Annotated in this window: 54 protein-coding genes (2 of these 54 only partly in view); 28 read left to right on the top strand and 26 right to left on the bottom strand. The window is 66.8% G+C overall.

What is annotated here, in order from left to right:
- The 15 genes from rlxS to ACZ1H8_RS12325 form a co-directional block, all read right to left on the bottom strand.
- Window positions 1-660, bottom strand: the 5' end (the start) of a protein-coding gene (gene rlxS, locus ACZ1H8_RS12395; RefSeq protein WP_465177494.1) for a relaxase/mobilization nuclease RlxS. The gene continues 1,359 nt to the left of window position 1, outside the view; only the first 660 of its 2,019 coding nucleotides appear in the window; its start codon is at window positions 658-660; its stop codon lies off the left edge, out of view.
- A gap of 200 nt (window positions 661-860) precedes the next feature.
- Window positions 861-1,328, bottom strand: coding sequence for a hypothetical protein (locus tag ACZ1H8_RS12390; protein WP_465177493.1), 468 nt, complete (start codon window positions 1,326-1,328; stop codon window positions 861-863).
- 326 nt (window positions 1,329-1,654) lie between these two features.
- A complete protein-coding gene (locus tag ACZ1H8_RS12385; RefSeq protein ID WP_465177492.1) occupies window positions 1,655-2,263 on the bottom strand; it encodes a lytic transglycosylase domain-containing protein in 609 nt (202 codons plus the stop codon).
- Window positions 2,251-2,829: a S26 family signal peptidase gene (locus tag ACZ1H8_RS12380; RefSeq protein WP_465177491.1), complete on the bottom strand. Its 579-nt coding sequence runs from the start codon at window positions 2,827-2,829 to the stop codon at window positions 2,251-2,253. Before ACZ1H8_RS12380 ends, ACZ1H8_RS12385 begins: the two co-directional genes overlap by 13 nt.
- The gene (locus ACZ1H8_RS12375; protein WP_465177490.1) at window positions 2,826-3,053 is read right to left on the bottom strand and encodes a helix-turn-helix domain-containing protein; all 228 of its coding nucleotides are present in this window, start codon (window positions 3,051-3,053) and stop codon (window positions 2,826-2,828) included. The genes ACZ1H8_RS12380 and ACZ1H8_RS12375 overlap by 4 nt, the downstream gene beginning before the upstream one ends.
- A 141-nt stretch (window positions 3,054-3,194) precedes the next feature.
- Window positions 3,195-3,494 carry a DUF736 domain-containing protein gene (locus ACZ1H8_RS12370; protein ID WP_465177489.1) on the bottom strand — a complete coding sequence of 100 codons (300 nt, stop codon included), beginning with the start codon at window positions 3,492-3,494 and terminating at the stop codon, window positions 3,195-3,197.
- Window positions 3,495-4,157: 663 nt separating this feature from the next.
- Window positions 4,158-5,942 (bottom strand): ParB/RepB/Spo0J family partition protein, encoded by a 1,785-nt coding sequence (locus ACZ1H8_RS12365; RefSeq protein ID WP_465177488.1) that lies wholly within the window; start codon window positions 5,940-5,942, stop codon window positions 4,158-4,160.
- 101 nt (window positions 5,943-6,043) lie between these two features.
- Window positions 6,044-6,439: a DUF2958 domain-containing protein gene (locus tag ACZ1H8_RS12360; RefSeq protein WP_465177487.1), complete on the bottom strand. Its 396-nt coding sequence runs from the start codon at window positions 6,437-6,439 to the stop codon at window positions 6,044-6,046.
- Window positions 6,436-6,561, bottom strand: coding sequence for a hypothetical protein (locus ACZ1H8_RS12355; protein WP_465177486.1), 126 nt, complete (start codon window positions 6,559-6,561; stop codon window positions 6,436-6,438). Before ACZ1H8_RS12355 ends, ACZ1H8_RS12360 begins: the two co-directional genes overlap by 4 nt.
- A 578-nt stretch (window positions 6,562-7,139) precedes the next feature.
- A complete protein-coding gene (locus ACZ1H8_RS12350) occupies window positions 7,140-7,478 on the bottom strand; it encodes a hypothetical protein (RefSeq protein ID WP_465177485.1) in 339 nt (112 codons plus the stop codon).
- Between the two features lie 279 nt (window positions 7,479-7,757).
- On the bottom strand, window positions 7,758-7,943 hold the full coding sequence (locus tag ACZ1H8_RS12345) for a DUF6961 family protein (RefSeq protein ID WP_465177484.1): 186 nt from the start codon (window positions 7,941-7,943) through the stop codon (window positions 7,758-7,760).
- A gap of 9 nt (window positions 7,944-7,952) precedes the next feature.
- Window positions 7,953-8,141, bottom strand: a complete 189-nt coding sequence (locus ACZ1H8_RS12340; protein ID WP_465177483.1) for a hypothetical protein — start codon at window positions 8,139-8,141, stop codon at window positions 7,953-7,955.
- Between the two features lie 182 nt (window positions 8,142-8,323).
- Window positions 8,324-10,510 (bottom strand): hypothetical protein, encoded by a 2,187-nt coding sequence (locus tag ACZ1H8_RS12335; RefSeq protein WP_465177482.1) that lies wholly within the window; start codon window positions 10,508-10,510, stop codon window positions 8,324-8,326.
- A 19-nt stretch (window positions 10,511-10,529) separates the two neighbouring features.
- Window positions 10,530-11,387, bottom strand: coding sequence for a hypothetical protein (locus ACZ1H8_RS12330; protein WP_465177481.1), 858 nt, complete (start codon window positions 11,385-11,387; stop codon window positions 10,530-10,532).
- A 1-nt stretch (window position 11,388) separates the two neighbouring features.
- Window positions 11,389-14,799 (bottom strand): PLL family lectin, encoded by a 3,411-nt coding sequence (locus ACZ1H8_RS12325; RefSeq protein ID WP_465177480.1) that lies wholly within the window; start codon window positions 14,797-14,799, stop codon window positions 11,389-11,391.
- A 239-nt stretch (window positions 14,800-15,038) separates the two neighbouring features.
- Here ACZ1H8_RS12325 and ACZ1H8_RS12320 point away from each other — a divergent pair, with 239 nt between their 5' ends.
- Entirely contained in the window at window positions 15,039-15,344 is a 306-nt protein-coding gene (locus tag ACZ1H8_RS12320) for a hypothetical protein (RefSeq protein WP_465177479.1), read from the top strand.
- A 130-nt stretch (window positions 15,345-15,474) separates the two neighbouring features.
- On the opposite strand, the gene ACZ1H8_RS12315 is transcribed toward ACZ1H8_RS12320, so the two are convergent.
- From ACZ1H8_RS12315 to ACZ1H8_RS12305, 3 genes are all read right to left on the bottom strand, one after another.
- Entirely contained in the window at window positions 15,475-16,380 is a 906-nt protein-coding gene (locus tag ACZ1H8_RS12315) for an endonuclease/exonuclease/phosphatase family protein (protein WP_465177478.1), read from the bottom strand.
- A gap of 107 nt (window positions 16,381-16,487) precedes the next feature.
- Window positions 16,488-17,018, bottom strand: coding sequence for a DNA -binding domain-containing protein (locus ACZ1H8_RS12310; protein ID WP_465177477.1), 531 nt, complete (start codon window positions 17,016-17,018; stop codon window positions 16,488-16,490).
- Window positions 16,915-17,298, bottom strand: coding sequence for a transcriptional regulator domain-containing protein (locus ACZ1H8_RS12305; protein WP_465177476.1), 384 nt, complete (start codon window positions 17,296-17,298; stop codon window positions 16,915-16,917). Before ACZ1H8_RS12305 ends, ACZ1H8_RS12310 begins: the two co-directional genes overlap by 104 nt.
- A 205-nt stretch (window positions 17,299-17,503) precedes the next feature.
- Between ACZ1H8_RS12305 and ACZ1H8_RS12300 the strand changes: the two genes are divergently transcribed.
- The 10 genes from ACZ1H8_RS12300 to ACZ1H8_RS12255 all read left to right on the top strand — a co-directional run bounded on the left by ACZ1H8_RS12300 (window position 17,504) and on the right by ACZ1H8_RS12255 (window position 25,546).
- Entirely contained in the window at window positions 17,504-18,244 is a 741-nt protein-coding gene (locus ACZ1H8_RS12300) for a helix-turn-helix transcriptional regulator (protein ID WP_465177475.1), read from the top strand.
- Window positions 18,245-18,322: 78 nt separating this feature from the next.
- Window positions 18,323-18,928, top strand: a complete 606-nt coding sequence (locus ACZ1H8_RS12295) for an acyl-homoserine-lactone synthase (RefSeq protein WP_465177474.1) — start codon at window positions 18,323-18,325, stop codon at window positions 18,926-18,928.
- Complete coding sequence (locus ACZ1H8_RS12290) at window positions 18,925-19,785, top strand: phytanoyl-CoA dioxygenase family protein (RefSeq protein ID WP_465177473.1); 861 nt, start codon at window positions 18,925-18,927, stop codon at window positions 19,783-19,785. The genes ACZ1H8_RS12295 and ACZ1H8_RS12290 overlap by 4 nt, the downstream gene beginning before the upstream one ends.
- Before the next feature lie 3 nt (window positions 19,786-19,788).
- Window positions 19,789-20,397 carry a GntR family transcriptional regulator gene (locus ACZ1H8_RS12285; RefSeq protein ID WP_465177472.1) on the top strand — a complete coding sequence of 203 codons (609 nt, stop codon included), beginning with the start codon at window positions 19,789-19,791 and terminating at the stop codon, window positions 20,395-20,397.
- Between the two features lie 318 nt (window positions 20,398-20,715).
- Window positions 20,716-21,252, top strand: coding sequence for an RNA polymerase sigma factor (locus ACZ1H8_RS12280; protein WP_465177471.1), 537 nt, complete (start codon window positions 20,716-20,718; stop codon window positions 21,250-21,252).
- Window positions 21,249-22,286 (top strand): FecR family protein, encoded by a 1,038-nt coding sequence (locus ACZ1H8_RS12275; protein ID WP_465177470.1) that lies wholly within the window; start codon window positions 21,249-21,251, stop codon window positions 22,284-22,286. Before ACZ1H8_RS12280 ends, ACZ1H8_RS12275 begins: the two co-directional genes overlap by 4 nt.
- A 506-nt stretch (window positions 22,287-22,792) precedes the next feature.
- Window positions 22,793-22,918: a hypothetical protein gene (locus ACZ1H8_RS12270; RefSeq protein WP_465177469.1), complete on the top strand. Its 126-nt coding sequence runs from the start codon at window positions 22,793-22,795 to the stop codon at window positions 22,916-22,918.
- Window positions 22,919-22,967: 49 nt separating this feature from the next.
- Window positions 22,968-23,627, top strand: coding sequence for a lasso peptide biosynthesis B2 protein (locus ACZ1H8_RS12265; RefSeq protein ID WP_465177468.1), 660 nt, complete (start codon window positions 22,968-22,970; stop codon window positions 23,625-23,627).
- Window positions 23,624-25,402, top strand: a complete 1,779-nt coding sequence (locus tag ACZ1H8_RS12260) for an asparagine synthase-related protein (RefSeq protein WP_465177467.1) — start codon at window positions 23,624-23,626, stop codon at window positions 25,400-25,402. Before ACZ1H8_RS12265 ends, ACZ1H8_RS12260 begins: the two co-directional genes overlap by 4 nt.
- 18 nt (window positions 25,403-25,420) lie before the next feature.
- Window positions 25,421-25,546 carry a hypothetical protein gene (locus ACZ1H8_RS12255; RefSeq protein WP_465177466.1) on the top strand — a complete coding sequence of 42 codons (126 nt, stop codon included), beginning with the start codon at window positions 25,421-25,423 and terminating at the stop codon, window positions 25,544-25,546.
- Window positions 25,547-25,587: 41 nt separating this feature from the next.
- On the opposite strand, the gene ACZ1H8_RS12250 is transcribed toward ACZ1H8_RS12255, so the two are convergent.
- Both ACZ1H8_RS12250 and ACZ1H8_RS12245 read right to left on the bottom strand, forming a co-directional pair.
- Window positions 25,588-27,711: an Atxe2 family lasso peptide isopeptidase gene (locus ACZ1H8_RS12250; protein WP_465177465.1), complete on the bottom strand. Its 2,124-nt coding sequence runs from the start codon at window positions 27,709-27,711 to the stop codon at window positions 25,588-25,590.
- A gap of 11 nt (window positions 27,712-27,722) precedes the next feature.
- Window positions 27,723-30,311, bottom strand: a complete 2,589-nt coding sequence (locus ACZ1H8_RS12245; protein WP_465177464.1) for a TonB-dependent receptor domain-containing protein — start codon at window positions 30,309-30,311, stop codon at window positions 27,723-27,725.
- Between the two features lie 348 nt (window positions 30,312-30,659).
- Between ACZ1H8_RS12245 and ACZ1H8_RS12240 the strand changes: the two genes are divergently transcribed.
- Window positions 30,660-31,463: an SOS response-associated peptidase family protein gene (locus tag ACZ1H8_RS12240; protein WP_465177463.1), complete on the top strand. Its 804-nt coding sequence runs from the start codon at window positions 30,660-30,662 to the stop codon at window positions 31,461-31,463.
- 59 nt (window positions 31,464-31,522) lie between these two features.
- Window positions 31,523-32,167, top strand: a complete 645-nt coding sequence (locus ACZ1H8_RS12235) for an SOS response-associated peptidase (RefSeq protein ID WP_465177462.1) — start codon at window positions 31,523-31,525, stop codon at window positions 32,165-32,167.
- Here ACZ1H8_RS12235 and ACZ1H8_RS12230 read toward each other — a convergent pair.
- Window positions 32,162-32,476: a hypothetical protein gene (locus ACZ1H8_RS12230; protein WP_465177461.1), complete on the bottom strand. Its 315-nt coding sequence runs from the start codon at window positions 32,474-32,476 to the stop codon at window positions 32,162-32,164. The genes ACZ1H8_RS12235 and ACZ1H8_RS12230 overlap by 6 nt on opposite strands.
- 2 nt (window positions 32,477-32,478) lie before the next feature.
- Complete coding sequence (locus tag ACZ1H8_RS12225; RefSeq protein WP_465177460.1) at window positions 32,479-32,964, bottom strand: hypothetical protein; 486 nt, start codon at window positions 32,962-32,964, stop codon at window positions 32,479-32,481.
- A gap of 419 nt (window positions 32,965-33,383) precedes the next feature.
- On the opposite strand from ACZ1H8_RS12225, the gene ACZ1H8_RS12220 reads away from it, so the two are divergent.
- The 13 genes from ACZ1H8_RS12220 to ACZ1H8_RS12160 all read left to right on the top strand — a co-directional run bounded on the left by ACZ1H8_RS12220 (window position 33,384) and on the right by ACZ1H8_RS12160 (window position 45,786).
- On the top strand, window positions 33,384-35,429 hold the full coding sequence (locus tag ACZ1H8_RS12220) for a conjugal transfer protein TraG (protein ID WP_465177459.1): 2,046 nt from the start codon (window positions 33,384-33,386) through the stop codon (window positions 35,427-35,429).
- Window positions 35,426-35,824 carry a CopG family transcriptional regulator gene (locus ACZ1H8_RS12215; protein WP_465177458.1) on the top strand — a complete coding sequence of 133 codons (399 nt, stop codon included), beginning with the start codon at window positions 35,426-35,428 and terminating at the stop codon, window positions 35,822-35,824. The genes ACZ1H8_RS12220 and ACZ1H8_RS12215 overlap by 4 nt, the downstream gene beginning before the upstream one ends.
- The gene (gene trbB, locus ACZ1H8_RS12210; protein WP_465177457.1) at window positions 35,821-36,813 is read left to right on the top strand and encodes a P-type conjugative transfer ATPase TrbB; all 993 of its coding nucleotides are present in this window, start codon (window positions 35,821-35,823) and stop codon (window positions 36,811-36,813) included. Before ACZ1H8_RS12215 ends, trbB begins: the two co-directional genes overlap by 4 nt.
- A 2-nt stretch (window positions 36,814-36,815) precedes the next feature.
- On the top strand, window positions 36,816-37,148 hold the full coding sequence (locus ACZ1H8_RS12205) for a TrbC/VirB2 family type IV secretion system protein (protein ID WP_465177456.1): 333 nt from the start codon (window positions 36,816-36,818) through the stop codon (window positions 37,146-37,148).
- Complete coding sequence (locus ACZ1H8_RS12200; RefSeq protein WP_465177455.1) at window positions 37,145-37,414, top strand: VirB3 family type IV secretion system protein; 270 nt, start codon at window positions 37,145-37,147, stop codon at window positions 37,412-37,414. Before ACZ1H8_RS12205 ends, ACZ1H8_RS12200 begins: the two co-directional genes overlap by 4 nt.
- Window positions 37,408-39,852, top strand: a complete 2,445-nt coding sequence (trbE, locus tag ACZ1H8_RS12195; RefSeq protein ID WP_465177454.1) for a conjugal transfer protein TrbE — start codon at window positions 37,408-37,410, stop codon at window positions 39,850-39,852. Before ACZ1H8_RS12200 ends, trbE begins: the two co-directional genes overlap by 7 nt.
- Window positions 39,852-40,595 (top strand): P-type conjugative transfer protein TrbJ, encoded by a 744-nt coding sequence (gene trbJ, locus ACZ1H8_RS12190; protein ID WP_465177453.1) that lies wholly within the window; start codon window positions 39,852-39,854, stop codon window positions 40,593-40,595. The genes trbE and trbJ overlap by 1 nt, the downstream gene beginning before the upstream one ends.
- 128 nt (window positions 40,596-40,723) lie before the next feature.
- Window positions 40,724-42,016: a P-type conjugative transfer protein TrbL gene (trbL, locus tag ACZ1H8_RS12185; RefSeq protein WP_465177452.1), complete on the top strand. Its 1,293-nt coding sequence runs from the start codon at window positions 40,724-40,726 to the stop codon at window positions 42,014-42,016.
- 3 nt (window positions 42,017-42,019) lie between these two features.
- On the top strand, window positions 42,020-42,829 hold the full coding sequence (trbF, locus tag ACZ1H8_RS12180) for a conjugal transfer protein TrbF (protein WP_465177451.1): 810 nt from the start codon (window positions 42,020-42,022) through the stop codon (window positions 42,827-42,829).
- Entirely contained in the window at window positions 42,826-43,638 is an 813-nt protein-coding gene (trbG, locus tag ACZ1H8_RS12175) for a P-type conjugative transfer protein TrbG (RefSeq protein WP_465177450.1), read from the top strand. The genes trbF and trbG overlap by 4 nt, the downstream gene beginning before the upstream one ends.
- The gene (locus ACZ1H8_RS12170) at window positions 43,635-44,816 is read left to right on the top strand and encodes a TraB/TrbI/VirB10 family type IV secretion system protein (RefSeq protein ID WP_465177449.1); all 1,182 of its coding nucleotides are present in this window, start codon (window positions 43,635-43,637) and stop codon (window positions 44,814-44,816) included. Before trbG ends, ACZ1H8_RS12170 begins: the two co-directional genes overlap by 4 nt.
- Complete coding sequence (locus ACZ1H8_RS12165) at window positions 44,816-45,046, top strand: DUF2274 domain-containing protein (protein WP_465177448.1); 231 nt, start codon at window positions 44,816-44,818, stop codon at window positions 45,044-45,046. The genes ACZ1H8_RS12170 and ACZ1H8_RS12165 overlap by 1 nt, the downstream gene beginning before the upstream one ends.
- A gap of 227 nt (window positions 45,047-45,273) precedes the next feature.
- On the top strand, window positions 45,274-45,786 hold the full coding sequence (locus ACZ1H8_RS12160; RefSeq protein ID WP_465177447.1) for a Ros/MucR family transcriptional regulator: 513 nt from the start codon (window positions 45,274-45,276) through the stop codon (window positions 45,784-45,786).
- 117 nt (window positions 45,787-45,903) lie between these two features.
- On the opposite strand, the gene ACZ1H8_RS12155 is transcribed toward ACZ1H8_RS12160, so the two are convergent.
- Both ACZ1H8_RS12155 and ACZ1H8_RS12150 read right to left on the bottom strand, forming a co-directional pair.
- Window positions 45,904-46,884: a hypothetical protein gene (locus ACZ1H8_RS12155; protein WP_465177446.1), complete on the bottom strand. Its 981-nt coding sequence runs from the start codon at window positions 46,882-46,884 to the stop codon at window positions 45,904-45,906.
- 7 nt (window positions 46,885-46,891) lie between these two features.
- A complete protein-coding gene (locus tag ACZ1H8_RS12150) occupies window positions 46,892-47,533 on the bottom strand; it encodes a hypothetical protein (RefSeq protein ID WP_465177445.1) in 642 nt (213 codons plus the stop codon).
- 148 nt (window positions 47,534-47,681) lie between these two features.
- Here ACZ1H8_RS12150 and ACZ1H8_RS12145 point away from each other — a divergent pair, with 148 nt between their 5' ends.
- Window positions 47,682-48,374: a Crp/Fnr family transcriptional regulator gene (locus ACZ1H8_RS12145; protein WP_465177444.1), complete on the top strand. Its 693-nt coding sequence runs from the start codon at window positions 47,682-47,684 to the stop codon at window positions 48,372-48,374.
- A 95-nt stretch (window positions 48,375-48,469) separates the two neighbouring features.
- Entirely contained in the window at window positions 48,470-51,328 is a 2,859-nt protein-coding gene (locus tag ACZ1H8_RS12140) for an ATP-binding protein (RefSeq protein WP_465177443.1), read from the top strand.
- Here ACZ1H8_RS12140 and ACZ1H8_RS12135 read toward each other — a convergent pair.
- Complete coding sequence (locus tag ACZ1H8_RS12135; protein WP_465177442.1) at window positions 51,291-55,304, bottom strand: hypothetical protein; 4,014 nt, start codon at window positions 55,302-55,304, stop codon at window positions 51,291-51,293. The two genes, ACZ1H8_RS12140 and ACZ1H8_RS12135, sit on opposite strands and share 38 nt — an antisense overlap.
- Window positions 55,305-55,901: 597 nt before the next feature.
- A protein-coding gene (locus ACZ1H8_RS12130; protein ID WP_465177441.1) for a nucleotidyltransferase domain-containing protein crosses the window boundary here: on the bottom strand, window positions 55,902-56,480 show its 3' portion. It continues 345 nt past the right edge of the window; only the last 579 of its 924 coding nucleotides appear in the window; its start codon lies off the right edge, out of view; the stop codon is at window positions 55,902-55,904.

Raw genomic sequence — 56,480 nt, 5'->3', positions numbered from 1 at the left:
GATGATCAGATTGTCGCCGCGATCGTCCACCCCGCGCAGGACGATATGGGTGTGCGGTCGCTCGGTGTTGAAGTGGTCAACCGCGACCCAATCGAGCTTGGTGCCTAGGTCCTGTTCGACCTGTGTCATGAGGCGGCGGACATAGGGCTTGAGGTCGCGATATTCGGCCCCGTCCTCGGCCGAGACGATGAAGCGGAACTGGTGCCGGTCGCCAGCCGTCCGCTTGAGGAAATCGTCGCCATCGGCGCGGTCGGTGTCGGGACCGTAAAGCTCTCCTGGCAATCCCTCGCGTGTGACCCCGTCGCGCTGGATGTAGCGCATGTGCGCGCGGGCGACCTGGCCCGCCTTGCCCTGCATGCGGATCAGGCTGGCTTTCACCACCGCCCGCCGCGCGCGCATGCCCGTAAAGCGATCGCGGCTGGAAAGCAGCCGCCCGACGCTCGCGCCGCGACCGATCCGGCTGCCGTCGAAACGCAGCGCCTTCCCGCCGGTTTTGGTGCCGGCAAGCCGCGCAGCGGCGAGGATGCGGCCGCCATATTTCGCGGTGCGCTTGCCGTCTTTGCTCCGGCTTCGGCCCAGCTTCGGCTTGAAGTCGTCATCAGGCATCGAAGTGCTCCGGAGTCTCGCGATTTCGAGGGTAAAATGGCGGATTTCCAACATTTTCTTCGCGACAGTCTCGCAGCTGCGGGCTGCTGTCTCCCGAAAAAACGATGTGCAGACAATCACTTAGGAAGTGTCGCGAGACACCGCCTTTATCTTGTTTCTCCTTCTCCCTTCCTACCCCCCATTCCAAGCGCAAAAAGAAAGCCAGGACACGCCGCCAGTCCGGCAGCGCATCCCGGCTCCTGTCGAGGCGATCCTCACGCATCCGAGAACGCCATTCGCGCCCGCCCAGCGCCTGCAAAACAGCGCTTGCCGAGCATCCCGCGCGCCTCGCCCTCGCCATCGACGAGCATCACGGCGACGAACCAACGGCCACCGATCCGCCCGAGGATTCGCACCCGGTCGAGCTCGACCTGCGTCTCGTCTTCGCCGAAATAGCTGCCGAGCCAGCGCTCCTCGACCCGCGCATCCCAGTGGAAATCGCACTTCTCGGCATCGAGGAAGCGCTGCGCCAACGCGCTCGCGGCAACCCGCCCGAACTCGATCTCGAGCCCGCCGACGAGCGCCGCCATGACCCGGTCGGTCGCGTCCGAGATGGAAATGAATTGTGCCATGATCAGTCTCCGCTTGCGGTCCCCGCCATCGAGGACACCCAGGCTGGAGACGGGCGGCGCGGCGGCGGTCAGGGCCGCCTGCGCATGGCGCAGGCGCCGCGAAGCGGACATGGGGGGAGCCGATTTGCGCAGCAAATCGGGGGGTACCCATGGGCCTTGAGGGCCGCCGCGCCGCCCGTCATGCTCGGACTTCACGACGAGCCCCCTCCCCCGTCTGCCTCTCCACCCTCGGTACCCACCGCTCGCTGCCCCCTCCCCCCTGTCCACCGTCTGCGCCCACCACGCGCTGCCTCCCCCGTCGGGCTGCCGCACCATCGATGCGCACCACTTGCTGGCGCCAACGGCTGCCCAAAACCCCACCCCGCGCGTTCCCGTAGCCCTACCGTACCCGCTCCGGCGCGCGGCTTGCGCGACCGTCCTGCCATCCGCCCGGTCCATCACCGGTCCTCTCGATCAAAGACGAAGAGCGATGCCCGGCCGCTCGCATCGGGCGCTTGGACCCTCGCCGCACGCCCCTCGCGGCGCATCAGGAACAGCGGATCCCGTGCCGCCGGCTCGGGCCCTGAGACCGGTCCAGGCCGGTCCCCGCTGACCCGGCGCAGATAGGCAATCGTCTCGGCCGGAAGCCGCGCCTTGCCCGCCAGCCAGGCGGCGTAGCGCGCCGGCCCGGCATTATAGGCAGCGAACAGCCCCGGATAACCGAAGCGGTCGTGCATGCGGCGCAGATAGCAGGCGCCGGCAACGATATTGTCCGCCGGCAGGTCGGGATCGTCGCCGAGCGACAGTTCGCGGCGCAGCTCCGCCCAGGTCGCGGGCATCAGCTGCATCAGCCCGATCGCGCCCTTGGTGCTGCGGATCGGGCGACCGCGGAGCTCAGTCTGCCCGCCGCTTTCGGCGCGCATCACCCGCTCGATCCAGGCGCGGGGAACAGCGCAGCGCGCAGCCGCCACCTCGATCTCGGGCGACCAGCGCGACACCCCAGCGCCGCCAGGATCGCCGGCCGGCGCCAGGAACCCGGCGAGCAGGACGAGGCTCAGCGGGCCCATATCAGCCTCGCGCGGCCGACGACATCCGACGCCCGGCTGATGCCGAAATAGCGCCCGTCGAATGAGCCCGGCGGCGGCATCAGCAGCAGCATATCGCCCGCGCCGAGCGTCACGCAGCCTTCCCACCAGGGCAATGCCCGGCCGCTGGAATCGCGCCGCAACCGGGTCGCTACCACGACGCCATTCACCCTGACCTGCGTGCCCGAGGCGCAGACCAGGTCGCCATGGGCGGCGGCGACGCGCTTCACCAGCGGGACGTTGGCGGGCAGGTACCGGCGTCGCGCGGCGAGCGATCGCCACGGCTCGGGCAGTCGCGCCACGACCATGTCCCCGCGCCCCACCGCCCCGCCCGGCCACACCCAGTAGAGCCCGGTGGGCGCGCTGCGACTTGCATTCCAGACCAGGCGCGGCGACGGGCGGGCAAGGGTCGGCGCGACGAGCAACAGCAGCGCCCCGCCGCCCAGCAGGCCGAGCCGAAGGCGACGCAGCCCGGCCGCGCGGCGCGCATCGCGCGCCTCGCCCCAGGCCAGCAGCGGCGTGGCGCCCGGCGCCAGACGCCCACTCACGAGCGGATTCCCCGGGCGCTGCGGTCGCGGCTCCAGGCGTCGAGATCGTCGATATGATATTGGACGAACCGGCTGTGCCGGCGGAAGACCGGTCCCTCGCCGCTCACCCGCAGACGCTTCATCAGCCGCGCCGAGAAGCCGAGATAGGCGGCGGCCTGCTCGGTGTTGAGGAAGGGCGAGCCGCGCCTGGCGCGCGTCGCCCGGTCGATCTGGTCGTCGGTCATGGGGGGCATCCTCGATGTGTCGAACGACACCGTGGATGGCGCGCCGGGCATCCGCCCGGGAGTGTCGAAACACGGCCCCTCCGAGTTCGACACCCCCCGCCGGGAAGCGTCCCGCGCCGGGAGGCACGGGACGCCTTGGGCTCAGCGCGACCAGATGAGGTTGTGGGTGCCCTGCTCGCCCTCGACCAGCGTCGCGTAGATCGGCGCGGGCAGCGAGGGGTCGTCGAGCTTGACCGAGACATAGGTCCGGTCCTCGCGCGAGGTCTTGGTCCAGCCGGCGCCGAACTCGACATTCGCCGAGGTCATCACGCGGTAGTCCGGGGCCTTGTCATTGTCCTTGCCGACCGGCCGGATGGTCGTCTTGGCGTTGAGCGTCAGGGTCCGGATGGTGCCGGTGAAGACGCCGTTGTCGTCGCGGGTGAAGCTGCCGATGGTCGCCATGATCATTCTCCTCAGTGGGTCGAAGCCGCGCCAGTGCGGCCTCGATGGCGTCGCGCGGGCAGCACGCGACCGGCCTGCACCCGGCCCGCAGAGCAGGGCCGCAGCGCCAGCGAAGGACGGCCAAAGCCGGCTTTCCTGCCTCGCGAGGAAGGCGACGGGGCAGCGCCCCAAGCCGGGGAGGAAAGTCGGCGACGCCGTTGCGGGCCAAGGGCGCGGGCTGCCAGACGGCCATCGTGGAAGAGGCCGCATGCGGCTTTGGACAGTCGTGGGGAGCAGGTGGTGGCACCCTCTCGCCCAGCCATCCGCGTGCGCCACCCGCCTTCCCCGGCGCGCCCGGCGCATGCGCGCGCCCGCCTTTGCCGAAGGCCGGGAGGGGCGCTTGCATGAAGGTACTGGACCAGGCGCGGGCCTCGGCCGAACGACTGTCGCCCGAGCCGGCGTGCGACGACTGCATCGCCGAATGTCATGGGCCCGGCGTCCGGCAACACGCCAACCACAAGCCCCGCGAGCTCGCCGGACGAGGTGGATTCGAGCGGGCACCGCCCCCCTGCCCGCCATGTGGCGCGACGAATAGGGGGCCCCGCCACGCGGGCCGCTGACCGGCGATTCGATGCGCGCTCCGCGCGCGAACAAGCGGGGCGGCCCCTGCCGCCCCGCATCACTTCAGGCCGCCAGCGCCTCGCCCTCACCCGGCTCCAGCGGACGCGCAGCGCGCGCGGCCGCCACCCTGGCATGCGCCTCGACGCTGCCGATCCCACCGCGTCCGGTATAGGCCGAGGGCGGGAACGCCATCCATCGCGGCACCCAGTTCTCGACCCTCGCCCGACCGTCGGCGCCCGCAAGGGCATCGGTCGCGATCTTCCTCAGCGTCGCAATCTTCTCGCCGGAATTGGCCTCGGCCACCGCCTCGCCAGCGGTCTCGGCGACGATCCGGCCGAGCACTTCCCGGTCGCGCAGGAGCTCGAAGAACGCGGCATCGGGTTGCCACCACTGCGCCATGTCGATGCCGATCTCGGCCCCGACCGCGTCGACCGCCGGGCTTCCCGCGGCGAGCGTCTCGCCCATGAGCAGGGCGATCGCGTCGAGCACCACGCCGTCCGGCCAGCTCAGCAGCTCGAGGAAAAGCGTCACCACCCCGTCCGGGCCGGGTGCGCCGCACAGGGTCGGCGAGTCGCGGTCGAGCGCGAGCACGGAGAGGATCCCGCGGCGATGCTCGTCGAACAGCGTCTCGCCGGGGCACGTCTCGACCGACTCGGCGATGCGGTCGCTGCGTGCCTCCTGTCGCTCGGGCGTGACGCGCCAGAGATGCGACCCGGCAATGGCATGGGCGACCATCAGCCGCAGCGCGACCCGCTGGTGCGACAGCAGGGCGGCACGCACCGCGGCGTGGCGATGGAGGTCGATATAGGCCTGCATCGGCCCGGTCACCTCGGGGCGCCGGGCGGGCGGCGCACCGGCCCCGGCCGCCTCGCCGCGCGCGATCCGGCTCGCTTCCCTGCGGGTCAGATAGCCCTCGTGAAACACGACCTCGCCGCTCGACCGCACGTCGATATAGACGCGCCCGCCCTTGCGCCGCGGCATCTTCTCATGCTCCCAGCCATGGAAGTGGCGCGCCGGCGGCACCACCTCCACCCCGGCCCAGCCGGCATCGAGATAGGCGATGCGCCGCGCCTCGATCGCTTCATCCTGCGCGCGCCAGAAGGCGGCGGCATCGGCGATGTAGCGCTGCTCGTCGAACAGGTCGGCGACCAGCGCCAGCCCGCTCGCCTCGACGTCGAACAGGGCATGGTCGGCGCGGATCGCCTCGCCGCCGAGCAACCAGCCGCGCAGCTGCCAGCCGGTCGGGCAATGGGCGTCGGGCGAGTCCCACAGCGCCAGCCAGTCCTTCTGCCGCGTCGTGCTGGCAAGCGTCAGGTGACGGGCGCTCGCCGCGTCGATCTTGCCCCGGCGGTACAGGTCGCGGATGCGCGGCAGCAGGTTGCCGAGCGCCAGCGTCCGCCGGACCGCGAGCACCGGAAGCGCGAAGGTATCGGCGATCTCCTCCGGTGATCGTCCCTCGCGGACGAGCCGGACGAAGCTTTCCCAGCGGGTCACCTCGTCGGGATCGAGCCGGGCCATGTTCTCGATCAGCGACGCCTCGACGGCATCGGCATCGTCGCCCTCGTCGAGGATCGCGCAGGGCAAGAGCGTCGGCTCGCCTGAAGGATCGGACGCGCCCTGGTCATCGGCGCAGCGTTCCTCGGTGACGAGACAGGCAGCGCGGAAGCGCCGCGCGCCCGCGACGATGCCGAACCGGTCGCCCTCGCCCGGTCGCACGATCAGCGGCTGGAGGATGCCGCGCCGTCGCACGCTCGGCAGGATGTCGGCAACGTCGGGCGGTCGCTTGGCGATGCGCATATTGGCCTTGTCGACATAGAGACGGTCGATGGCGATGAAGTCGAGTTTCATGTCGGTCTTCCTTTCGAAGCGGACCGGCACCGCGCCTTTATCGTGGGACGGGCCTGTCGCAGGGATGCGGCGGGAGGGCGCGCCGCGCGCCTTCCGCGCCATCACCCGGACGGCGGAAACCAGTCTGTCGGGTCGCCCGCCGGACGCTCGTGGCGCAGCAGCGCCTCGTCATGGAGGATCGAGCCGGCCGAGCGCGCGCGACGCGCCCATTCGGCAAGGCCGATGTCGGTCGAGAAGTGGCGGTCGCGCTCAATGCGCAACCCGAACGGCAGCCGCAGCGCCGCGATCTCGGCGAGCGAGAACCAGCCGAGCTCGGGACAGCCGAAGCCGAGGTCGGCCAGCCCGAACAGCGCATCGCCGTCCTCGGCAAGCTCGCTCGCGAGCCACGTCGCGGCCGACAGCGGGTTGAACAATTTGACCAGCGGGCGCCTGGCCTCGCCGCTGTCGCGATACTGGGCGACCAGCGCCGCACGGAGCCCGGGGGTGAGCAGGCTCACGATCCCGAGCCCAGCCAGGCAGCGAAACCCGACGCGGCCGCCTCGGCCTCGCCACCGGCTGCCATCGTCGGCGCGAGCCCGCCCAGCCCGTCGGCCACTTGCTTCGTGCGCCATGCGCGCATGATCCAGTCCTTCCCAAATCCCTCGCCCGGCCCCGGAAAGCGGGGTGGGCGGCGAGGAAGCCCTGGAAGGCCCGCGGCGGCGGGCGGGACGCACCGCAAGGCCGCAACGCAGGTGGAGGACCCGGGCCGCGCCCGGGTTGCGGCCCGCCCGAGCGGGCCTAGAAGGGCGCGGCGCCCATCCCGCTTCTCCGGGACCGGCCAGACGAGCGCCGGCGCGAACGCGCCGTCCGCTGCTCAAGCGCCAGCGATCGTCACCGACAGGCCGGGACGCGGCGCGGCCCGGCGGCGCGAAGTGCCGTAGAGCGCGGTTGCAGCGATCCGATGCAGGAACAATATGCACTCTTGTCGACACCGCGGCGGGGCGGCGTGCGCGCGCAAGCCGTGCGCCAGCCGCCGCCCCGCCCCCCGGTCAAAGGCAAGCGCGCATGCGCGGGCGAACCGGCGCGCGCACCCTGTGGCTGCCCGCAGCCTCAGCGTGCGCCCATCGGATCCCGCGCACCACCATGGCATCGCGCTGCAAGGCCTGACAGCGTATGCCCATGTGCACGACAGCGGCTACACACTACCGCCAAGACGGCTCAGTAGCCCCTGCGAACTTCTTCCAGATAGTCATCGACCGCCTTCTGGCGGCCGGCAAGGATCACCGCCCGCGCATAGTCCAGATCCTGGTCGGCGGCAGAACCGAGGCATCGCAGATACTCCCGTGCCCGGGAGACATACATGTTCCGGGCATAGTCATCGTCCGAGAACGGCCGCGTCGGCTTGATGCACGGTCGCGACGGATCATATTCGAGCCGCCCGAGGAAGGTCCTGAACTCGCCGCGTGCGCTGCCGCTCAGATATTGCGCGGCGGACGAACCCGCCCATCCCAGCGACATGCCAATTGCGGTCACCAGAACCACCAGCTTCCTGTTCATTTACGCCCCCTCCAACAAGGATCAGGATCCAGGTGGGGATCTGATCGCCAGACGGTGCCAGGCGGTGCAAATCTCCACACAGGCTTCCCACCCGAACCACGATCCAGGTCTCCGGCGCAGCCCGCCGGAGAACCCGGCGCGTCGCCCAAGACCCGGGACGTCAAATTCCCCTTCCCAAGATCGTCCGAGCGCTGCCCCCGCCTGATCCAGTGACACAATGTCGATACGCACGCGCCCGTGCCAGCGACAGCGGGAGCGACCATGCGGCGCCGACTGTCGTCACCCAGGTCTTCCGTGCCACAAGATATCAAGTCGTACCGCGATCTGACGCCAGCGCTCGACTCCGGCGGCATCGTTCGCAAGCGCAAGCGCGCCGATCCGCTCGGCGACGAAGAGTGCGGATTTATCGCCGTGCACCCGCTCGACCGCCAGCGCCTCCGCGAACCGCTCTTCGTCCGGCGTCATGGCCGAAGATCAACCGTCACAGGCACAACCCTTTCCCTTGTGGCAGGTCTTGTCCTTCGAGATGCAACTGTCACCGCACGCCTTGCCCGCGCTGCAGCGCTTGCAGCATTGGCTGCCGGCAGCGGCGAAGATGCCAAGGCACGGATTGAACGTCGTCGGCCCGAGCGCCAGCAGCGCGGCAAGTGCCAGCAATTTCATGATGCATCCCCCCGCGGGCAAGCTGCAAGGGCGTCCTTTGAAAGTCGAGACAGGTCCGGTCCATTTCGGTTGCAAGGCAGCGCTTCGGAAGCGACGACCGCCAGTCTCGCTGAGCGAACGACCAATGCCTTGAGCAGTCCTTTGCAACAGGCCTCGCGACGGCGGCGGGCTTGGGTCACTCGTCAGCTGGTCGTGAGCAACACTGGCGCAAATCCGTAGAACGAGTCGCCCGTGCACGCGATGACGAGCGCGATTGCGGGCTCCGTCACCGTCGAGGGCGCAGTGTAGAGGCCGGTATCGTTGATGCTACCCAGCTCAGGCTGCACGCTCCAGGTGACAGGGTCGCTGGAAGTCGCGGAGAACTGCTGCGTCCCGCCGGGAGCAAGCTGGGCATTCATCGGCGTGACGCCGACGCCGATGATCACATCTGCCAGGCACAGCAGGCAGGTCGCGCTGGTATTCGCGGCAGTCGCAGTGACCTGGACGGTCTCGAGCGTGGAGGGAAGCTCCGCCGGCGGCGTGTAGAGTCCCGATGCGCTGATCGTACCGAGAGACCCGTCATCCGGCGTGATGCTCCAGGTCGCCAACGCTCCGCCCAGTACCGCAGCCTGGAGCTGGATCGATTCGGTGGAGGGAAACACGATACCGAACGCCGGACTGACCGCGATCGCCGAGGGCACGACGGTCACCACTGCCGTCGCGACATCGTCGCTTGCGTTCGTGGCCGTAACCACCACCGGGATACCCGAGGAGACCGTCGCAGGCGCCGTATAGACTCCGGTCGACGAAATCGTCCCCAGCCTTGGGAAGACCGACCAGGTTACGCTTTCGTTGTCCGATACGGTAAATTGCTGCTCTTGCCCCGGCCCAAGGTCGGCCTGGATCGGCGACAGGCTGAACTGGGTCATCTTCGGGGAGATCTGGCCGAATACCGCGAGGTCCCCGGGAAGGTGCGCGCTCGAATAGCTGAGCGCGTTCATCGCGGGGAACAGGAGGTGGCTTACCGCGAAGGCGTCAACTTCTGTCAGTGGCACCGCCATTGCGGTCGCCACGACCGGCTTCATATTATCGGATAAGGTGGAGGCCGCCTTGTCGCGAAAGGCGCCGTTGCCGAGAAACTTGTCTACCCAGCTGCTCTGCTTGAAGCTGAAGTCGATGCTGGGCGAGCCGATTTGCGTCAGCGAAATCTCCTGCTGTGCCGAGACGGCCAGCGCGGCCTTCATCGATGCGTTCAGAGTCAGCTGGACATAGCTCGTATGGCAAAAGGAATTGCGCATCGTGCTTTGGCCCGCGAATTCTTGCGTGAATTGCGCGCCGTTCCAGGCGATCGCCAGCTGGTCGTTTTCCGGTTCGATCGAACAACCGTTGTAAGGAATGGCTACATTCTGAGGTCCTTTCGGACAATTACCTGACCAAACCGAATAGGCTACCACCCCCGTCGACCAGCTACCCGATATGGGCGACGTGGAGAGCGTGCCCCCACTCGCAACAATATAGCTTGCCGCCTGACTGGCGGGGAATTGATTGACCGAGAAGGACGGGCTTCCGTTCATGGTGGCTGAGTAGTGGGGAGCCAGGATGTTCGAAAACAGCGTCTTGCTCGCCAGGACGAGCGCACAGGTGTTGCCGTCGGGAATGAGATAGGGGAATTTGGCGCCCGGATAATTCCCGCCCGCCTCGTTATACTTGGTAGCCACGAGGAGAAGCACGGCGCCATCGGGGCCCTGCGTGCCGGGATAGACCTGGGTCCGGATGCTGAAGGACGTCGGGACCAGCCCCTCGCCCGAGGTGATCAGCAGCTGGCCCAGCTGATAGCTCAGCCCGCCTGTCGACGCCTTGGCGAACAAGGAGGCGAAATACTGCCCCAGATAGCTCGCGGCGCTGGTCCCGGGCAGCAGGTTCGTCGTGACGCTGGTCGCGTTCTTCAAGTTCACGGTCACGTTATTTTGCGACGAGACACTTCCGGTGACCTGCTCCAGCGGGACCACCGCCCGGAGCTGATAGTCGTCGCCCGGCACGATGGTCTGGATGCCGGTGACATAGGAGATTTTGCCGGACCGGTTCACCTGCAACAGGGTGCCGGCAACGAAGTTGAGGGTGAGGATCGACTCCTGGTCCGTCGTGCTGGGCGAGAAGGAGATGAGCGGCGGCCCGAGCGTCAGTCCTGCCACCTGCACCGCTGCGCCGCTCGTGAGCGCGATGGTTTCGGTTATCGGCGGAAAGTCCTGGTTGGCACGCACGTTGGCGACATATTGCGCAGCGAACAGGTCGTTCACTGCCGCGGCATTGTAGGCAACGAGGACGTCCCAACCCAGGGTATAGGTCTTGTTCGTCATCGTGGCGAGCACGCTTGCCTTGGGATTGGACATGTCGAGGCCCTTTCACCTGTCAGATATTGATCACGAATTCCTCGGCACGCAGGCGGGCGACCTTGCGGAAGACGCGCTGTCGAACCGTCGTCGAGACATCGGGGTCGTGGAAATCGAGCAGGCGCGGCGGCCGCGGGCCGAGAAGATGCTCGGCGGCAATGAGCGTGGTCCCGCCGCGGTGAATGTCGGCGAAGGTGCGGGCGGACTGCAGGATCACCGGGACCTTGCGAATGCCCCGGGCGAGCAGCGCGAAGGCGCGGTGATAGCCGTCCTTGAGGACATATCGCCCCTGATACTCGACGACATGCATGAAGGGCGATCCGAACAGGACAGCGCAGCCGATGATCCGGTTGCCGGACCCGGGCGGGAACTCGATCGTCTGCACGGGGCCGAGCCGCAGGTTGGGATTGGGCGAGGTGATCGTCACGCCGCGCCCATCCTTGTCATAGGTGCCGTCCAGATCCTCCTCGACCCGCCCGCTCGGCATGCAGATATCGAACAGCTGCTGCAGATCGCCCGGCGCGACCGTTTCGAGGCGCGGATCGCGCCGGTCGAGCATGATCACCTTCTGGAAGGCGAGGACTTCGCCCAGGTCGACCATGGCCACGCGGTAGCGCTGGCGATCCTCCGGGGGCTCGGCCGCAAGCAGCGACGCAAGCATCGCCTCGCCCGGCGCGACAAGCTCGGGCGGCAGGGGATGGACCACCGCTCCGGGCGCATGGTCGGGCCGCTCCAGGACCGCGCGGCGCTTTGCCTCGTGGACCGCGCGTTGTGCCCGAACGTCTTCCCCCGGATCGGGCAGCCGGAAGCCCAGCAACGCAGACAAGGCATCCGCGGGCTCGAACCAGGCGAGCAGGGCGCGCAGCTCGCGCTCCACCTCAGCTGGCCGCGATCGCGACGGCGAGGCCCTCGCCGGCGAAGAAATCGATCACCAGCTTGATCGCCAGCGTGAGCCCCTCGCTGCTTTCCTGCAGGCTGTCGAGCCGCAGGAACTGGCAGAGCACGGGAAGCGGCCCGACGATGTCGCCCGCGATGCTCCCGCCACTGGCGCCACGCGACGCGGCCACGATGCCGGACACCAGGTTGATCGCACCGAAGGTGGTCAACAGGACCTTGCCAGCAGGGTCGATATAGCGCGGGACCTTGGACGTGGCGGACCATTTGATCTTGCCCGCCGACAGTGTCGCGATGCCGATGAGGACGGGGCAGATGCCGATGATCCAGTTGGCGAAGGATGCCTTCTCCTCGCTCGTATCGAATGGCGGGGCCTCGAACGGGATCCCGCCCGGCCAGGTGAAGACGGTGAGCAGCGACGGCGCGACCAGGTCGAGGATATTAAATATCATGAGGTCGCAGGTGGGGACGCAGTCCAGGCCGGTGTCCATGAGCGCCCACAGGCTGGCAATGCCGGCTGCGGTATACTGGATGCCCAAGGATGCCGGCGAGCCCAGGGCGTCGGGGGCGAGCGAAGCGCGCAGTGCATCGGCAGTCGGCAGGCTTCCGCCCGGGAAGGGCTGTGTACTGCTCCCATTCGCGATCTTGTACAGGATCGTGATCGGTATCGCGATCGCGGTGCAGAACAGCCCGGAGACGCTGAAATCTGGCGCTTCGATATCGAACAGGCTGGCAATCTCGTCGAACATCGAGGTGAAGAACGGGATGTCGAGCGGTGCCGTCACGACATTGCCGGCGGCGCCGACGGCAGTCGCCATCAGCGCGAGCAGGCTCTCGATGATCCCGTCCAGGAACGTCAGCACCGCCAGGGCGACGTCCTTTGCCGCCTCGATCAGGTCGGCGACACCGATGGTCGACAGATCCTTGGGATCGGTCAGGGCAGTGGTGAAGAAGCTTGCGAAATTGTCGAGCGCATCGAGGAAGTCGTCCGCGACCGTATCGAAATCGGCGGCGAGTGTCGCGAAATCCCCCGCCAGGGCATCGACCATGGGCAGCGAGGGCTGCATCCCGAGCAGCGCCTCCAGCTTTTCGATGAGCCAGTTGTTGTGGACGCTGCCTTCCCAGCGCTTGAAGTCCGCCAGCGCCATGGCGCCGGTGCTCGCGCCGAGCGACAGGCCGACAGCGGGCGCGTAGCGCGACGAGCCCGAGGGAACCAGCGACGGCAGTGCTGCACCGCTTTGCCGGTAGCTGGCCGCGGCGGCGTCGAAGGAGGCGGTGACCTGGCCCTCGAGCTTGGCGAAGAAACCCGAGACCAGCGGCTCCGCCTTCTGGGTGATGGCGTCCTGGACATAGGGGAAGATCCCTCCAAGCGCGCTCTGGATCGCGCTCGAGGTGTTCATGATGTCGCCCCAGTCGAAGAGCATCTTCAGCCAGTCGATAAGCCGGTCCAGTTCGGCCCCGATCCAGGCGAAGATGCCGTGGATCGCCGCGACGATGTCCTCGATCCCGTTGATCGCGGCCCCGACGATGTTCTTCACCTCGTCATAGACCTGCACCGCCAGGTCGATCACCTTGTCGGCGATGTGCACCACGAACTTCGTGACCGCGATGACGCCCTGCTTGATGCCGTGCCAGACGTCTCCGAAGAAGTCCTTGACGCTGTCCCACCAGTCCGAATCGAATGCGGTCTGCGGCATGCCGGCATCACCCGACCGGTAACGCTGATATTCCTCGTCGCTGTGGAAGAGCGTCAGCTTCGGATTGAGCCGGTCGCTCATGTCGACTGCGAAGCCGATCACGTCGGCCGATGGCGGCGTCACGGTGTTGCCGGGGACTTTCACCTGGAACAGCTGCTGGATGCCGCCACTCGCCGTATTGGCCAGTGCCAGTCCCGACTGGCTATCCTGGGTCGCGGGCGCGATCGGCGTGCCGTCGACGGTTCCGGCCTGGATCATGGGCCCGTCGAAGGGCTTCTCGAACGCCGAGGCGCTGCCCTCGTTCAGCGACGCATTTTGCCCTGAAAGGAAACCATGGACCTCGCTTGCCGGGTTGATGCCGGCCAGCAGATCGACGCCGCCGAGCGACACCGTCAGCGATGGTGCCGAAAGCCCGGAGGCGATGCTCGACAGGGTGGCCCGCCCGAGCGGGTTGGTCGTGACCGACAGGGGCGTCGTCGGGCCGATCGGATACAATAGTCCCGCGTGGAGGACGGCACCCGGCGAGGACGCGGTAACGCTGAACGCGACATTGGCGGCCGGGCTGCCATTCTCGTCGACGATCGTGAGATCGGTGCGATATTGCGGCACACGGTAGCTCTCGACGCCGGGGGTCTGCGCCTTGGCCGCAACCCAATGCTGGGTCACGGCGTCCTGGACATAGTGCCAGAGGACGGACTCGGTATCGATCGCGAAGAAGGCGTTCACATCCAGCAGGCTGCTGTCGGTGAAGAGTGCCTGCAGGCCGCTGTCGAGGGGAATCATCGGCGCCCAGCTCGGACCACCATCGCTCCAGCCCGTCTGATGAAGCGCCGAGACGCTGCCATCGGGCCCGGCGGCATAGACGTGAAGCATGTTGCTCTCGTCGATCACTGCTGCCGCGTTCGCCACGGTGCCGCCCGCGATCTGCACCGCAGCCTGTGCGCCATCGATCGTGGAATACAGTCCATTCTTCGAGTCCACGAACAGGAACTGGGCGGCGTTGTTCGCATAATAGCCCAGCACGACTTGCTTGACGCCGTTCGCCACCGTGACGAGTTGCGGTCCTGAGACGACTGCGGTGGCGGAGCCCTGGTAGAGCTGGAGGCCGGTCTTGCTGCCGGACGAGCCCGGCGTCGCCATGATCCAGTCGTCTGCGGCATCGGTGAGCACCAGCACCGGGGTCGTACCTGCCAGGGGGCCGGCCGCCGCCGGCATCGAGGCAAGCGACCATGCTCCCCCGGGGCCCTGCTGACGGATCAGGGCGAGGTTATCGCCGTCGATGCCGTACGCGACCAGTTCGCCTGTCGTGCCGTTCACGGTGATCGCGACCGAACTCAGCAGCGCCAGCGCGTCCGGTGCCGACCATTGACCATTGCTGAGCGAGATATGCCGTGTGGCGCTCGCATCGGTGTAGAAGGCGTGAATCGTGCCGTCGCTCTGGATACCGGCAACCACTCCGGTGACCCCGGCGGTACCGCCGACAGGGACGGTGGCCCAACCGGCCTGGCTTGCCCCGACGGTGGGGCTGATCTGGCACAGCACGCCGTCCGCCCGGACGAACAGCGCCTGCGGAACGCCGCCCACGTTGAAGACCGCGACAGGCGCCGTCGACGCAGTGTCGACCAGCACGTCACTTGTCAGGATGAAGTCGTCGCTAAGCGCGCTGGTTGCGGAAACGCTATAGGCCGGTTGCGACACGACTGCCCCCTTTGCTGGCGACCTGCGCATCGCCATAGTGCCCGGATATAAACTGGAAGATTTAGGACATGATATGACTATTTCCGACGCGCCTGCATCGAAATTGATGTCAAATCCGACCTAAAATTCTACTGCTTCTGTTTATGGCGACTGCAGATCCGTGTATTGCTTCGGGTGCGTCGGCGATAGAATGATTTGAACCGATTTGGGCGTTTGTCTTATTTTTCGAGGAATTGGCGATGGCGACTTTATCGGTGAAAGTGAGCCCCTCGAACCCCGGCGTCGTTGAAGTACGGGTCATGGGAGTTTCCGGCAGTTACGAGTGGTCGGGACAGGCATCCACGGAAGCTCCGCTCAATCAGGATTGGGACGACCTGCCGTCCGGCGACTACGCCATCATTTTCGCGTGGTACCAGGGCTATCAGAACATGGCGCCAACCATCGGCAACAGCGTTATCTATAACGGGGCCTCGCTTTACTATCAGGTTCTGGGAACGCCCGCCGATGGAAACGGCGTACTCGCCATGTTCCCCTTCTCGCTTTAATACTCCGCTGCTCGGTTCGACGGGAGACAGGAGCAGACATCGGGAGTCCGTCGGCGCGCGCCAAGATCGCTCCGCGACACGTGACCCCTGCACCGGCCTGTAGCCGGGCTCTCGGTGCAGCCCGGCAAGCTCAGCGGTCGAGCAAGGCCATTACCGGACAGTGATCCGAATAATGGACCGCGGTCCCGTACTGCACTTCGTCGAAAGCCCGGAAATCGCGACTCGCCCGCCGGTCGAGCGCGATATGATCGATGAACTCGCCATAGCGCGGATCGCACCGGGGCTTGGTACCTGCATCCGCAAGCAGCAGGTCGGCATTGGCGGGATCGCCATCGTCGAGCTCGGCCCAGACCGGGTCTCCCGGCGCCCCCAGCCGGCGGTTCCAGTCTCCAAGGACGATGAACCGGTCCGGCCCGGCCGCCGCCGCATCGATCCAGCGCTCAAGCGGCGCGACCTGCTGCAGGAAGGTCTGGCAGGCAGACGCGCGGTCTCCGGAAAAGCAGCCCGACTTCAAATGGACCGCCAGCAGGCGCAGCGGGCGACCACCGGCCGGACGCACGATGATATCGACGCCCGACCTCAGGTTCGGATTGCCGAGCTGCAGGTCGGTCACATCGGGCGCGCGATCGAAGGCCAGCGTCTTGCGGATCGCGAACCCCACGGCCTGGCGAATGAACATCTGTCCGGGATGGGCACCGCCGCAGCTTCCCCCAGGCTGACCGAAACGCGCCTCCATGACGATCGTGTAGCGAGCCGGATCGAACACCCGTGCTGCGGCCCTGGGATTCTCTGCTTCCTGGAATGCGATGACATCCGCGTCGAGATTGTCGGCGATGGCGCGCATTGCCGCATAATCCGCAGCGGTACGCGGCTCGCATCCGGCCCCGTCCTTCTCGGCGAGAAATTCCAGGTTCCAGCTCGCGACGCGCAACGGCCTCGACGAGGGCTGCGGGTCCGGCGAGGCGGCAGGCGGGGACATGGTGCAGCCGGCAAGAAGCGCGGCCGTGACGAAAGCGAGCATCGAGCGCATACCCATGCCCCTTCGATAGCCGAACTTCGCGGCTGCGGCAGCCACGGCCCGGCTTGCGCGGAAAATTATTCGCTCGCGCGAGGGCGCCGCAGTCCAGTCCACCGGTCCGGTAGCTAGCCGGCCGATTGCCCGCCGCTGCGCAGCAGGTCGCGCCACCCGCCGGCGGCCATTGCCCTGGCCTCGGCCGCGCGTCGGCGCACGCGCGACTTGAGATGGTCGGAGTCGCCCCAGTCGGCAGCCACGCGATCGCGGCCGAACAGCGCGATGGCCATGTCGCGATAGGATGCGCCTGCATGGAGCGCGTCGCCGACGCGTAGCGCCTCGATGCGGCGATGCAGGCCGGGCTCGCACGGATACAGCGCCCTGGAGAATTGCCCGCTGCGCCAGAGCCCGAGCACGCGGCGCAACGTCAGGACATGGGCATCGACGCGCGTCAGCCCCGACAGGAGATAGTCCAGCCGAGCAGGGCCTTCCTCGACCAGCGTACCCTCGACCACGTCGATCCGGATCCGGTGCCAGCCATCGGAGAAGGAGACGTGCTCATGTCCGCCACCCCTCGCGATGGTTGCCCAGCGCGCAAGCCGCGCCAGGTCGATCGCCTCCGGGTCCGAACCCTGTACCGGCACCGCCCGGACCTGCAGCACGAACGGATCGAGATCCGCATGCCAGAGCAGACGCGCGGCAGGGGCCGGGCGAGCGGCGTGCTCCGCGAAAGCACAGCCCGAACTCCCGGGCGCCCGCCTCCGTTTCCACAGGTCCATCGGAGCCGGTGCTCGACTCCCGCAGCTTTCCGCTCATCGCCGCATAGCCCGGGTCTCGTCGCAGCCATTCCCAGGCGAGACCCGCACGGTCGATCCCCGACAGCGCGCGATAGGGCGCGCTGTCCTGCCAGTCGGGACGCCCCTCAGTCAGCGTCCCCACCATGGCCGGTCAACATGCCTGCCTTGGCCGAACAAGCACCTGCGCGACGTTCCTCCCACCCCGATTTGCCCAAATGGGCAGATCGCGATACGCTGGCGGCTTCGATCCGACCGCGGCTGCGAGGGAAAAGCGCAGGTTGCGGAGCCGGCATGACTGAAGCCTGGACGTCGCGGCTCGGGGCGCGTCCCGCATTGGTGTGGCACGGCAAATGGTGATCAAGACAGCTCAGGCATTCGCGCTCGCTGCAGAGCGCGCAGACACGATCGGCGAGCTGGCCGGTCTGATCGAGGCGATCGCGCACGAGATGGGGTTCGAGCATTTCGCGCTCACCCATCATGTCGATGTGCCGCGCGCCCCGCGCCCCGCCATCCGGGTGCACAATTATCCGCGGGAATGGGTAGCCTATTTCGACGCCGAGCGGCTCGGCCCCTCCGATCCCGTCCACCGCGCCAGTCACCTGACGAATGTCGGGTTTCGCTGGTCGAGCCTCCCCGACCTCATCGACCTGACGCGGCGCGATCGCGAGATCCTGGCAAGATCGAGCCGCATGGGCCTTGCCGATGGCTTTACCGTGCCAGCCCATATCCCGGGAGAATCGGCCGGATCCTGCTCGTTCGCGACCCGCCAAGGCTCGAAGGTCCGCAGCGACTGGCTGCCGCTGGCGCAATATGTCGGTGCGAGCGCGTTCGAGGGCGCGCGGCGCCTGGCGGGCGTACGACCGATGCTTGACCGTTCGCCGCTCAGCCCGCGCCAGCACGACTGCGTGTTCTGGGCCGCCCGCGGCAAGTCGGACTGGGAAACGTCGCGGATCCTCGGCATCGGGCATGACACGGCAGTCCAGCACATGAAGGAGGCCCGCAGCCGCTACGGGGTCACCAACCGGACCCAACTCGCGATCCGCGCCCTCTATGACGGGGCGATTACCTTCACCGACGCGCTCAGGCGTTGAAACTCCCCAATACTGGGGAGTGGCCAGCGCCGCCCGCCAGGCAGAGCATCATGGCTCCCACAAGCAAGGGGGCCGTCAATGCTGATGATCCAGGACCAGGTCGAGACCGCGAACCCCGCGGTGATGCGCGCAATGTTCGAGGCGAGGAAGCGCGTCTTCATCGACCTGCTGGGATGGGACCTGCCGGTCCTTGGCGGCAGATACGAGGTCGATCGCTTCGACGATAGTCATGCTTCCTATCTGATCCTGACCGACGGACTGGGCGGTCACCTCGCCTCGGCGCGGCTGCTGCCCACCGTTCGCCCGCATTTGCTGGACACGCTGTTCGCGGAGCTGTGCGACGGCCCGCCGCCCGCGGGCGGCGCTGTCCATGAGATCACCCGCTTTTCCCTGGACCGCCGGCTGAGGGCGCCGGAGCGCAGGCGTTGCCGCGACATGCTTGTGGGCGCGCTGGCCCGCTATGCGCTCGATCGAGGGATCACCACATACACCGGCGTCGCCGAACCGGGCTGGCGGGACCAGATCCTCGCCTTCGGATGGGATGCGGCACCGCTTGGTCCGCCACGGGCCGTCGGCGGCATGATGCTCGGGGCGCTGCGTATCGACATCACGGCGCAGACCCCCGGCCTCCTCGCGGAGAACGGGATCGCAGCCGGGCTGGATACACTGGCGGAGGCAGCATGATGACGGTTTTGCCTGGAAACCAGATCGATCGGCTCAAGGCCGACGGCTTTCTTGTACTGCGGGAGGCGCTCCCCGCGGTCGAAATCGAAGCGCTCGAATCAGACCTTGCCGAGGATTTCGCCCGCACGCCCTTGTGCCAGGGTTATTTCTACGGGGAGCGTACCCGCCGCTTCGGTCGCCTGTTGGCGCGAAGTCGCCATGCCGAGACCCTGGTGATGCATCCCGCGATCCTCGATATCGCAAGGAGGATCATGGCGCCCTGGTGCGACTGCCTTCAACTCAACCTGACCCAGGCGATCCTGCTCGAACCCGGCGCCCCGGCCCAGATGGCGCACCGGGACCAGGACATGTGGCGTGGACCGGTCGGCGAGATCGAATATCTGGTCAATGTGATGTGGCCGTTCACGCCCTATCGCGAGGAGAACGGCGCGACCCTGGTGTGGCGCCGAAGCCACGGCGCGGCAGCCTGCGAACTCGATCCCCAGGTGCCGCCGCTCGCCATCGAGATGGAGCCGGGGGATGCACTGGTCTTTCTGGGTTCGACGCTCCACGGGGCCGGTGCGAACCGCAGCCAGATGCAGCGCCGCGGGGCAATCGTCAGCTACTGCCTGGGATGGCTGAAGCCCTATGAGAACCAGTGGCTCGCCTATCCGCCAGAGGTCGCCCGCCGCTTCAGCCCGCCACTCGCGGACCTGGTCGGCTACCGGCAGCACCGGCCCAATCTCGGCAATTACGAGGGCCAGTGCCCCTCGATCCTGTTGCACGACGTGGTGGACGAGCATCTCGCAGCCATCGACGCGCTGAGACCGGACCAGCAACGACTGGTCGAGGCGCATGTCGCCGAACTCGGTCGATAGGCGATGAGCCCGGGTGTCACCTTCGAGCGGGTCTACCGAGAACTCAGGCGCATGCTGGTCGAGGGCGAGCTGCCGCCCGGTGCGCCGCTCGAGCCGGCACAGATCGGAAGCACCATCGCCTCGAGCATAACCCCGGTCCGCGATGCATTGCACAGGCTGACCGGCGAGCTGCTCGTGGAGGCGCCCAATCATAACGGCTTCCGGGTACCGCTGCCCACCGAGGCGGGCCTGCGCGACCTTTACCAATGGAACGGGCGGCTTCTGGTCCTCGCGGCCCGGTCCCGACGCCTCGACAGCGCCTCGACCGCCTTCGAGGTTGCCGACGCCGCGGACACGGCGGCGGCCACGACTCGTTTCTTTCGTGTGCTCGCCGAGAGCACCGGTAGCGAGGAGCAGTGCGACGCGGTCGCGCGCACCAGCGATCGCCTCGCCCCCTATCGCCGTGCCGAGGCCGCCACCCTCCCGGACGTGAAGGAAGAACTGGCGCTGCTGCACGACGCGGCGAGCCACCCTGCCGAGCTGGTACGACGCCTGACCCTTTATCATCGTCGTCGCGCGAAGGCGGTCCCGGAAATCCTGGTGGCATGCCGCCGGCGTTCCTCCGCGGGATAGTCGCCCGGCGGCCGGAAACCTGGCCCGCCCAGCCGAGAACACGAGCACAGCACCTCACTGCCGACGCTGCGAGCGAAGCGGCCCCGCCATAGCCTCGCGCACGACCTTGGTTGCATGTCGCGGCGATGTGACGCAGACTCGTCACGCAGTGCGGTCAATGCCGGCAGCGCGCTGCGGTAATGACCGCCAGGCATCAAGCACGTCCGCCCGGACCGGCCGGACGCAACTCCCAAGGCAATGCCCGGCACGGGGTCGATCCTCGTGCGTTACACTATTCCTGCCCGCGCGATGCGCGGGTACGACGCTGGGCGCTGAGGCGTGCGCAGGTCCGAGGATGGCCCGGCGCAGACGGCGCGCGACCGCGACGGCCAGTCGCAGATGGACGCGCTTTATCGCGAGCAGGCGCCCAGACTTCGTCGATGGCTCGACAAGCGGCTTCGCTCCGGCGACGACGCCAGCGATGTCGTGCACGACGCCTTCGCGCGAATCCTGGCATCAGACAAGCGACAGGGCCTGCGCCAGCCCGAGGCGTTTCTCAACCGGATCGTGCGCAACCTCATGATCGATCGGTCGCGCCGCCTGTCGAACAAGGCTGCGCATGTCCCGATCGACGAGGTCGACGCACTGATCAGCCGGGCGACGCAGGAAGACGCGATCGAGCTCGAGCAGATGCGCCGGCGCTACCGAGCGGCGGTCGATGGCCTGCCGTCGCGGACGCGGGAGGTGTTCCTGCTGCACCGGGTGGAAGGCGTCGGCTACAAGGACATCGCGACTCGGCTGGGCATCAGCATCCGCACCGTCGAGTGGCATGTCGGAGAAGCACTGCTGAAAATCGGCATGGACCTGAAGCAATGAGCATCGACGACCGCCGGCCGGCGCGGGACGAGGAAATACTGGCGAGCGCTGCGTCCCACTGGTTCGCCCGAATGCGCGGGCCGGACGCCGACGACGAACGCCAGGCGTTCGAGGCCTGGCTCGCCGAGCGACCGGAGCATCGCCGCGCCTATGCACATGCGGCCGAGATCTTCGCGATGGGCAAGCTGCTTGCCGAGCCGGGGGAAGCGGACGCTGCCCCTGCGCCGCGTCGCAACAGGCTCCTCGTCGCAGCACTCGCGGTGGCTGCGGCTGCCGCGCTTGTCTTCGCTGGGTGGACCCGGTCGCACGAGCTGGTCCAGCCAGAGCGCGAGGTCGTCGCAGCCACGACGATCGAAGCGCGCGACTTCGTTACCGTCGCTGGAGAGGCGCGGACAATCCGCCTGGCCGACGGCTCGACCGTGCACCTCGGCCCGGAAACCGGGCTCTCGACCGAGATCGGAAGCCGGGAAAGGCGGCTCACGCTGGTGCGCGGCACCGCGAGGTTCGAGGTTGCGCACGAAGGGCGGCCCTTTGTCGTCTATGCAGGTGGCGGCAGCGTCACCGCCCGCGGTACCGTCTTCGACGTATCGCTGGCGGGTTCGGGGAAGGTCGATGTACGTCTGCTGCAAGGTGCAGTCGATGTCAGCTTGCCGAAAGCCTCGCCGGGCCCGTCCTCCGCCACGAACGACGCATCGCAGCTGCGCAGATTGAAAGCCGGCGAGCGCCTGTCCTTTGCCGGCCTCTCCTCTGCACAGGACAAGGGAGCGATGGAAGATCGATCGAGCTCGGCATCGGCCGAAGCGCGGGATTTCGACTCGGTGCCCGTCTCCGAGGTGATCGCGCTCGCCAACCGGGACAGTGCGCGCCCGATCAGGCTGGCCGACCCGAATGTTGCGGCGATCCGGGTTTCGGGTCGCCTGCGGGTCGACGACACCGAATTGCTCGCGCGGCGGCTTGGCGCCCTGCTCGACCAGGAGGTCCGGACCGAAGATCCTCGCGAAATCGTGCTGGTCCCAGGTCGGACGAGGCGGTGACGCGCGCTGAATTCGAAGTTGGCTGCTGCGACGCATGGGAGCCCGATGCATTCGCGTCGGAACCGAGCGGTGCTTCTTCGATTCCGGGGCCTCTTGCGCGAGCGAGCTCGATTCACCGGGCTGACGAGCCATCGGGCCCCGGTGTCTCAGGGGGACTGACGCGCGGCCGCAGCTCCGGAGGCGCGGCCAAGGACGACGTTGCCGATATGCGTACCACCTCTGGTCTAGCCATCATCAAAGCCGTCTCCCTCATGAACGAAGCCAGAGCCGGGCGGAAAATTCATGCTCCCAGAGGCATGAGGCCACCGCTTTTAGCTGCTACGCCTGGACATGGCGGCGGCAACCCGGCCGTTTGACGGCGATCCACTTTCCCGATCCTAGCCGGATCGATCCAGGATTTGCAAACAATCGGGTTACATCCCGATTATAACCTTCTCATTATTTGAACCATCGCTACCTTCTGGATGGTCATGGCCATGACGTTCTCTCGCAAATGGAGGAATGCCATGAACCGCGAATGTGAAAGCACCGTCGAGTTGGGCGTGGTGAGCGCCGATACCAAGGGCGTCGCACCCGGCATCGTCGACCAGGAATTCGGCGAGCAGCTGAAGTCCGGTCTCAGCGACGACTGACGGACCTGGCGCGTGTCCCCTGGACACGCGCCTTTTCCCCCGCGCTCCCATGTCCGCTCCAATTCACCTTCCCGACGGCATCTCCTGGTGCCGGTGCGCCGCACAGGCGGTGTTCCTCGACTTGCCCGGGGATCGCTACTTCGCCCTGCCCGAGCCTCTGGACCGAAAGTTCCAGCGCTGGGCGAACGGAGAGGCGATCGATGCCGCGGCGGCGGAAGCGCTGATCGCGGTCGGTGTCGCCAGCCCCGGAAATGCCCGCCAACCCAGTCCCGCCGACCATCGCCTCGCGGCCCGCGATCTCGCACTGGCCCAGGGTGGCCGCGCGCCCATGATGACGATCGTGACGGCAATGGCCGAGCAGCTTCGCGCCCGGCGCCGGCTGAGGCGCGGCAGCTTGGCAGAGGCGATCGGCCGGCTCAGCCGGGATCGCCCGCTCGGCCGCACAGTGCCGCGACGCGCGGACGGGCTCGTGCACATCGCGCGTGCCTTTTCCGCGAGCGCAATCGCCTTGCGTGCCGAGGATCAATGCCTGCCGCGCGCCATTGCCGCACGCGCCCTGTGCAACCGACATGGGGAGCGCGCCGCCCTGGTCTTCGGCGTACGCCTTCATCCCTTCGCGGCACATAGCTGGGTCCAGGCTGCGGACGCGGTGGTCGTCGGCGACCTCGAACAGGTGCGCCTCTACACCCCGATCCTGGTGATCCCGTGAGGCCGCGCTACCTCATCCTCGCAGGCCCCGGTCCGGATCTGGCAGCGCAGGCGCAACCGGTCAGAGGAGCCGGGCTAGACATCGCCTGGCGTGCCGACGGGATCATCGCCCTCACCAATGCCGGCTGCACCTGTCTCGCCATCGGTTCCGACGCCTGTGTAATCGGCACGCTGTTTCGTCGGCACGGCCCGGCACGCTCGATCGAGGCGTTCAGTCCATCGGAGCAGGCTGCGCTGGTGGGCGGCGGCCAAGCCACGCTGCTCGCGCACTATTGGGGAGGCTATGTCGCGCTGTGGCCAGCCGGGCATGGCGATGAACTCCTGCGCGATCCCTCGGGCGCGCTCCCCTGCTATGCCGCTCGGGCCGGGAATACGCGGTTGTTCGCATCCGACCTCGACCTGCTTCAGCGCGCCGGTGTTCCGATCGGCGACGTTGCCTGGGATGCGCTGGGCCGCCACCTTCATTCGGGCGGCCTGCCGACCATCGAAACCGCCCTGGAAGGCGTCACCATGCTGCTTCCCGGAGCCGCGATGCGGTTCGCCGACGCCGTCGAGCATCGCGAGCACCGCTGGTCGCCCTGGGACCATGTCGAACCGCGCGATGAACAACCCGGTGAGACCGCGGAGCGACTGCGCCGCGTTGTGACCCACTGCGTCGCCTCGTGGGCATCGTTGTACCGGCACCCGCTGCTCAGCGTCTCGGGCGGCCTCGATTCATCGATCGTGGCCGCATGCCTATCCGACACCGGCAGTGCCGCGTCATGCCTGACCCTGTTCACCGACGACGCCGCCGGCGACGAGCGAGACTATTCTCGCCTTCTGTGCGAGGCGCTCGGCCTGCCGCTCAGCGACTGGCGCTACGACCTGGCACAGGTCGATCTTGGCCAAGCGCTTGGCGCGCATCTTCCCCGGCCCGCCGGTCGCGTCGAGGCCCAACCCTATGAGCGCGCGCACCGCGAGATCGCAGCCCGTGACGGGGCCGACGCTTTCTTCACCGGCAATGGCGGCGACAGTGTCTTTGGCTATTCGCAATCCGCGGCAGCGCTGGCCGATCGCGCGCTGCACGAGGGACCCGGCGCCGGCGCCTTCGCGACGCTGCGCGATATCTGTCGCCAAACCGGGGCCGGTCCGCTGCGCGTCACTCGGGCGGCAGCCCGCATCGCGCGCCAGTCGCCGCGCTACCAATGGAAGCCAAGTGCCGCGCTGCTCCACCCGGAGCTGCTCGCATCGCTCGGAGCGGTGGCCCTCGATCATCCGTGGCTCGATGCGCCGCCCTGGGCCTTGCCCGGAAAGGCCGCCCATATCGCCGGCCTGCTCCGCGCCCATCTGACGCTTGAGCCCGACCGAAGCCGCATCGCGCCGGTCATCCACCCCCTGCTCTCCCAGCCGATCATCGAGACATGCCTCTCGATACCGAGCTGGCAGTGGCGCGAGGGCGGTCGCGACCGGTCCGTCGCTCGAAGCGCGTTCGCGCCAGCCCTGCCCCCGGCGATCGTCGAACGCAGGATCAAGGGGACCCCCGACCCGTTTTGCGGCGAGATCGTCCGGCACAAGCGCGCAGAACTGCGCGAGCGGCTGCAGGGCGGCCAACTCGCCGCCCACCATCTCATCGATCGGGGCGCGATCGATGAAGTCCTTCGACCGGATCGTGCGACGACCGGCGAGGAGAATGTGCGCCTGCTCGGGCTGGCCAATGTCGAGGCATGGCTGACCGCCATGGCATCACGACGACGGCATCCCATCACCGACCGAATCCCGAGCGTGAAGGGTCGGTAGCATCGAAAGGAGAATATCATGCGCAACGAACAGGCGACCGTCATCGAACTCGGGCAGGTGAGCACCGACACGCGCGGACTCACGGTCGGCATCACCGAGAGCGAGTTCGGGATGATGATGCCGACGTGTCTCGACGAAGACTGAACTGAAGCGAGCGGGCGCTTGCGCGCGCCCGCTCGCCACGGTCATGGATCGCCGCGCCCCTCATACGGCCTGGACGACCCGGCCACGTCCGACTGGTTTTCGAGTTCGAGCTTCAGCCGGTCCCAATGGGCGACGTCCTCTGCCCGGTCGGACGCGCGTTCGCCCTTAAACCAATAGTCGAACCAGTCGAGCGACCGCTTGTAGACGGCGAGCCGGTGCGCCGGCTGCCATTTTACGTGGTGCTCGCCGGGAAAGATGTAGAGGTCGATCGGCCGCCCCTGCTCTCGAAGCGCAGTGTAGCTCTGCAGCGCGCCCCAATGCTCGTCATCCGAGACCTGCGCCAGAATGGGGGCCCGGATGGCGGCGGAGTTCGGAGTGATCGCAATCTCGCGCCAGAACGCCTTGGCAGCCGCGCCGTCGTCCGTCAGGGCAGGATAGCCCATATAATGAAACTGCTTCGCCGCTCCCGGCCCGACCCGCACCGGCAGGCTGGTGTCGGGGCAGCAGCTGCTCATCGCGAATGCGGAAAACAGGTTGCTGTGAAGCAGGGCGAAGACTGCGGTGGCAGAGCCATCGCTCAGGCCGGTGATACCGATGCGATCAGGGTCCGCGATCCCACGCTCGATCACCACCCGGACGAAGCCTTCGACAGTGTCGAGCACGCTGCGCCGATCGCCAAAACCCTTGATGTTGCCCTTGTCGATGTCCAGCGCGCGCGCGGCATCTCCCGCCCCGACCGGCCTGGGGCGATCGACGCTGAGCACCGCATAGCCGCGATTGGCAAATGCCTGGATCGGATACTCATCGCCCGTCCCGCCGCGCAGGAAGCCGCGCGAACGATATTGGACGACGATCAGCGGATATCGCCTGCCGGGCACATAGGCGGTCGGCAGCACCAGGTCCGCGAACGCATCGAGCCCGAACCGGTTCGTCGATGCGAGCCGCTCGACCGCGCCGAGCCGAAGCGACCCGAACTCGGGGTTCGGATCGAAGAGCACCTTGCGCCGGCCGTCGGCGAGCTCGATTCGCTCGAGCCGACGTGGCTGGCGCGACGCCTCCCGCAGGCAGACGAGGCCAGAGCGCTCGGGCACGCAATTGAGCAGCACATCCTCGGTCGCATAGAGACGTCGCACCACGCGTGAGCCAGGCTGCCATTCGTAGATTGCGGTCGCACTCCGCGCATGGCCCTCACGGCGCATGAAGCGGATTGCATCGCCCTCCCACCAGGGAGAGCTCGCATCCGCGCATTCTGCCGCACCGCATTCGATTCGGCGACCGCTCCGCTCGACAACCAGCCGACCGAGTATCAGAGCGGCTTCGCCGGCAGCGCCCTCGATCCGTGCGATAGCTCCTCCCGCCCCAGCAGACGAGGTCCAGCTACCCTCCTGCATCGTCGGCCGATCGAGCAGGGCCGCCTCCGCTTCTGTCGCAGGGCGAGTCGCCAAGCCTGCGAGGTCGAGGGCCCAGACCGCTCGCTCGAGTGGCGCTCGTGGAAAGGGTCGGCTGCTCGACGCCGGCGAGAACCGCTCGTCATACCGGAACCCCGAGCGCCCCTCGGCATCGATCGAGGCCAGGGCCGCGCGCAGGCCCGGCCTCGTCGAGTAGATGATGGTGCGCCCATCCAACGAGATGCGGAAGTCGTCGATATCATCCTGGCTCGCCGTCAGCGGCGAACTGCCGCTGCCGTCAGCCTGGGCGCGCCAGAGCTGCACCGCGCCGCCGTCGCGGCGGCGGAACATGATCCACCTGCCGTCGGGCGACCAGCGCGGCGTGATCGGATCGGCGACCCCGCTCGGGAAATTGGCCATGCCCCGAAACTCAACCGGCCGCCGGATGAAGTCGCCACCGCGATCAACGACCACGGGCTCTTTCTTGGCGTTCAGGTCGACCACCACCATTGCCAGGCAATAGGCGTTGGCCGCCGGATCGGCTCGGCGCAGCTGGAATGCCGCCCGCCTCCCATCCGGTGAGATCGAGAACAGGCCGTCAGAGCGCTGTGTCGGATCAGCCGGCCCGATATCGCGGAGGCGCGCCAGGTCCTCCGGCACCAGGGCACGCACGTCCTGCGGACCGGCGGTCGTCGCCGGGACGATGTCGGCGCAGCCCGGCTCCGCCCGGGCCACGAGCGGACACGCGGCGAGGCCGAGCATGGCGAAGGCCGCCACGGCGCGCCCCCTTACCATTGCTTCGTCACCGAGACGCTCACGAACCGCCCGATCGGGGACTGGTTGGTGCTGTCGAACGCGACCGATGAGGGATCCGACGTCCGGATGAAATCGGGCTCGCGATTGAGCAGGTTCTGCACGTTGAGCCTCAACTCGAGGTTGGAGAACACGCCCTGCCCCTCCGGACGGTAGGCGCCGCTCAGGTCGACGGTCGCGGTTGCCGGCAGTTCGACGCGCTGCGGGAAGCGGTTGTCGAGCGTGCCGTCGGCATAGTTGATCGAGCCCGACAGCTGGACCGCCGCTCCTTCCCACCCGATCGTGGCTCGCGCCCGGAATTTCGGAGGGGTGAAGATGATGCCCGACCGCCGCTCCGAAGGCAGGCTCGCGGCGCCCTGGCGCTTGGCATCGAGATAGCTTGCAGACCCCGAAAGCCGAAGCTGGCTGTCGGTACCGAGCGGGGCGCTATAGTCGAACGCGATATCCACGCCGCGGACCCGCTCGCGAGCCGTATTGCGCAGGCTCGCATCGACGACAAAAGCAACGAGGGCTGGGTCGTACGGCGCGCCGCTCTGGTTGCCGAGGCCGAGCGGGGCCGAGGCGATGAGTGCATCGAGCTGGGCCCTGGTCGGAGACCGAAGCACGAAGTCTGCCGCGGCGGGATTCGTCAGCGAAGACAGCGTGTCGCTGATCGGCGAGGCGATGCGCCCGCGATAATCGATGTCGAACCAGCTGGCCTCCACGCGCAGCCCGTCGATGAAACGAGGCCTGAATTCGGCAGTGAAGGTGGAGCTCGTCGCCCGCTCGGCACGCAGGTCCGGGTTGCCGCCGCCGACCAGCAGCACGGTCGATCCCGGCGGGAGCGGTGGCGTCGGTTGCGGCGCGAACCGGCTCGCGGCGAGCAGGACCGCTTCGCGGTTCTGGTTGACCTGGTTCAGCGTCGGGATCTTGAACGAGCGACCCCAGCTATATTTGAGCGTGACATCGCGGTGCGGTGCATAGACCAGGCCCAGCTTGGGCGTCGCCACCGCGTCGATTCCCTCATAGCGCTCATAGCGGAGCGCCGCGCTCAGGCGCAGGGCCTCGAGCCACGGCCGGCGATTGGCCTCGCCGACCAGCGGCGCCGACAATTCGCCATAGCCGAAGAGACTTTCGCGCCGTTCCTCCGTATCGCGGGTCACCCGCGTCACACCTCCTGTTGTCGTGCGCACAAGGATGTCGAGGCGGAAGCGCCGATAGCCGCCGCCAAAGGCAAGGCGCGCATCGCCCCCGGGAAGGCGCAGCAGCGGCCCCTCGGCGCTGACCTCATAGTTGCTGAGATAATTGTCATAGGCCGAATAGCCGACCAGCAGCACGCCACTGGTATAGCGCCGGGCATTGTTCACCGTGGAGCTCGCGCCCTGCGTCGCCTCGAGCACCGCCTCCCAGCCACCGCCCGGCTGGATGCGAAGCGACGGCGTGACGGCATAGGACCTGACGATCGGCATGCTGATCTGGCCGAAATAGGTGACGGGGGCAGTCACCGAGAAGACGTTCGCCTTGCGCGACCTGCGATCCGCAAGCTGCGCATCGACCTCGAACGACAGCCACGAGGCGAGATCATGGTGTCCCGCCAGGACGCTGCTGACCTGGCGGCTGCCCGTCGCGAGCATCTGGGTCGGCTGGAGCTGGCTGCTATACGGGCGATCGTCCGCATAGATCGGCGTGGCCTTGGCATAGTCGAGCGCGACCATCAAACCGCCGCCGGGCCAGCGCGCACCTGTCACACCGGAATATTGCTGCTGGGTGTTCCCGCCCTCGGTCGAGGTGCCGAGGCGCGCACTTGCCTGCAGCCCTTCATAGTCGCGGCGCAGGATGATGTTGGCGACGCCCCCGACCGCATCCGAGCCGTAAAGCGCCGACGCGCCGTCGGTGATAACCTCGATCCGTTCGAGCGCGGCAAGCGGGATCGTCGAGATATCGACGCCCTGGTTGAGGGCGTCATAGGGCAGGCGGTGGCCGTTAATGAGCGTCAGAGTCGCGTCGGAACCCAGCCCGCGAAGATTGAGCGTCGTGGAATTGTTGAGGTTGTTATAGCCACCCTGGTCGCCGCCGCCGGCCACCCCCGGATTCTGCCCGCCGGTATAGTTCTGCGGCAGGATCCGCGAGAGACCGGTCAGGTCGGGGATGCCCTGCTCCTCGAGCCCGCGGCGGCTGACGACCGTGACCGGCGACGGCCCGGTCGCGCCGCGGATGCGCGTGCCGGTCACAGTGATCGTTCCTTCCGCATCCGCATCGCCACTGCTCTGCGTCCGAGGTCGGACGACCAGCGCACCGTCCTGCTCGCCCGCCTCCAGCCCGCTGCCGGCGATCGCGAGCCGAACTGCCCGTTCGGCGGTGAGCCTGCCCCGTACCGCCGGTGCGCGGAGCCCTCGCACATCGGCGTCGGCGAACAGGATTTCGCGTCCGCCCTGGCGCGCGATCGCGCGCAGGGTCACGGCAAGATCCTGCGGCGGCATATCGAATACGGTCGCTTCCGCCTGAGCATGCGCGTTCTGGATCACCAGGCCCGGATGGATCATCGGCGCGACCAGCAACGCTGCGAGAATGACCTTTTTCGACATCGTTTCTTCCCCTCGTTCCGTCGGATCGGCCCGACGCTCGAAGGGATTGACGCGGCATTCGGCGAACTACGGGGTCGCGCTCGCGATTTTTTTGCTGCGCGCGGCTGGCTGCCGAGGCAACGTGGAGGCGTCTTCGAGCGACTGTCCAGGAGGACACGCCTCGGACATGCCGAAGCTTGAGACGTGGCAGGACCAGGTTGCTGCAGACTGTCAGGCACTGTCGTGCGCGAGAGTGCTGATCGCGGGAGCCGCCGGTATGGCCGAAACTCACCCGCCAGAACCGCATGCGACCACGGAGCCCATCATACCGCCGCGCTTATCTTGACTCCCCTTGCGCTCGTTCACTATTTGTTCGAGCACTCCTCCGATCAAGCGATCGGAGCCCAAAGCCTGGACAGCAAGCAGCTTGCTGCTGGTCAGGTTGAGCGATTGCCAGGTTTTTGGCGTTCGGCGCCGGAGCTTGGATCAGGAGCGAGGTCGGGAGTGGAAACAGCCATGTCACGCCTGCATAGCCTCAGGGCTTCGCTCGACCAGGTCGCCTCCTTCCTGAATGCAGAACCACAGGAGCCGATCGCGATCCCGCCGGATGTGACCGAAGGCCGACAGGGGCTGGTCATGTTCGAGGCGAACGGGCGGCGCCGCCTGCGCATGATGCGGTGGGGCTTCCCAAGGCATATTCGCGACGTGAGGCTGCAGGGAAAGGAAGCGGACATTATCGGCTTGGTCGCAGATCTCACCAATCCGATGTGGGAACAGATGGTCGTCGAGCCGCGCTACCGCTGCATCATCCCCATCACCCATTTCGGAAATCCGGATGGCGACCCTGGCGCCAAGACGCGTACCTGGTTCGCACTCAAGGACCGGCCGATCATGGCCTGGGCCGGTTTCTGCCGCAACATTCCCGAAATCGGCCCGAGCTATGCCGGCATGACGATGGAAGCCAATTCGGCGATCCCGCCGACCAACGATCGCATGCCGGTGCTGCTGGAGCCCGACGAGCATGACCTCTGGCTGCAGGGCGGCATCCAGGATGTGATCCGATTCCAGTTTCGCGCACCGGTCGACGCCGACCAGATCGACCGGATCGTGACCGATGACCCATGGCGCGGCGGCGGTCCGCCGCCCGAGGGCGAGCAGCTGGGACTGCTGTGATCATGCAAGTCGAAGGCTGCGCGTTGCGCCTGCGACCCGACGCAGGCTAGCCTGAACACATGTGCAACCTCTACACCGTCCGCAAGTCCGCAGCCGAGGTGGCCGCCCATTTCGGGGTCGACACGCCGGTCCAGTCCAATGCCGGCGAGGAAGTCTATCCCGGCTATCCCGGCATGGTCATCCGCGAGACCGAGGGCCGCCGGATCATGCAGTCGATGACCTGGGGGTTTCCACTCCGGCTCAAGACGATGAGCCCGGCCGCCAAGCCCAAGCCGGTCAACAACATCGCCGACCTGCGAAAGAACATGTGGATCGGCCTCGCCCGAAAGCCAGAATGGCGCTGCCTCATCCCGCTCACCGCGTTCGCGGAAGCCGAGGGCGCCAAGGGTGCCAAGACCCGGACGTGGTTCTCCGTCGTGGACGAGCCGATCTTCGCCTGGGCCGGGCTGTGGCGCGACAGTGCCGAATGGGGGCCCGTCTATTCGGGCGTCATGACGGACTGCAACGAGGCGATCCGACCGGTCCACGACCGCATGCCGGTCCTGCTGCACCGCGAGGACCATGATCGATGGCTGCATGGCAGCTTCGACGAGATCGTGGGGTTCCAGGAACGCTGCTTTCCCGATGATCTCATCGTCGTCGACCGCACCAACGAGCCGTGGCGCAAGGCCGTCGCTCCCGCAACTCAGCCCGGCCTGTTATGATCGGAAGCGGCTGACCGCGCGCTTCCATTCGCTATCCTCAGGAAGCGGCAGATGGACGATGGTCGGCGGCTGGCGGCTCGGTCGCACCGGCACGCCGCGCCTGCCGCAGCTGGTGCAGCGCATCCGGGGCGCTACCAAGTCGAGATGATCACGCCAGCGCTTGCGGTGGAACAGCCACCACAAGGCAGCCGCATGAAAGACCTCTGTGCGATCGCAGCCGGGACATTTCACCTCGACCGTGCGATGAAACGCCGCGCACTCGAACAAGGTGGTCGGCACCTGTCCGCCCTCGCGATCGTATCGGCCCATCGCTATCCCACCACCTTGAGCCTTGGCCCCTGGGGATCGGGGGCGGGCTGCAGGTCGAGCGACCCGAGCTGGTCCTGGCGAACCACCCGGATGAGGACGCCTGGCCAGGCCGGGAACATCGCCCGAACCTTGGCCGAGAGCAGCGTGGAGACCGGCATGTCGAGCAGGGGCGTCACGTCATAACCGCACCATAATTCGGCCGGGATGCGCCCAAGCCGGTAGGTGCCCGCGGTGACCAGGGCGACAGCGGGGTGAAGCGCGGGCCGTGAGGCAATGAACCGCGCAAGGCAGAGCGGCCGCGCACTGGCGAGCCAAGTGTCATATTCCTCGCGCGAGGTCGCCTGTGCAATCCGGTGGCCCTCGACCTTACCGACATGGACCAGCCAGGTCCCGTAGTGGAATGTTTCCAGCGTGACCGGCCAGCGATGCGCGAGCCAGTTTACCTTCTCGACCGCTTCCATCATCGCCGGTCCCGCAGACAACACCACGCCCACCACCTGGCGCGTCGCGACATTTCCGACGGATTCCCGGCGGCAAGCATCGCCCCAGCGCTCGACGTCATCGCCGACGACCCCATGCTCCACCCTTCAAGCACCGGCGACTGACGGGCAGGATGACGCGGCATGCTGGAGCTCCATTGCGTTTCGCGCCGAATCGGCGGCCCCGCCCGGCTAGAACAAAGCATGAACACTTTTCAACCTCGAAGTGTCCCCGGACCCTCACCGAAGGCTCCCGCGAGCGCGATATGCTCCATGGCCGTAGTCATGCCAGACATTGGCAAGCGCCCGCGCGGCTGGCACCGCGCAGGTACCTCCCGTCCCCAGCGGGTATCTGACAGTCCGAACGGGATTCTGGGACCCTGAGCCAAGCCCGCGGACAACCGAGTCTGATGCGGGCGGAGGCCCGCATGACCCCGACCAAGCTGCTCATCGGACAGATCCTCGTGGTACTCGCGATCGTCGTCGCGGGCATCTGGATCGCGACCCAATGGGCAGCATCGCAGCTGGGCTATCAGCCCGAGCTCGGATCGCCTTCGCTGATCCTGCTGGGACAGCCGATCTACCGCCCCTGGGCAATCTTCCCATGGTGGTACCATTTCGATGCCTATGCGCCGGCCGTCTTCGACGAGGCAGGCGCGATCGCCGCAGGAGGCGGCTTCGTCGGCTGCGGCGCGGCGATCTTCGGCTCGCTGTGGCGGGCGCGTCAATCAGGCAGCGTCACGACCTATGGCTCGGCGCGCTGGGCGAGCCGGCGCGACATCGCGGCCGCCGGGCTGCTGGGCGAGCGCGGCATCCCAATGGGGCGCATCGGGCGCCGCTACCTTCGCCACGACGGACCCGAGCATGTCATCGCCTTCGCGCCGACCCGCTCGGGCAAGGGCGTCGGCCTGGTCGTCCCCACCCTGCTCTCCTGGACCGGGTCCGCCGTCATCCACGACATCAAGGGCGAGAATTGGCAGCTGACCGCCGGCTGGCGAAAGCTGTTCTCGCACTGTTTGCTGTTCAACCCGACCGACGCCCGATCGGCACGATACAATCCCCTGCTCGAGGTGCGTCGCGGCGTGGACGAGGTGCGCGACGTCCAGAACATCGCCGACATCCTGGTCGACCCGGAAGGCGCGCTGGAACGTCGCAACCACTGGGAAAAGACCAGCCACTCGCTGCTCGTCGGCGCGATCCTGCACATCCTCTATGCCGAGGAGGAGAAGACCCTCGCTCGCGTCGCGACCTTTCTCTCAGATCCGCAGCGCCCCTTCGCCTCGACGCTTCGGCTGATGATGACGACCAATCATCTCGGCGACGAAGAGACGCCCGCAGTCCATCCCGTCATCGCGTCGGCGGCGCGCGAGCTGCTCAACAAGTCCGAGAATGAGCGCTCGGGCGTGCTCTCGACCGCGATGTCGTTTCTCGGCCTCTACCGCGACCCGACCGTCGCCGCCGTCACGTCGCGCTCCGACTGGCGGATCGCGGACCTGGTCGAGGCTGCCCACCCGGTATCGCTCTACCTCGTCGTGCCGCCGTCGGACATCAGCCGCACCAAGCCCCTGATCCGGCTGGTGCTCAACCAGATCGGACGTCGTCTGACCGAGCAGCTGCACGCGCCGACGTCCGACAATGCGGCGCCTGGCCGTCACAAGCTGCTGATGATGCTGGACGAGTTCCCGGCGCTAGGTCGGCTCGACTTCTTCGAGACCAGCCTCGCCTTTCTCGCAGGATACGGAGTCCGCGTCTTCCTGATCGCGCAGAGCCTGAACCAGATCGAGAAGGCTTACGGCGAGCACAATGCGATCCTCGACAATTGCCATGTCCGCATCGCCTTCGCGACCAATGACGAGCGCACGGCGAAACGCGTCTCCGACGCGCTGGGGACCGCGACCGAGCAGCGGTCGATGCGCAACTATGCCGGACACCGGCTCGCGCCCTGGCTCGCGCATGTCATGGTCAGCCGGCAGGAGACCGCCCGCGCGCTGCTGACCCCGGGCGAGGTCATGCAGCTCGCGCCGACCGACGAGCTCGTCCTCGTCTCCGGCCATCCGCCGGTCCGCGCCGCCAAGCTGCGCTATTTCGAGGATCCCGCCTTTGCGGGTCGCGTGCGGCCCGCGCCCAGCCTCGACGGCGCGGCCCAGCGCGATTTGCCCGCTCTGCGCAAGCACGACTGGGCGACCAAGCCAGCCGGGAGCGATGAGCGTCTTGCCACGGCTTGCGAGCCCGATGGGCCGGGCGAGCCCGAGGGTCGCGAGCAGGCGCGCCAACCCGAAATCCAGGTCGAGCAGGCTCCCACCCACGAGCTGGAGCCGGTCGATGTGCTCGGCTTCGCCGAAGATGATGGCGACGCCGCCGGCGACAAGCGCGCCATGGATGAGGCGCGCAGCCTTACTGCCGTTCGCACGGTCTATGCGCTGGAGACGGCCTCGGGCCGCGCCGCCGACCTGCAGATGGAGCTGGGGCGATGACCGAGCGGATCCGGCATCAGCTGTTCCTCTCGAAGCCGCTCAGCGACCGGCTCGAGGCACTTGCCGCCAAGCCGGGCGCGACCAAGTCCGCCATTCTCGAGGATGCGGTCACCGCCTGGCTCAATCGGCGCGGCGCTTCGGAACTCGAGGACCGGTTCGCGCTCCGTCTTGACCGGCTGACCCGCGCGATCGGCCGGATCGACGCCGACACCCATGTGCTGCTCGAGACGCTGGCGCTCTTCATCCGCTTCGAGCTGTCGATCCAGACGCCGCTCGCCGAGGATGACGCTGCCGGCCGCGCGCTCGGCGCGAAGCGGTTCGAGGCCTTCATCACACGCGTCGGGCGGCAGGTCGCCAGCGGGCGCCGGACCTTTGCGGCGGAGGCCGAGGCATGACCGCTGCACCGACCCTTTCGGCCGAACGGCGCCGGGCGATGCTCGCAACCGCCATGGGGCCGGACATCGCAGCCGCACTGGCGGACCCGCTGACCCAGGAGATCATGGTCAATCCCGACGGCGCGCTCCGGATCGACCGGCTCGGAGAGGGGCGGATCGATACCGGCTGGCGCCTGGGCGCCGCGCAGGTCGAGCGGATCATCCGCCTCGTTGCCAGCCACGCCCGGGCTGAAGCGCATGACGGCCGCCCGATCGTCTCGGCCGAGCTGCCGGCAAGCAGCGAGGGACATGCCGGTGAGCGGTTCGAGGGCCTACTCCCACCGGTCTCAGCGGCGCCCTGCTTCTCGATCCGCAAGCCGGCGCAGCGCCTGTACGCACTGGGCGACTATGTCGCCGACGGCATTATGTCGGCCATCGCCGCCGATCTGCTTCGCAGCGCGGTCTCACAGCGCTTCAACATCCTCGTCGCCGGCGGGACGAGCTCAGGCAAGACCACCCTTGCCAATGCTCTGCTCGCCGAGATGGCAGGAGTCGATGCCCGCGTCATCCTTATCGAGGACACGCGCGAGCTGCAGAGCCCTGCGGCGGACACGGTTGCGCTGCGCACGCGCGCCGGCGTGGTCACCATGACCGACCTGGTGCGCTCGACGCTGCGCCTGCGCCCCGACCGCATCGTCGTCGGCGAGATCCGCGGGCCCGAGGCGCTCGACATGCTCAAGGCCTGGAACACCGGGCATCCCGGCGGGATCACCACGGTTCACGCCAATGGCGCGCTGGCCGCACTCTACCGGATCGAGCAGCTCGTGCAGGAGGCGGTAATCACCGTGCCGCGCCAGCTGGTCGCCGAGGCGGTCGACATCATCGTCTTCATCGCTGGCCGCGGCATCGACCGCCGCATCGCCGAGATCGCCCGCGTCGAGGGGCTCGACCCCGCCACCGGCGGCTACCGCCTCGCCAACCTGCTTCCCCCCAAGCCCGAAGGAGCCTGACCATGATCGCACGTCTCCACTCCCCTCGCCCGCGCCGCCTCGCCGTCCCGGCATTGGCGACACTTCTTGCCCTGTGCGCCACCGCCCGGGCCGCCGGCTCGGGCATGCCCTGGGAAGAGCCGCTCCAGCAGGTGCTGGAATCGGTTCAGGGCCCGGTCGCGAAGATCGTGGCCGTGATCATCATCATCACGACCGGCCTCACGCTTGCCTTTGGCGAGACCGCGGGCGGCTTTCGCCGGCTGATCCAGATCGTGTTCGGCCTGTCGATCGCCTTCGCCGCCTCGAGCTTCTTCCTGTCCTTCTTCAGCTTCGGCGGCGGAGCGCTGGTCGGATGAACGGCGCCGGCCATCTCGACGGCTTCGAAGTGCCGATCCATGCCAGCCTCGGCGCGCCGATCCTGCTTGGCGGGGCGCCGCGCGGCATCGCGATCCTCAACGGCACGCTTGCCGCAGCGATCGGCCTGGGGCTGCAGCAATGGCTCGCCGGGCTCGTGATCTGGGCTGTCGGCCACAGCGTCGCGGTGCTTGCGACGAAGCGCGACCCGAGCTTCGCGCCCGTCCTGCTGCGCCACCTTCGGCAGAGGGGTTACCTGTCATGCTGAACCTGCGCGAATATCGCCAGCGGGCCGATCGGCTTGCCGATCACCTTCCCTGGGCGGCGCTGGTAGCGCCGGGCATCGTGCTCAACAAGGACGGCAGCTTCCAGCGCTCGGTCCGCTTCCGCGGGCCTGACCTGGAGTCCGCCACCGAGGCCGAACTGATCGCCGCGAGTGCGCGGGCGAACAATGTCATGCGCCGGCTGGGCAGCGGTTGGGCCCTGTTCTTCGACGCCGAGCGCCGAGAGGCGCTCGACTATCCGGCAAGCGACTTCCCCGACCCCGTCAGCGCGCTGGTCGACCGCGAGCGCCGCGCCGGCTTCGAGGAGGAAGGCGCACATTATGAGAGCCGGTACCACCTGACCCTGACCTGGCTGCCGCCCGCCGACACGACCGACGCGGCGGGCCGCGGGCTCGTGGAGCGGCCTGACGTGGAGCAGGGCCGCGACTGGCGGACAGCGCTTGCCGGGTTCGTGTCGGAAACCGATCGCATCATCGACCTGATGGCCGGCTTCATGCCCGAGGTCCGGCCCCTTAACGACGCCGAGACGCTGACCTACCTTCATGGCTGCGTCTCCGAGCGAGCGCACCCCGTCACCGTGCCCGAGACGCCCTTCTATCTCGACGGCCTGCTCGCCGACACGCCGCTGACCGGCGGGCTCGAGCCTCGGCTGGGCGCGCGACACCTGCGATCGCTCACCATCCTGGGTTTCCCTAATCTCAGCCGGCCCGGCATCCTCGACGCGCTGAACCATGAGGATTTCGACTATCGCTGGGTGACGCGCTTCATCGCGCTCGACAAGGCACTGGCGACGAAAACGCTCGGCTCGATCCGCCGCCAATGGTTCAACAAGCGCAAGTCGGTCGCCGCCCTGCTGCGGGAGGTGATGTACAACCAGCCGGCGCAGCTGCTCGACAGCGATGCCGACAACAAGGTCCTCGATGCCGACCAGGCGATGCAGGTGCTCGGCCAGGACCAGGTCGCGTTCGGCTATCTCACCACCACGATCACCCTGTCGGACGAGGACGGCCAGGCAGTCGAGGAGAAGGTCCGGCGGGTCGAGCGGATCGTCAACGGGCTCGGCTTCACCACGATCCGCGAAGGCGTGAACGCAGTCGAGGCCTGGCTGTCGTCGCTGCCCGGCCAGGTCTATGCCAATGTCCGGCAACCGCTCGTCCACACGCTCAATCTCGCCCATCTGATGCCGCTGTCCTCGGTCTGGGCGGGGCCGTCGCGCAACGCCCATCTGGACGGTCCGCCGCTCATGGTTGCCAAGACCGCCGGCGCCACCCCCTTCCGCCTCTCCACCCATGTCGGCGATGTCGGGCACATGCTGGTGGTCGGCCCGACCGGTGCCGGCAAGTCGGTGCTGCTGGCGCTGATGCTGCTCCAGTTCCGGCGCTATCCCGGCGCACAGGTCTATGTCTTCGACAAGGGCTTCTCGGCGCGGGCGGCCGTGCTCGCCTGCGGCGGCGAGCATCATGCGCTGGGCGCATCGGACGCGCAGAGCCTGTCCTTCCAGCCGCTTCGGGGAATCGACGACGCGGCAGAGCGCAGCTGGGCCGCCGACTGGATCGCCGCCCTGCTCGATCATGAGAACATAGCTGTCACCCCGGACATCAAGGACATGATCTGGTCCGCGCTCGGGAGCCTGGCATCGGCGCCCGAGGACCAGCGGACGATGACCGGCCTCGCGCTGCTGCTGCAGTCGAATGCGCTGCGCACCGCGCTCCAGCCCTATACGCTCGACGGCCCGCATGGCCGCCTGCTCGACGCCGCCGAACAGGCGCTGGCCCTCGGCGACCTCCAGTGCTTCGAGACCGAGGCGCTCATGGGGCAGGCGTCGGTCGCAGCGCCCGTGCTGAGCTATATCTTCCATCGGCTCGAGGCGCGGTTCGACGGCCGCCCGACGCTGCTCGTGCTCGACGAGGCCTGGGTGTTCCTCGACCACCCGCTGTTCGCGGCGCGCATCCGCGAATGGCTGAAGGTGCTTCGCAAGAAGAACGTGGCCGTGGTGTTCGCCACGCAGAGCCTCGCCGACATCGCCGGCTCGTCGATCGCCCCGGCGATCATCGAGAGCTGCCCGCAGCGCATCCTGCTGCCCAACGACCGGGCGATCGAGCCCCAGTCTCGCAGCATCTATGAGGGCTTCGGGCTGAACGCGCGCCAGATCGAGCTAATCAGCCGCGCCACGCCCAAGCGGCATTATTACCTCCAGTCGGCGCGCGGCAACCGCCTGTTCGAGCTCGGCCTGGGCCCGATCGCGCTCGCGCTGTGCGGCGCTTCCGATCCGGCAAGCCAGGCCCGCATCGACGCGCTGCTCGCCGAACATGGCCAGGACGGGTTCGCCAGCCGCTTCCTGCGCGAGGCCGGGCTCGACTGGGCAGCCGACCTTCTTCCCTTCCCGCCCTCGCCTCTCACCCTCGACCTAGGAGACCTGTAATGCATCGCCTCACCCCCATACGTCCCGCCGGCGCCCTTGCCCTCGTCCTCGCAGGCGCGCTCGGCGGACCGCTCATGCTCGCGCCCTCGCCCGCCCGCGCCCAGATCAGCGTGTTCGATCCCACCAATTATTCGCAGAACATCCTGACCGCTGCGCGAACGCTGCAGCAGGTCAACCAGCAGATCCAGCAGCTGCAGAACGAAGCCCAGATGCTCCTCGCGATGGACAAGCAGCTCAGGCGCATCGACTTTCCCGAGCTCGACGCGCTGCGGCAGAAGATGGAGTCGATCGACCGGCTAATGGGCCAGGCCCAGGCGATCGACTTCAGGGTCGACCGGCTCGACGAGCAGTATCGCCGCATGTTCCCGCGCGAGTTCCAGGACGTCCTCAAGCGCGACCAGCGCATCCGCGCCGCACGCGAGCGGCTGGATGCGAGCCTCGACGGCTTTCGGCAGGCGATGACCCTCCAGTCGCAGATCGTCGAGAATGTCCGCGACGACACCCAGGCGCTGGCCGCGATCGTCGCGCGCAGCCAGGGCGCGGAGGGCTCGCTGCAGGCGCAGCAGGCGACCAACCAGCTGCTCGCGCTCACCGCCAAGCAGCAACTCCAGCTCCAGCAGATGATGGCCGCGCAGTTTCGCAGCGAAGCGGTCGAGGCCGCGCGCCGCGCGACCCAGGCTGCCGAAGCCAGGGCAGCCGCCAAACGCTTCCTGGGAACCGGGTCGGCCTACACGCCCGACTAGCCCCCTCGGGCGAAGGCCCGACCCGGCCAGCGGCGAGGCCCCTCCCTCGCCGCGGTCGCGGGGTGCGGCGCTGCTCCCCTGCCGCGCCCCGCGATCATCACCTCGACGAGCAACGAAAGGCGCCAGACGTGCACGACCTCAACGTCATCGACCGGTTCATGGCGCAGTTCGTCGCCTATATCGACAGCGGCTTCGGGCTGCTCGGGCCCGATGTCGGCTTCCTGACGAGCGTGCTGGTCGGCATCGACATCACCCTGGCCGGCCTGTTCTGGGCGCTCGGCGGCGAAGACAACATCCTTGGCCGCTTCATCCGCAAGATCCTCTATGTCGGGGTCTTCGCGCTGATCCTGAACAGCTTCTCGACGCTTTCCGACATCATCTTCCGCTCCTTCGCCCAGGCCGGCCTGACCGCCGGGGGCGGCACGATGGCAGCCGATGACCTGCTCAAGCCCGGGCGCCTCGCCGCCACCGGTTTCACGGCCGCCTGGCCGCTGCTCGACCAGGCGAGCGAGATGGTCGGATTTGTCAGCTTCTTCGACAATTTCCTGACAATCATGATCCTGCTGCTCGCCTGGGCCGTCGTGATCATCACCTTCTTCATTCTCGCGGTGCAGATGTTCGTCTGCATCCTCGAGTTCAAGCTGACCAGCCTGGCCGGCTTCGTCCTCGTGCCCTTTGCGCTGTGGAACCGCACCAGCTTCCTCGCCGAGCGCGTGCTCGGCAATGTCGTGTCCTCGGGCATCAAGGTGATGGTGCTCGCGGTCATCATCGGCATCGGCTCGAACTTCTTCCAGGAATTCACGGCCGCGCTGCAGGGCCAGGAGCCCGATATCGGCCAGGCGATGAGCCTTGTTCTTGCCGCGCTGTCGCTGTTCGGGCTCGGCATCTTCGGCCCGTCGATCGCCTCCGGGCTCGTCTCGGGCGCGCCGCAACTGGGCGCAGGGGCTGCGCTCGGCACCGCGGCCGGTGCCGCGGGCATCGCGATGGTGGCAGGTTCGGCCGGCATCGGCGGCGCGCGCGCGCTCGGCGGGGCAGCGGTCGGCGCGGTGCGCGCCGGCGCATCGATGGGGTCGGCGGCATCGACCGCCTATCAGCTCGGCCAGGAGACCGCCCCCTCCCCCTCGGTCGCGGCCGGCATGGGCGGCGTCGCCCGGGCCGCTGGCAATGCGATGCGCAGCCGCGCCTCGCAGGCGATGGGGATCGGCGAGGCGGCGCGCTCGGGGCGGCAGGCCGCCTGGAACGCCCTCAACGAGACAGGCGCCGCCCCGTCGTCGTCTCGCGAGAGCGCACCCGCCTGGGCGCAGGCGATGCGCGCGCAGCAGACCGGCCGGCATCATCGCCAGATGGCGATCCATGGGCTGAGCCAGGGCGACCGCGGCGGCGGCTCGGCCACTCCCGACATCAAGGAAAGGAACGACTGAGCCATGTATTTCAAGCGCAGCGTGCAACGCTATGGGCGGACCCCGCCCGCCGAGACCCCCTATCACCGCGCCGGCCAGCTATGGGACGAGCGGCTCGGATCGGCGCGGGTGCAGGCAGGCAATTGGCGCCTCGTCGCCTTCGCTTGCCTGGGACTGGCGGCAGCGTCGTCGGGCGGCCTGTTGTGGCAGTCGACCCAGTCGCGCGTCGTCCCCTATGTCGTCGAGGTCGACCGGCTGGGCGAGGCACGCTCGGTCGAACCGGCCGAGCGCGACTACCGCCCCACCGACCCGCAGATCGCGTGGCACCTGGCGAAGCTGATCACCGACATCCGGTCGGTGTCGCTCGACCCGGTGCTGATGCGCCGGAACTGGCTGGGCGCCTATGACTTCATGACTAGGCGCGGGGCGCAATTCCTGAGCGATCATGCCCGCAGCGCCAATCCGTTCGAGCGGATCGGCGAGCGCACCGTGTCGGTGCAGGTCACCAGCGTCGTGCGCGCATCGGACCGCTCCTTCCAGGTCAAATGGACCGAGAGCGCCTATGAGCGCGGCGCGCCAGCCGGAACCAGCCGGTGGACCGCGATCCTCACCATCGTCCAGCGCACACCCGCCAGCGCCGACATGCTGCGCCGCAATCCGCTCGGCATCTATGTCGATGCGATTGACTGGAGCCGTGAGCTGGAGACGCCAGCGCCTGCGCAGCAGCAACCGCCAGCACCATCGCCCCCTCCCTCCAACATCCCGCTCGGCTCGCCGCTCGACCCGGGCCTTGCCGGCCCCCTTCCCCAGACCGTTAAGGAGACTTCCCGATGAGACTGATGCTCTTGCCGGTGGCGATCGCCGCGACCGGCTTGCCCACCGCCCATGCCCAGGACGCCTCGCTGCGCGCAACACAGGCTGCCAATCGCGCGGCAACCGAAGCGCCTGCCACGCAGGGCTTCGTGAACGCGGTCCAGGTCTATGCCTTTGCCGAGGGCACGATCTTCCAGGCGCACACCGCGCCGGGCGCGGTCACGGACATCGCGCTCCAGCCGGGCGAGACGCTGATCGCGGTCGCCGCCGGCGATACCGCCCGCTGGACGATCGGCGATACGACCAGCGGCAGCGGCGACACCAAGCGTACCCATGTCCTGGTCAAGCCATTCGCCGCGGGCCTCGCCACCAATCTCGTCATCACCACCGACCGGCGCGCCTATCACCTGCGCCTCACCAGCAATGCGCGGGTCGCCGTGTCCGCGCTGCGCTGGACCTATCCCCAGGACACGCTGCTGGCACTGAATGCCAAGGCGGCGGCGCAGCGCGCAGCGGAGCCGATGGCGCAGGGGCTGAGCGTCGAGCAGCTGAACTTCGGCTATGCCATTTCCGGCGACAAGCCGGTCTGGCGCCCGCTGCGCGCCTTCGATGACGGTCGCCAGACCTTCATCGAATTCCCGCCAAGCCTGGCGCAAGGCGAGGCGCCGCCGCTGTTCCTGGTCGGCGCGGACAAGAAGGCGGAGCTGGTCAACTACCGCGTCAGCGGCCGCTTCTACATCGTCGATCGCCTGTTCGACATGGCCGAGCTCCGCCTCGGCCTGAAGAAGCAGCAGGTGGTGCGCATCGCGCGGACCCGGGGGCGGTCATGACCGACGAGCCTCAAGCCCCACCCGCGCCGCCCAAGCTCGCGCCCGAGGCAGTGGCGCTGCGGGCGCAGCCTGCCCGCGCGATCCGCTTCCGCCGCGGCGTGATCATCGCCGTCGCCGCCTTCGGATCGGCAAGTGTCACCGGCGTTGCCTGGCTTGCGCTGCAGCCGCGGATCACCCGGCAGATGGCCCAGCAGAACGACGCGACCCAGCCGGCTGCGCAGGCGGCGGCCGATGCGCTGGGCAAGGTTCCGGCTACCTATGGCGATATCCCGAAGCTCGGGCCGCCCCTTCCCGGCGATCTCGGACGCCCGATTCTCAGGGCGCAGGGGCGGCAGGTCGAGCCCGCTCCCCCGCCGAGCGAAGCCGACAGTGAGGCAGCCCGCCGCCAGCAGCGGCTCGCCGAGCTCAAGGCGGCTCGCGAAAGCGGGCTGATGGTCCAGCTCCAGGACGCAGGTCGCGGCAAGGGCGCGGCGGCGCCAGCATCGCCCGAACCGGCGACGTCCGCGGCGGGCCCGTCGGATCAGGTCGGCCAGGTGCCCCCGATCGCACCTGCCGGACGCGGATCGCCGGATCCCGACCAGAATGCGCATCGGCTGACCCGAGCGAGCTCGCCGAACATGGTGCTCGCCGGCAGCGTCATCGCCGCCAGCCTGATCACCGGCCTCAACTCCGACCTGCCCGGCATGGTCACCGCCCAGGTGACCGAGCATCTGTACGACACCGCCACGGGCCGCATCCTGCTCGTGCCGCAAGGCACCAGGCTGATCGGCAAATATGACAATGTCGTCGCCTTCGGGCAGCGCCGGGCTCTCGTCCTGTGGCAACGCCTCATCCTGCCAGACGGCAGCTCGCTGCGCCTTGACGACATGCCGGCGACCGACCCGTCGGGCTATGCGGGGCTGTCCGACAAGGTCGACTTCCACACCTGGTCGCTGCTCAAGGGCGTCGCCATCGCAACCTTGCTCGGGGTCGGCACCGAGCTGACGATCTCGGGCGAAAGCGACCTCGTCCAGGCGCTGCGCGAATCCGCCCAGTCGAACAGCGCGCGCGCGGCCGACCGCATCACCCAGCGCAACCTCGATATCCAGCCCACCATCACGATCCGCCCCGGTGCGCCGGTGCGGGTGCTGGTGACCCGGGATCTGGCGCTTGCGCCCTGGCACGGGAAGGAAGGCTGATGGCGGACCTCAAGCTGGGCAGACTGCCCGATCGCACACCGGTCAAGCTGACCATCACGATCACGCCGGACCTGCAGTCCGCGCTGCAGGCCTATGCGGCTGCCTATGCATCGACCTACCAGGTCGAGGAACCTGTGGCGGAACTCATTCCGGCAATGCTGACGGCCTTTTTGGAAAGCGACCGGGGCTTCATGCGGTCCCGAACAGCAAGCGATCGAGCAAAAAGCTGATCTCGATCATAGCAAGGTGTGCCGATGCGCAGAGACCTACCACCATATCGCCCAGCCAAATTCCGCTGTTAGCCTTGGCAACAGCACGATTTACTAGTCTCACCGCGTCTCACCAGGTGCCAAGCAGCGATATCGCCTTGATACCTGGACGGAACTACTTCAGGACCGCAAACGCCGCTGCAGACCAAAACAAGCCGCAGCGCAACCATAACAGGAGGTCGCCAAAAATGTCTGAAGAAGCCAGCATCGATGCTGTAGAGCTTGCCACCGAACTCACGATCGCGTGGCTGAGCAACCAGAATAATCGTGTCGCCGCCGAAGACGTGCCCGCTTTCCTGCGCACCATGCATGCTACGGTCAGCGAACTTGCAGGTAGCACATCGTCGGTGATTGCCGAAGACGCGGCATCCGCCGAGGAATTCACGCCCGCGGTATCGGTACGCAAGTCGCTTGCCTCGCCCGATCACATCATTTCACTGATCGACGGCAAGCCCTACAAGTCGCTGCGCCGGCATCTCTCGACCCACGGCCTGACGCCGGTAGAGTATCGCGCACGCTACAATCTCAAGCCCGACTATCCGATGGTCGCGCCCAGCTATTCCGAAGTGCGCCGCGCGATGGCGCACAAGATCGGCCTCGGCGCCAAGGGCCGCGCCGCACGGGGTACCGCAACCCCTGCACCCGCCCCGGCACCCACCAAGACGCGTAAGCCGCGCGCCAAGGCGGCTGCCGACGCCTGAGCGTCGTGACGCGCCCGGGGCACCCCCGGCGCGCATGCGAGCTCGCCTATTGCGGACGTGGCGGCTTGGTGACTACGCCCCGAAAGCTGACGCGGGTGCCGCGCCGGTAGTCTTAGGCTATGGCAGATGCGCCACGATCCGGTCCCAGATGCCCTGTATCGGGAACACGAACGCAAAGTTGGGCGGTGCGCCGCCGAACAGCATTCCGCACGCCACGATCTGGTTACCGTTTCCCTCACAGACCAGCGACCCGGAATGCCCCGGTGTAATCAGGCCGCTCACGATCCGAAGCGCCCAGAAGCTGTTGTAGTAGAAGACGGCGTGATCGACGGTGATCTCGACCCGCTGATTGATTACGGGTTGCGGGGATTCGAGCAGGATTCTCGCCCCGTTTACGTTGTACCAGAAGCGCGCGCCGGGCATTCTGGCGAAATCGCCGAACGCGCGAATGGGTGCCGCTTCGCCGACGAGGCCGAGCGGATCAACTGGCACGTCGGTCACGTGAATGAGCGCTAGATCCTCCGCGGTATCGCCGCCGGGCTGGACGCGGCTGTAATAGAGCGTGGTGCCGAGTGATCGCGCTCGATGGGTTGCCGGATCGATCACCCCAGGCTGACCCGGCAATTTACCTGTACGTAGATTGGAGACGACGTGCGCATTGGTCGCGGCATAGCGCGCCCCTTGATGCTCAAAGGTGAGGCCGCACATACCCTGCTCGCGGTCGGCAGAGACGATGACATTGCCAGCGCGCATCCCTAGCAGGCGGGGCGGCGATAGCAATTCGACGACGTCGGTCGGAATGTCACGCTTGCGGCCGTTGCCGTAGCGGACCTGCACGCTCGGCGGCACTCGCTGTTCGCGATTGATGTCGCCCTTCTTGCTGACATAGGCGATCAAGGCGATAGCCCCGCTAGGCGCGCCAGCCACCTGCTTCTCGCCAACGGTCACGTAGCAGACATTGTCGAGGCTCGCGATCGCCTCCGCCGCTTCGGCGGCCGCGGCGGCAAGCGTCTGTGGCAGGCGCGGCCGGCGCCTGCCGGGGAAGTTCGTCGCCCGCCCTCCTTGCGCGGCGATCGGTACGAGTTCGTTCGTTGCCATCGCCGCCTCACTTCTTCGAAACAACACCGGGGCAGGTCTCTCCGGGCTTCAGCTTCGTCGAGTCGCATGCTGGCGCGGCAGTGCCACCGACGTCGCCGAGCCAATCGCCCGTGACCGGCGCAAATGCGACGAAGTCGGCGGCATCGCCCGTGATCAACGGCGTCAGGCCGGTGATTCTACCATTATCGAAGGTGATGCTATAAACTTGGAAACTGCCAGCCGCCGATCCACTCAGGCCCACGCCAGCGGGCAACTCGTCGATCACGCTCTTCACCACCTCCACAATTTTGAGCGGCAGCGCTGTCGCGTCTTGGTTGCTGGTGACTTTGCTCAGCCCGCCGGTGCTGAAGAACTCCAGCGAAACGTCGTGCTTGGCAAGAAATGCATTGAACTGGATGGCGGTGCCGCGATCGGCGCTCTTGACCATCACCACGCTGATCTGACCGCTCGCGACAACCAGCAGCGGCACCTCGTCGAAGACATATAGCCCGGCAGGCTTGTCAGCAGGGTTTGACGACAGATCGAACCGTTTTCCCGTGAAGTTGGTACAGCCCGCCAGTAGCGCCGCTGCGACCATGCCCGCGGCGACGCGGGCAATCCATCCGCTACGCAATTGCTTAGCCGCCTTGCGGCCCATCCCATCCGCCATGTCAGATCCTCTGAATGTCCGGCCACGTCGAAATGGCGTGGCTTGGCCTGCCTAGTCACCGAGCGCAGTTTTTTCGGTGACACTCATCACAAAGCCGTTGTGAGAAACTGCACTTTGCGACAATTTTATTGATGAGGGGGTCGAGCAAGTGGAGTCGCAGGCAGAAGAACTATCGAAAGGAAGCGAGAATCTTCTGCCCCCGGACTTGCGCGATGCTTTTCTGGCCCGCGCTCATCTGTCTAGGGTGCGCCCCCGCCAGACTGTAATCGCTGAGGGAAGTTGGGCAGGCGATGTCTACCTGATCCAGACCGGCAGGGTCCGCATCTCGCGATTCTCCGATGGAGGACGCGAAACCATCCTACGCGACATGGGCCCCGGCGAGATATTCGGCGAGATTGCGGCGATCGGCCGATCGCCGCGATCGGCATGCGTTTGCGCGATCGAGGAAACGGCGCTCGCACGGCTCACGGCCGACGAATTTTTGTCGTTCTTGGGCGAAGTACCGCAGGCGGGATTATGGATCGCGGTACAACTCGCGTCGCGGGTTCGCGATCTCACCAACAAAACCACCGACCTCGCGACGCTTCCGGTTGCAGGCCGCGTTCAGCGTGAGCTGCTGCGCCTTGCGCTCGAGACCGGTGTCGAACGGGACCATGCCGTCATTCAGCCGATGCCGACCCATGCCGAGATCGCAGCGCGTATCGGCACCCACCGCGAGGCGGTCACGCGCGAGCTGAACCTGCTGGCGCGCGAAGGCGTCGTCCGACAGGCGGGGCGACGGGCAGAGATCCTGTCGATCGGCAAGCTGCGCGCGTTGTACGATCGTTTTGGTCGGTCATGAGCGGCAGCGCCATGCCCATGTCTCCAGCGGGGGAACGCCGAAACATCGCAATACTCTTCACCGATCTGTCCGATTCGACTCGCATCGCCACATCGATGGAGCCGGAACATTATGCCGAACTGCTGCAGCCACTGCGCGATCTGATCGCCGCCACCGTCGTGGAGCACGGCGGCGAGATCGCCCGGCTGGACGGCGACGGTGCCCTCTGCATCTTCGGCTACCCCCAGTTTCATGAGGATTCCGGTCGGCGTGCGACCGAAGCGGCGCTCGACCTGCATTTTGCCATTGCCGCGATGGACCACACGACAACTCCCGCCGGTGCGCCGATCCGCCACCATAGTGGCATTCATGCGGGAATGACGCTGGTGCGTGAAGGTGACATGGTCCGCGGGCGTTATGAACCGCTGGGCGATGCGACCAATGTCGCGGCATGGCTGGGCAAGAAAGTAGCGGGCCCCGGAGAGATCATTGTCAGCGAGGAAACGCTGGGTCGGGACGCGGCGCTCTTCTGCACCGGACCGCGGCGCTTCGTGCGAATCTCCGGTCATGCAGCTGACCTCGCGGTGGTCGCCGTTCAAGATCGCGAGGCCGCATCGACCCGCTTCGATGCCCGCGTTCGTCAGGGACTGACGCCCTTCACTGGCCGGATCACCGAGCGCGCCCGGCTCCATGCCTGGCTGGGCGATGGTCGCTCCGGCTTCCACGGACCTGCGCTGATCGCTGGGCCGCCTGGCATCGGCAAATCTAGGTTGCTCAGCGAGTTTCTGTCCGAAGCGATGGCGCGCAGGGTGAAGGTCCATCGCGGCTATTGCGAGGCCTATCTGGGAGCACCGCCGCTACAACCTTTCGTCCAGCTAGCGGCATCGATCGCGGCACAGGAGCCGACCACCGCTCACAACGCCGGAGTGACAGGGGCGGGCGGGGACATGGATCTCGTGGGCCTGACCCGGATGATGCAGCAGCTGATCGGCCATGTCGTTTCCGAAGGCACCACCATCTTCGCGATCGATGACTGGCATTGGGCTGACGACGCCAGCCGCAAGCTGCTCGACGAACTAGTGTCAGCAGGCGATGGCCGCGCGCGTTTCCTGCTGGTGTCCCGTGAGTGTGACACGCAATTGGAGGCGACGCGCCTCTCGGACGCCATTCTCGTCCCGCCTTTACTAGAGATTGAAGCGCAGAATGTCGTTGATAAGCTGCTGCCGGCATCGGATGCGACCCAAGCGGCACGGATCTTCGCGGAGTCGGGAGGCAATCCACTATTCCTTGAAGAAATTTGCCATGCCTCCAGCCGGCGACGCAGGCCAGTCACAACGCAGGTCGGATCGAGCGCCTGGCTAGACATATTGATTCAGGCGCGCCTTGCCGAACTGTCTCCGCGTCAGGCGGAGATCGTACAATGCGCTTCGGTGATCGGCTATGCCATGCCCGCTACCCTGCTCGCCGCGGTAGCCGGGATTGTCCCCGACGACCCGGTGGTCGAACGGCTGGCCAAAGCCGATTTCCTCTATCCTGGCGATATAGCGGGCACGCTGCGTTTTAAGCACGGCATCACCCGCGACGCGGTTTACCGGACCATCGGTCTCGAGAAGCGACAGGCGCTCCACCTCCGCGTGATCGTTGCGCTGGGCGAGGAAAGCGACGCGCCCAATCCCGAGGCGCTGGCATATCATCATGCCGCTGCCGGCCGTACCGGCGGCGCTGTGCCGCATGCGATCAGGGCGGGCGAGGCCGCACTGGCGGCAGGGGCACTCGATCGTGCCCGCGCCCATTTCCAAGCGGCATTCGAGGGGCTTCCCGCATTGCCGTTGAGCCACCCCGCGGTCGCTGGAGTCCTCAAGCTCGTCAACAAATATGGTTTGGCGTGCATCGCCGATCCTTCGCCGGAACAGCTTCCCGTTCTCGAGGCCATGGCGGCGCGGCTGGAGACGCTCGACCAGGCCGAGGCGATGGCCCGCAGCAACTACTGGATCGGCGCGATCGCTTACGGGTTGGGAGATGGACGGCGATCGGTGACCTATCTGACGGCGGCGCGAGCGACTTCAATCGGGCTCGGGGGTGAGAGGTTGGTAGCGCAGGTCGAGACCAAGCTGGCCCAGTCGCTGTTTGCGGCGGGTGCCTATGCGGAAGCCGATGCGTTGTTCGAGCAAATCCTTCCGGTCATCCGGTGCCATGAGGGGCGCAACGATCATGAGACGCTCGCCTATGCGCTGTGCTGCCACGGGTTCTTGCTTGCCGATCAGGGCCATTTCATCGCGGCGGACGCGCGCTATGCCGAGGCTGCGACGATCCTCGACCGCGCCACGCCGGCGCTTCTTACCTCCTACCATACGCAGCGTGCCGCGGTGTGCCTGATGCGCGGACAGTGGCAGACGGCAATCGAACAGGCGCGCCAATGTCTCGCCGCCTGTAGCCGTACGCACGCGCGCTACCAAGCCATGATGGCGGCAGCGCTGGAAGCGTTCGCCCGCTGGCAGATCGACCGCGACCCGGCGGCAGTCGATACGTTGGTTAGGGCGGCCAATTGGTTCGCGGGCGATGCGAGTCAGCAACGGACCTCGCTGGTCTATGGCTGGCTGGCGGAGATTATGGTGCAGACCGGCCAGCGCGATGTTGCGCGCCACTATGCCGCACGCGCCTTGTCGCGAGTCCATCGTAGCGGAGACCGACTCGGCGAAGCGACGGCATGTCGCGCCATGGCGCGGCTCGCTGCGGCGGCCGGCGCTCATCGCCCGGCCGAGCGGCATCTCGCCGCAGCCTATCGCTCGGCTGCGCTGCGCCGCTCTTCTCGCGAGCGCGCCCACACCGAGCTTTGCGAGGCGGAGCTTGCTTGGGGGGCCGGCGACCACGACCGCGCCCGATCGTTGCTCGGTCGTGCGACCGCCACCTTCGAGGCGCTCCGCCTGAGGCCGTTTCTCAGCCAGGTGCGGGCGCTGGCCTTGGCCAATCGCTGATCCGCACGATCAGCGACGCCGGCAGCGCCTGGATGCGACCCGCATCGAGCAGCGCCGAGAGAATACCGATGATCGCTCCCATCGCCATGTCGCGCGCGGGGCAGGCATGGACGGGATAATTGATATTGTTGCGTTGGGGCTGCCAGGCCGCGCGTCGCTTGCCGCCGAAAACTATCGAGACGTTGCCGTCGGGCGTTTTCCTGTCTGCCAGCGACCGCTGTGCCGCCGAGACGAGGCTGACCACGATAAGATCGCCTTCGCGGACATGGACGTCGAATTCGCGGTTCGCGCTGTCCGCCCGCAGGATGATCGGTTCGCCGGTCTGCTTCTCATGATCGGTGGCTGTGCGATACAGCAGGTCAGGCGCAGGCCGCTTGCACATTGCCTGCGACACGGGACCGAACAGCACTGCTCTGGCCTTGGCGAAATCGGCGAATGCGGGCTTATCGCCCAGCGTTCGACGTAGCGCTGACTGGTGGCGCCACAATGTCCGCTCATTGAGCCATTCGAGCAGAACGCCCCGCAGATTACCGTCCATCGGCGGGATCGCTCCCACCATCGTGCCGATCAGGTTGCGCGAGAGCACATCGTTGCTGGTTATCGCAGCGAACATCTCCCGGGCCACTGAACCGGTATGCGCGCCATTGTTATTCAATCGGTGCGCTTCGACGAATGCCTTGCTGGCGGCGAGGATCGCCTTGCCATGGGCCTCGGCGAAAAAGTCGACCGTGTCGCTTGGCCGCGGATAGAAGGCGTTGCGCGACGGTGACAAGAAATCCCCCGGGCAGCCTGCCTGCGGCGCCGTACGCTTCGCAGGCAATTCCCAAAGCCACCCCGTCGCCTGCATGTGGACGCCGTCGGGCAGGCCGTACCAGATCTTGCAGAGCTCCCCCAGCGCCGGAAGCAGGAACTGGCGACGTAGCTCGATCTTGTAATAGCCGCGTGCACCTGCGCGCGATCGATACAGGTCCAAGATCTTCTGCGCGGCGGCATAGCCGGCGCCGAATCCAGTCTCCTCGTCGTATCGCATGAGGATGACGTTGGTCGCCTCCGATTCTTCCCGGTAGCGATACTTTCCTTTCAACGATTGCTTATAATATCGATCATCCGGCTGCTGAGTAACGTAGATCGGCCCGCTATTGCGTTCGATTCGCCGCAGTTGCTCTTCGGTCGTAAATTGCTTCCAATCGGTCAATACGCGCATCACATGCTTGTAAGATGCTGAAAGTACAACGCGCTGCTTCGCACGGTCCGGCGGGTTTTCCCAATCATGGGGAACGGTCACGACCGGCACACCCTTCGTCGAATAGGATCCGCCCGCAGAATAGCGTATTGCCGACCACATATCAGGCGTGATGTTGCGAAGCGCAGGATCCTTGACGTCATAGTCTTCGACCAGCAGCTTGATTTCCTCTCCCTGCTCGGCTTCGCCTAGGCGTTCGAGACGGTCGAGCACGGCCTGACCGACCGCCTCGCGTGGCTCTTCCATCGGCTGCCAGCTTCCTTTTAGCCTCGTCAGCGCCATCAGCGCAGCACGCGATGGCACGAACAGGTACAGGCCCCATTGGAGCGACACGAACTGTGTCGGCAAAGCTGGCAACCGCACCTGGATAATCTCGTCGCCCTCGACGAAGCGGAACACGCGATCTGCAGGATAGAGCGTACTCGATCGGGGCGAGACGCCCATCAGCGGATCATTATGGCCCGATGCCGCCCAGCTGCTGTTGCCGCCGTTGATCCAGCGCTGGATCGTCTCGAACTGCTCGGCGATGCTGGCATTGTAGGCCATGAACATCATGCCGCGTTGGCCCTGCGCACCGGCTTCCCAGCTGGGACCGTAGGACATGCCCCGGCGCAAGATACGCGGCGCACGGCGCCCTTGGAAAGGCTCGCGCGGGTTGGTCCGCCGGATGTGCGATGCGAACGGACAGACTTCCCCTCCCGCATCCCTGCGGTAGTCGAAGTCATTCTCGCCACCGGGCCCGGCTGGCAGTAACGGGGTGCCGTCGGTATTGCGGCCCAGCATCAGCGCCTTGAGCCGCTCCTTCGTCACTGGTCTGGGAAGCCCGGGATGTTCGGCCTTGATGCGCTTCACTTCGGCGTCGAGAAATGCGTCGAAGGCTTCGACGTCCTGCCTCAGCTTGCGAATTACTAGGAAGCTGCCATTCTGTTGGTAACGCCGCGCCTTGGCACGCAATCTGCCGCGCCATCGCAGCGCGCCATGCCGCTCATTGACGAAAGGCCGAGGCGCATCGTCGTCGCGGTCATTGCGATAGCCGAGCAGCACTTCGCCGAGCCGGACCTCGTCGGTCTTTCGGCAGCTATCGTCGAGACCTGCAACCGGTTTAGGCTGGCTCAACCCGTCGTGGAAGCCGAAATGGTCGATGAACGCGCCGTCGGCGTTAAAATCGCTGGCCATCTTTTCATAAGCCAAAAGTACTAGCCCCGACTGCTCCCCGAGGGTCGCCAACCGGGTTAGCTCGGCCACTACGCCGTCCTCACCTTCGCTCGCCGTCCGGATTTGAACGACGATATCGATTTCGCTCATTTCGACCGGCGGACGGGCACGCGCAAAGGGATTGGCATTAGGCGGGAGCGGCGGCCAGTTGCGCTCGGGCAACATCCACTCGCGCGGATGGTTCTCGCGCATGTCGCCGATCAGTCCGGCACGCACCTCCATACCTTCGCGAAATTCATTCGGAAACCGGTCTATAACACCGGTCTCCAGTCCGATCCGACGCAAGCCGTCAGCGGTGAACCCAATCGTGCGGAAAAAGGGATCGGACGGGCTGGCCGCCTTCGCATCCCCGAACTGGACGACGAGGTTCAGCCCGAGGAAGTCGCGCGCTTTTGCCGCGTCCGTGATCGTCATCAGCAACAGCGCGCCGTGCCGCATCGGTTCAGTCGCGCTGCCAAGCGGCTTGAGGATGCCGCCCTGGACTTCGCTGCGATCGAGAACTGGATCCTTTGGCCGCCGCCGATCGCGTTCGGCATCAAGCGCGGCGACATAAGCACAGCCGGTCTCAAACCAGTGGAGCGGATCGGTATAGGCGCTCTTGATCGCTGCCCACATCGAGTAGGCGGGATGGTCCGGCAGCGGGACCAACTCCTCCCAGCCGAGCAGCAGGTCCCGCGTCGCGCGCGCGAGATACCGACCCTCCCGAAGGCGGAGTGGCTTTCCCGCCCAGTCCCTGCCTCGCGGCGGCTGGCCAGTGAGCCATTCGGGCGGGAAATAATCCGTGAGGCGGTAGAGGACGGTCAGTGCCTCCAGCCCCAGTTCGACGATCTTGAGATACTGGACAGGATCGCCCGCATCCCGCTTGGCAACTGCCCGAATCCGTTCTTCGGCGGATGCGGCTTCGGGTTGTGGCATTGTTAGCCGCGCAATTGCTTGGGCGGCCTGGTGCGCCGGTTGTACACGCTGGATCTGCTCGAGCCGGTTCAAGTACAGATGGTCGCGTACCGTTAATCCGGTAGTCGCATAGAAAATCGCACTGTCCATCTGGTTGTCGCGCACCCATTGCGCATATTCATCGAAGCTGTGCTCGGAGGCGGTGACATAGCCCTCGCAATTGCAGAACAGCAGATCGAGGAAAGGACCGAGCGGACTCCAGATGAGGCGCATATAGGGCTCCCACGCCCCATCGAATGTCGCGGTGAGATAGAGGAAACGTCGACTGCGCAGCCCGCCGCTCGCTCGTGGCTTGTCGGGCATTGCGAACAGCTCTTCGTCGATGACGCCCACGCGGAAATCGAGGAGGGTCAGGATGCGTTCGGTGACATCCGAAAAGGGTGCGATCAGCTCACGCTCGCGCGCGCTTACGCGGACACGGTTCAGCGCTTCGGAGACGATCCGCAGCCGCGTGGCGTAAGATACATTCTCGTAGGCGTCGATGAAGCCTTCGCGGATCGGCGCAACGACCACGAGGTCGGTGATGCCGTCGATATTCTTGCTGCTAGACTCACGTTCCATCATCCGCCTCCGATCAGCATACACCGGCTGCCATGCGAGACTGGCATGCGGTGACACGGCCAGCAACGCGGATTGCGGATATGTGCGCAAACTCACAGAGCGCTTCGACCAGACCGTGCCGGGGTAAAGAGAATCAGCTTTGTCCGGCCGCACTATTCATCACGCCTGCCGCCTGATCGACACTGACCGGTAACGGCCCGAAAGCTGCCCAGTGGGTAGCGGCGTGAGCTGCCAGCCTGGAATGCGCCGTAATCTCAGTTGTTCACGGTCGAGTTTATGGCAGCTCTCCCGACGCGGAAGTCCAAAAGCCGTCAGTCGGCAACCGGCCCAACGTCAGTCAATCGACCACGACTCCCGCTCAAAGCTGGAGCGTCCGCATTCTACAAAAGCGGTCATTCAAGTGCTGAACTGGGAATGACGGCTTTGCCCCAATCTCAGTCGTTCGAGACACCTCGTAAGGTAGATTAACATACGGCAGGTTTGAGGCCTCAGGGCGGACAGACTAAACGGCTCAGACGCATAGGGGCCAAAACACTGGCCGATGAGACATGCCGGCGACCCACATTACGCCATTAAACGACGTGCTTACCAAGCAGCTCGTCACACAGCCGCGCTTCGCTCGAGCTTTGCGATTTGTTCTTCGCAGATCACCTGCACCGATTGGCCAAGAGCCTCAACGCGCACGCCGAGCCACGCCAGTTCTTGCTCGCTGATTAGGTAGTGTTTCGAGTAGCGCGCCTTCACATAAGCTTCCTTGAGCTTCTCGAAACGCGCGCGATCAGCCCGGCTATCGCGCGGCCACGCATCAACCAAGCGCGGGTCAATCCGCTCCGCCTGCGTGCGCAGGAAGCCGAGGTTGTGGACGTGCGGCGTGTAGAAAGTGCAGACCAGCAAAACGCAGTGGTAAAGCCGCTCGGCTGTTTGGTGCAGCAGGAATGCGGCGTCATTCACCTCTCGTTGCGAGAGGTAGAACTCATATCCTTTGAATCCGCTCTGTGCTTTGGGCAGCCATTCCTGGAAATACTCCCGCGCCATCGCCAGCGCCTGAGCCGGCGTCTTTGGCTTCGGCTCGTGAAAATCGGTATCCTCGCTCTGATAGAGCGCGATGCCATCGCGAGCGAGGTCCATGAAGAAATAGCGGCCATGCGCGAGCCCATCGTTCACCTCGCGGAGCGTATG

The organism is Sphingomonas sp. BL-S-25 (genome assembly GCF_055521555.1).
This window is presented reverse-complemented; position numbering and strand designations above follow the sequence as displayed.

Bases quoted from the DNA above. Each gene is read 5' to 3' on its own strand.
- ACZ1H8_RS12390 (WP_465177493.1), bottom strand. From the start codon at position 1,328: ATGTCCGCTTCGCGGCGCCTGCGCCATGCGCAGGCGGCCCTGACCGCC.
- ACZ1H8_RS12385 (WP_465177492.1), bottom strand. From the start codon at position 2,263: ATGGGCCCGCTGAGCCTCGTCCTGCTCGCCGGGTTCCTGGCGCCGGCC.
- ACZ1H8_RS12375 (WP_465177490.1), bottom strand. From the start codon at position 3,053: ATGACCGACGACCAGATCGACCGGGCGACGCGCGCCAGGCGCGGCTCG.
- ACZ1H8_RS12370 (WP_465177489.1), bottom strand. From the start codon at position 3,494: ATGGCGACCATCGGCAGCTTCACCCGCGACGACAACGGCGTCTTCACC.
- ACZ1H8_RS12365 (WP_465177488.1), bottom strand. From the start codon at position 5,942: ATGAAACTCGACTTCATCGCCATCGACCGTCTCTATGTCGACAAGGCC.
- ACZ1H8_RS12355 (WP_465177486.1), bottom strand. From the start codon at position 6,561: ATGCGCGCATGGCGCACGAAGCAAGTGGCCGACGGGCTGGGCGGGCTC.
- ACZ1H8_RS12350 (WP_465177485.1), bottom strand. From the start codon at position 7,478: ATGAACAGGAAGCTGGTGGTTCTGGTGACCGCAATTGGCATGTCGCTG.
- ACZ1H8_RS12345 (WP_465177484.1), bottom strand. From the start codon at position 7,943: ATGACGCCGGACGAAGAGCGGTTCGCGGAGGCGCTGGCGGTCGAGCGG.
- ACZ1H8_RS12340 (WP_465177483.1), bottom strand. From the start codon at position 8,141: ATGAAATTGCTGGCACTTGCCGCGCTGCTGGCGCTCGGGCCGACGACG.
- ACZ1H8_RS12335 (WP_465177482.1), bottom strand. From the start codon at position 10,510: ATGTCCAATCCCAAGGCAAGCGTGCTCGCCACGATGACGAACAAGACC.
- ACZ1H8_RS12320 (WP_465177479.1), top strand. From the start codon at position 15,039: ATGGCGACTTTATCGGTGAAAGTGAGCCCCTCGAACCCCGGCGTCGTT.
- ACZ1H8_RS12315 (WP_465177478.1), bottom strand. From the start codon at position 16,380: ATGGGTATGCGCTCGATGCTCGCTTTCGTCACGGCCGCGCTTCTTGCC.
- ACZ1H8_RS12305 (WP_465177476.1), bottom strand. From the start codon at position 17,298: ATGGTGGGGACGCTGACTGAGGGGCGTCCCGACTGGCAGGACAGCGCG.
- ACZ1H8_RS12300 (WP_465177475.1), top strand. From the start codon at position 17,504: ATGGTGATCAAGACAGCTCAGGCATTCGCGCTCGCTGCAGAGCGCGCA.
- ACZ1H8_RS12295 (WP_465177474.1), top strand. From the start codon at position 18,323: ATGCTGATGATCCAGGACCAGGTCGAGACCGCGAACCCCGCGGTGATG.
- ACZ1H8_RS12290 (WP_465177473.1), top strand. From the start codon at position 18,925: ATGATGACGGTTTTGCCTGGAAACCAGATCGATCGGCTCAAGGCCGAC.
- ACZ1H8_RS12285 (WP_465177472.1), top strand. From the start codon at position 19,789: ATGAGCCCGGGTGTCACCTTCGAGCGGGTCTACCGAGAACTCAGGCGC.
- ACZ1H8_RS12275 (WP_465177470.1), top strand. From the start codon at position 21,249: ATGAGCATCGACGACCGCCGGCCGGCGCGGGACGAGGAAATACTGGCG.
- ACZ1H8_RS12270 (WP_465177469.1), top strand. From the start codon at position 22,793: ATGAACCGCGAATGTGAAAGCACCGTCGAGTTGGGCGTGGTGAGCGCC.
- ACZ1H8_RS12265 (WP_465177468.1), top strand. From the start codon at position 22,968: ATGTCCGCTCCAATTCACCTTCCCGACGGCATCTCCTGGTGCCGGTGC.
- ACZ1H8_RS12255 (WP_465177466.1), top strand. From the start codon at position 25,421: ATGCGCAACGAACAGGCGACCGTCATCGAACTCGGGCAGGTGAGCACC.
- ACZ1H8_RS12245 (WP_465177464.1), bottom strand. From the start codon at position 30,311: ATGTCGAAAAAGGTCATTCTCGCAGCGTTGCTGGTCGCGCCGATGATC.
- ACZ1H8_RS12235 (WP_465177462.1), top strand. From the start codon at position 31,523: ATGTGCAACCTCTACACCGTCCGCAAGTCCGCAGCCGAGGTGGCCGCC.
- ACZ1H8_RS12230 (WP_465177461.1), bottom strand. From the start codon at position 32,476: ATGGGCCGATACGATCGCGAGGGCGGACAGGTGCCGACCACCTTGTTC.
- ACZ1H8_RS12220 (WP_465177459.1), top strand. From the start codon at position 33,384: ATGACCCCGACCAAGCTGCTCATCGGACAGATCCTCGTGGTACTCGCG.
- ACZ1H8_RS12215 (WP_465177458.1), top strand. From the start codon at position 35,426: ATGACCGAGCGGATCCGGCATCAGCTGTTCCTCTCGAAGCCGCTCAGC.
- trbB (WP_465177457.1), top strand. From the start codon at position 35,821: ATGACCGCTGCACCGACCCTTTCGGCCGAACGGCGCCGGGCGATGCTC.
- ACZ1H8_RS12205 (WP_465177456.1), top strand. From the start codon at position 36,816: ATGATCGCACGTCTCCACTCCCCTCGCCCGCGCCGCCTCGCCGTCCCG.
- ACZ1H8_RS12200 (WP_465177455.1), top strand. From the start codon at position 37,145: ATGAACGGCGCCGGCCATCTCGACGGCTTCGAAGTGCCGATCCATGCC.
- trbE (WP_465177454.1), top strand. From the start codon at position 37,408: ATGCTGAACCTGCGCGAATATCGCCAGCGGGCCGATCGGCTTGCCGAT.
- trbJ (WP_465177453.1), top strand. From the start codon at position 39,852: ATGCATCGCCTCACCCCCATACGTCCCGCCGGCGCCCTTGCCCTCGTC.
- trbF (WP_465177451.1), top strand. From the start codon at position 42,020: ATGTATTTCAAGCGCAGCGTGCAACGCTATGGGCGGACCCCGCCCGCC.
- trbG (WP_465177450.1), top strand. From the start codon at position 42,826: ATGAGACTGATGCTCTTGCCGGTGGCGATCGCCGCGACCGGCTTGCCC.
- ACZ1H8_RS12170 (WP_465177449.1), top strand. From the start codon at position 43,635: ATGACCGACGAGCCTCAAGCCCCACCCGCGCCGCCCAAGCTCGCGCCC.
- ACZ1H8_RS12165 (WP_465177448.1), top strand. From the start codon at position 44,816: ATGGCGGACCTCAAGCTGGGCAGACTGCCCGATCGCACACCGGTCAAG.
- ACZ1H8_RS12160 (WP_465177447.1), top strand. From the start codon at position 45,274: ATGTCTGAAGAAGCCAGCATCGATGCTGTAGAGCTTGCCACCGAACTC.
- ACZ1H8_RS12155 (WP_465177446.1), bottom strand. From the start codon at position 46,884: ATGGCAACGAACGAACTCGTACCGATCGCCGCGCAAGGAGGGCGGGCG.
- ACZ1H8_RS12150 (WP_465177445.1), bottom strand. From the start codon at position 47,533: ATGGCGGATGGGATGGGCCGCAAGGCGGCTAAGCAATTGCGTAGCGGA.
- ACZ1H8_RS12140 (WP_465177443.1), top strand. From the start codon at position 48,470: ATGGAGCCGGAACATTATGCCGAACTGCTGCAGCCACTGCGCGATCTG.
- ACZ1H8_RS12135 (WP_465177442.1), bottom strand. From the start codon at position 55,304: ATGATGGAACGTGAGTCTAGCAGCAAGAATATCGACGGCATCACCGAC.